We start from the raw sequence: 53,497 nt of genomic DNA on the forward strand, positions 1-53,497 counted from the left end.
TCCTCAAGGAATGCGAGTGGAGGTTCAACGACGGCTCTCCCGCCCAGCTCTTGAAGCAGCTCAAGCGCTGGGTCAGAAAGAATTCAACCTAACATCTGGGACAGCCCCAAAGTTTTTGCGCCGCTTTTTTCAAAAAGCGGCCACTTACTTTCCTACCCCACCGTCACCCGGCGCGACGAAGCCGGCGGGTCTTCGGCGGTGGGGGTGAGTGCCGCGAGCAGCGCCTGGCGGAGCTGGTAGAGTTTGCGCTCATTCTCCACCTTCATGCCGAACACGTCCTTCACGTAGAACACGTCCACCGCGCGCACGCCGTAGGTGGTGACATGGGCCGAGGCGATTTGCAGCCCCTCGCTGGAGATCGCCGCCGTCACGTCGTGCAGCAGGCCGGGCCGGTCGCGGCCGTTCACCTCGATGACCGTGTGGCGGTTGGAGGCGCGGTTATCCACCACCACGCGCGGCGGCACATGGATGGCGCGCATGCGGCCGGGGATCAGGCTGTGGGTGGCCTTGCGGATTTCGCTGTCCAGTTTCAGCCGGCCGGAGAGCGTCTGTTCGATCAAGGCGGAAAGCCGGGCCAGGCGGTGCGGCGCGTCATAGGGGCCGCCGGCGGCGTCCTGGATCCAGAACGTGTCCAGCGCCATGCCGTCGGTGAGCGTATGGATGCGCGCATCGACGATCGAGGCCCCGGCGATGGCCAAGGCGCCAGCGATGCGGCTGAACAGCCCGGCATGGTCGGCGGTGTAGATCACCACTTCGGTCACGGCGCGGGCCGGCAGCGGCTCGGCGTTCACGGTGAGCGGCGCGTCGCGCAGCCTTGCGTCGCGGATCATGCGGGCATGGCGTTCGATGCTCTCGGGGTCGAAGCCCAGCCAATAGCTCGGATAACCGAGCGACAGAAATTCTTCGCGCGCTTCCGCCGGCCAGTCTTCCAGCAGGTCCGCCACCACGTCCTTCACCCGGGCGATGCGCGTGTCACGCTCGGTGGTGGAGAGCCCGCCCTCCAGCACCTCGGCGACGCGCGCGTAGAGTTCGCGCAGCAAGGTCGCCTTCCAGCCGTTCCAGACTTTCGGGCTGACCGCGCGGATGTCGGACACGGTGAGGATCAACAGCAGGCGCAGCCGCTCCGGCGACTGGATGGTGTCGGCGAGGTCGAGGATGGTTTTCGGGTCGTCGATGTCGCGGGAGAAGGCGGTCTGGCTAAGCAGCAAATGGTGCAGGATGAGCCAGGAGACCATTTCCGTCTCCTCGGCGGTGAGACCGAGCGCCGGGCAGAGCGACAGAGCGAGTTCCGCGCCGAGCTCGGAATGGTCGCCGCCGCGCCCCTTGGCGATGTCGTGCAGCAGCACCGCGACATACAGCGCGCGGCGGGACTGCACCTGCTCCATCAGGTCGCTCGCCACCGGCGCCACTTCCGCGAGGTCGCCGGCCTCGATCGCGTTCAGCACCTTCACCGCCTGCACGGAATGCACGTCGACCGTGTAGACATGGTAGGTGTCGAACTGCATCTGCCCGACGATGCGGCGCCAGTCCGGCATATAGCGGCCGAGCACGCCGGTTTCGTTGAGCAGCGTCAACCAGCGCGCAGAATCGCAGGACGGCGTGTCGCCGCGCGCCTCGTCCCCGCCGCACAGCAGGTTGAGGAACAAAGTGGCGGCCTTCTTGTCGCCGCGCAGGTCCGCCGCCAGCGGCGCCGAGCGGATCAGCATGCGCAGAGCGAGCGGGTGCAGTTCCAGCCCACGGTCGCGGGCGCTGATGAGAATGCGGAAAATCGCCGTCGGGTCGGTTTCCGGCTCGCGCCCTGGCGCGAACAGAATCTTGCCGTCGGCGAGCACGAAGCCCGCCTGCATCAGCGCCGTGTCGGTGGCGGCGACGATGGCCGGCGGGCCTAAGGCCGCGCGCGTCAAAGCCGGCTCGAGCACGCCGGTCACGCGCGCCACCTCGCGCACCACCAGGAAATAATGGCGCATGAACCGTTCCACGCCATCCTGGCGGCCATGGCGCGTATAGCCCATGCGCGCGCCGACCACCGGCTGCAGATCGAAGGTCAGGCGCTCCTCGGCGCGGCCGGCGACATAGTGCAGATGCACCCGCACGGTCCAGAGATATTCCCAGGCGCGCTTGCAGGCGCGGGCTTCGGTCTCGGTGAGGATGCCGCCGCCCGGCGCGTCCTTGCCGACCAGCTCGCTCATGGCAAACGTGTTGAAGACGTAGCGCGACAGCCAGTACAAAGTCTGCAGGTCGCGCAGGCCGCCTTTGCCTTCCTTTACGTTCGGCTCGACCATGAACGGCGTCTCGCCGAAGCGGCGGTGGCGCGCGGCGCGCTCCGCCTGTTTCGCGGCGATGTATTCGGCCGGGCCGTCGGCGGCGCAATCGGCCCGGAACGCCTTGTGAAAATCGGCGAACAAAGCGCGGTCGCCGCTCAGGCAGCGCGCATCGAGCAACGAGGTGCGGATGGTGACGTCGTCCTTGGCCTCGCGCAGACAGTCAGGGATCGAGCGCGTGGCATGGCCGACCTTCAGGCCGAGATCCCAGAGGAAATACAGCACGAACTCGACGGCGCCGGCGATCTTCGGGCTATTTTTGCCGCCGGTGAGGAACAACAGATCGATGTCGGAGAACGGTGCCAGCGTGGCGCGGCCATAGCCGCCGGTGGCGGCCACCGCGAGCCGGTCTTCCGGGTCGATCGGGGCCATCGCGAGCGCATAGCCGAACAAGGCGCTGACCAGCTCATCCATCAGCCGCGCATGCAGCCGCGCCGCAGCCAGGCCATTCAGCCCGTCGCGTTCGAAACGCTGCTGCACATGGGTCTGCAGCCGCCCGAGCTGCCGGCGAAAGGCGGCAAGCGCCTCGTCACGCGGCGGCGGGTTGCCCTCCGGCACCAGAGCGGCCAGGGCAGCGGCAATTTCAGGCGGTTTCTCAGCGAGGGGCATTTGCGGCAAAGTAGATCAATCTTGTTGAAGTTGGAAACGCGGGGAACTCTTTCGATATAGGAATAAAATCGTAGTAAGAACGAGCGCGGTTCAATCGCCCGCCTCGCAGGCTGGAAGCGGCGGCACAAACCGGCGGCGCAACGCGTATAGCGCCTCCAGCGCCGCGCGCGGGCTCATCTGGTCGGGGTCCAGTTGCTCGAGTTCGGCCAGCACGGCGTCGCGCTCATCCGGCGGCACGGGGGCGGCGGCAAACAGCGGCAAAGGGGAAGGCGCCGAGGCGGTGCGTTCGGCGGCTTTCAGAAGGATTTCCGCGCGTTTGGCGACAGGCTCCGGCACGCCGGCCAGGCGGGCAACATGAACACCCCAGCTCCGCTGCGCCGCACCCGGGACCACTTCGTGCATAAACACCACCTCGCCGCGAAACTCTTTCACCCGCATCGTGTGCGGCGTGAGCCGCGGCAGCGCCTCGGCCAACTGAAATAGCTCATGAAAATGTGTAGCAAATATGGCGCGGCAACGATTTCCATTGTGCAGTGTTTCCAACACCGCCTGGGCGATGGCCAGACCATCGCGCGTGCCGGTGCCCCGGCCGATCTCATCGACGATAACAAAGCTCTTCGGCCCGGCCTGATGCAGGATGGCGGCGGTCTCGATCATCTCCACCATGAAGGTGGAGCGGCCCGACGCCAGATCGTCGGCCGCGCCGACGCGGGAGAACAGCCGGTCCACCAGCCCCAGCCGCATCTCCGCCGCCGGCACCGGCAACCCGGCCTGGGCGAGGACCACCAGCAGCGCATTCTGCCGCAGAAAGGTGGATTTGCCCGCCATGTTCGGACCGGTCAGCAGCATCAGCCGCTGGCCGGCGGACAAATCGCAATGGTTGGGGATGAACGCGGTCCCGGGCGGCAAGGCCGCCTCGACCACCGGATGCCGCCCGGATTTGAGCAGGAAATCCTCGCCGTCGGTGAGCTCCGGGCAGCTATAAAGCGGGCTGAAGGCGAGCGTGGCCGCCGATTGCAGCACGTCCAGCAGCGCCAGGGCATCGGCGCAGGCCGCCAGCGTTTCGGCATGGGCCAGGATTTGTTTGAGCAGCCAGGCGAAAACCACTTTCTCCCGCGCCGCCGCGCGCGCCGCCGCCTCGGCAATGCGCTGGTCCAGCGTGGCCAGTTCCGGATGGGTGAAGCGGGCGCCGTTGGCCATGCCCTGGCGCAGAATCAGTTCGGGGTTTTCCCGCAGCTTTTCGGCGGCGGCGTTCGGCACCTCCACCACGTAGCCAAGCTGCGCATGATGGCGGATTTTTAAGGCGGCGACGCCATAGCGCACCGCGAGCTCGTTCTGGAAGGCGGCGATCACCTGGCGCGTGTCGTCGCGCAGCCGCCGTTCGGCGTCCAGCTCGGCATCGAACCCCGCGGCAATGGCACCGCCATCATCCAGCCGGAGCGGCGCCGGCTCGGCCAGGGCGGCGGCGAGCGTCGCTTCCAGCCCCGGCGCCGGGTCGAGGGCCTGGGCGGCCGCCGCGAGCAGCGTCACGCCGGCCGGCAAAAGCGGCGCCGCCTGCCGGGCCACGCCGAGCCCGGCGGCGATCGCGGCGAGGTCGCGCGGCCCGGCGCGCCCCAAAGCGATGCGGCTGAGCGCGCGCGCCATGTCCGGCGCGCCGCGCAACACCCCGCGCAAGGGCTCGGCCCGGTCCTGGTCGCGCAAAGCGAGCCAGGCGGCCTGGCGCGCCTGCAAGGGCTCAAGCGCGGTGAGCGGGGCTGCCAGCCAGGCAGCCAGCAGCCGCGCGCCGGCCGGGGACACGGTGCGCTTGACGGCAGCCAGAAGGCTGCCGCCCTCGGCGCCGCCCCGGGCGCCCAAAATCTCCAGGCTGGCGCGGGTGGCCGCGTCCATCGCCAATTGGCCGGTGGCGCCGGCCGAAACCGGGCGAGAGAGGCGCGGCATCGCGCCCATCTGTGTGGCCGTGATGTAGGCCAGCAACTGGGCGGCGGCGAGCGCCTCGGCGTCGCTGAATGTGCCGAACGCATCCAGGCTGGCGGCGCCGAATTTTTCCGCCACCTCGCGCCGCGCCGCCGCTTCGTTGGCGGGCATCTGCATGGCCAGGCGCAGTGTCGGCACGCGCCGCACCGCGTAAGGGCCGAGCTCGATCTCCTCGGGGCTAAGAATTTCCGCCGGGTCGAGGCGGCCGAGCACCGCGGCGAGGCCGGCTGGCGCCACATCCTGCGTTTCAAACGAGCCGGTGGAAATATCCGCCCAGGCGAGGCCGAGCGAGCCGCCCTCCGCGACCATGGCGAGCAGGAAATTGGCCCGTCCCGCTTCCAGCAGCCCCTCTTCCGTCAGCGTCCCAGGTGTGACCAGCCGCACCACGTCGCGCGCCAACGGCCCCTTGGCGCCGCGCGCCTTGGCCGCCGCCGGGTCTTCCATCTGTTCGACGATGGCGACGCGAAAGCCACGGCGAATCAGCCGCGCCAGATACATCTCCGCCTGCCCCACCGGCACGCCGCACATCGGGACCGGCTGGCCCTGATGCTGGCCGCGGGCGGTCAGCGCGATGTCCAGCGCCGCCGCCGCCGCCTGCGCGTCCGCGAAGAACAGCTCGTAGAAATCGCCCATGCGGAAAAACAGCAGGGACTCTTCATGCCGCGCCTTGATGGCGAACCATTGCGCCATGGCCGGGCTGGCTCCGGCGGCGCTGGCGGGGGTGGGCGTCAGTGGCTTCGTCATGGACGGCTATTAAGCGGTTTCCGCCGCAACAGGCCAGGGTGATTCCGGCGTCGGCCTATGCCGATTTTTACCCGTCGCCGGCCTCCAGTGTCAGGAGAGCGTGGCCGGATCGGGGGAAGAGCAGTCCGACCAGTCATCGATCCGCAGGTCGGCCGCCACGACCTCGGCGAATTTTTCCGGCGACAGCGCCCGATGGAACAAATGCCCCTGCGCCTGGGCGCAGCCATAGGAGGTCAGCAGCATCGCCTGTTCGCCGGTCTCCACCCCCTCGGCGGTGACGATCATGTTCATGCGCTCGGCCAGGCCAATGATGGCGAGGACGATCGAGCTGTCATCCTTCTCATCGCCGAGATCGCGAATGAAGGAACGGTCGATCTTGATCTTGTCGAAGGGAAAGCGCTGCAAATAGCTGAGCGAGGAGTAGCCGGTGCCGAAATCGTCGAGGGCGATGCGCACGCCCTGGCCATGCAATTCCCAAAGAGCGGCCATCGTCAGGGCGCTGGTCTCGAGCATGGTCGTCTCGGTGATCTCGAGTTCCAGGCGCTGCGGGCTCACGCCCGCGTGGCGCAAGGCCGCCAGGATGTTTTCGACCAGCCCAGCGTCGCGAAACTGCCGTGGCGAGAGGTTGACGGCGAAACTGATATGCTCAGGCCAGCGCGCTGCCTCCAGACAGGCCTGCTGCAACACCCATTCGCCGATCGGACCGACGAACCCAGACTCCTCAGCGATGGCGATGAACTGGTCCGGCCCCAGCACGCCGCGCTCTGGGTGGTGCCAACGCAGCAGCACCTCGGCGCCGAGAATGTGCCGGTCGGCCAGATTGACGATCGGCTGATATTTCAGCTCGAATTCGTGGCGCGGCAACGCCAGGGCGAGCGCCGATCTCAGCGCCCGCCGCTCCTGCAAGATCTCGTCCATTTCCGGATCGTAAAAGCGCCAAGCCCCCCTGCCATCGGCCTTCGCGCGATAGAGCGCGAGATCGGCGGTTTTCAGCAGCGCACTGGCATTGTCCCCATCCTGCGGTGCCCGGGAAATGCCGATGCTGGCGCCGATGCGCACCGATTGCCCCTCGAACTGATACGGGCTTGAAACGCGCTCGACGATGCGGCCGGCAACCGCGCCGATCTCCGCGACATCATCGGACATGACGATAATCGCGAACTCGTCGCCGCCGAGACGGGCGGCGACATCGCGCTCGCGCAGGCAGCCGTTCAGCCGCTCGGCCACCGCGACCAGCACCGCATCACCAGTGGCATGGCCATGCGTGTCGTTGATGAGCTTGAACTGGTCGAGATCGAGGCACAGCAGCGCGACTCCGGATTCGGCGCTTTTCTCGCAGGCACGATGCAGCACCTCATCGAACATCAAACGGTTCGGGAGCTTGGTCAGGCTGTCATGCCGGGCCAAAAACGCGATCTGCTCCTGCTGCCGCCGCTGCCCGGTAATGTCCGAACCGATCCCGTGATAGCCGGCGAAACGGCCGGATTTATCGAGAATCGGCTTGCCGGTCAGCGACCAATAACGCTCCTCCCCCTGAATCTGCACCGGAACGACCAGGTCGCGAAACGGCGCGCGCTCCTCGATGACCTGCCGCAGCCGTTCGATCGGCGAGCCGGGGTGGCCCACGCAAGCCGCAGCCTCACCAAGCAGCGCCTCCGGAAACCGGCCGGACAGAGTCGCGGCCGGACTCCGCGCCACCTCTGCCAAACGCGGGCTGACCCGTTGCAGCTTCATCTCCGCATTCGTCTCCCACAGCCAGTCGCTGGAGCTCTCTTCGAAATCCCGCAGCAGCAGCTTGATCAATTCGGCATTCTCTTCGAGCCTGATCGTCCCGATCACCCGCTCATTCAGACGCTGATTGAGGAACAAGATGCAAAACCCCGTAAGCGCGATGAACGAAGTAAGGTCGAGCAGCGTCAAAACCTCGAGATCCCGCGCCAGGATCAGCGCCAGCACGATGCCGACCGAAATCGGCAGCCAATAGGCGATCGCGCAGGACAGGGGCGACACCATCACCGGCGTCGCCAGACAACCGACCATGATGCCATACAGCAGGGCCACCTGGTCGCCGTTCTCATGGCGCAGCAGCAAAATCAGCAGGACCGACCACAGCACGCCGAGCAGCGCGATCAGCCGGATCATGTTTTTGATGTAGAGATGGGCATCCGCGCCGGTTGGCGCGCGGTGCAACAACCAACGCCGGGCCCTCCCGATCAACGCGCAATAGCACAATGCCACCGTCAGCATGACGGCATCGTGCAGCAGCGCCTGCGCATTGGCCCGGAACTCGAGAAACAGCAGGCCGATGGTGGACAGGCCGAGCAGGGAAATGGCGATGATGATGCGGCTGAAATCCCGCGCCTGCTCGAAATACAGGCGTTCCGCCAATCCCTCCGGCATCTTCAGGTAAAAAATCAAATTCCTCAGCGCGGCCCAAGACCGCAACACCCGTATCGCCATGCGGCGTGACGGGCCGAAAGTACGGCGGCGCCTCGTAGGCCTGCGATCGCGTGTGCCAACCGCTTGAATCGAAAATCCCCCTGTGTTTCCGGCCGACCGCGCAAAACGCGCTGGCGGCGTCCCATGAACTTTGCGTCCCGGACCTTCCGTCGCCAACTCCCCTAACGAAAACCCCCGCCAGAGATTTCATCAGGCGATGGCCGTTAAAATCCCGGACCGTCTGTCAACCGCAGGCACGTTTTCAAACCACAATTTTCCGACGAATAACGATCGGCCTCACGCAAGAAACGCTTGTATGCCGGCGCTTCGCACAATATCATTTTGTCTGCGCTGCTTCATCTATGTCAGCCCGGCAACAACATTTCGATATAGAATCGTTAGAAAAATGTTAAGGCAGACACACCAGAATAAAACAAACACATCAAAATTATATGGTGCCCATTCGCCGTTCCGGCTCGCCAAACACGAGAGCGTTACATGTCTAAACCATCTGCCTGTGACGTCCTAATGAAATTTTTCACACGCCTGGGTTGAGTTTTGTCCCTCGTCATTCGAGCCACAATCAAAAAAGGAACATGACATGACCGGGTTGCAGGCCGTTACCACCAACCTCATTCGCGGCGCGCCCCTGTCGCGCAAACGTTCCGGGTCCGGCCTCACCGCGCGCCTTGCGCTCGACGACGAGACGAAAGCCGACGCCTATGGAATTCGCCATCGCAGTTATCTCTCCGGCGGCTACATCGATCCGCAGCCCGGCGGGTTGTTTTCCGACGCCGACGATTTGCAGCCGAACAACCGCTCGATTGTGATCTACAAGCACCGGCGGCCGGCCGCCTCGGTGCGGCTTTGTATGCTCGACGGCCAAGCGGGCAAGACGGCGGGAGAGATCCCGGCCCGCCGCATTTTCCCTGAAGCCGTCGCCAGGCTGGCCGCGCCGCGGCGCGATGGAAGGCCGGTCCGGCTGACGGAAATCAACCGCCTGGTGCGGCACCCGGATTTCGTTACCGATTACGAGCTGGTGTTCGTGCTGTTTCGCTTCGTCTCGTTCCTGGTCATCGAAACCGACGCGGACATGATGCTGAATTGCGCCCGGCGCAACCACACACCTTTTTACGAGCGCCTGCATTTTTCCTACGTCGACGGCCCGCGGCGCTATGCCGGCGTGAAATTCGAAACCGATCTGATGGCCTGCCCACGGGAACGCTACGCGCGGCTGATGGCGGACATTCCCTTCCTCGCCACCAACGATAACAGAAGGCGCGCCTATGCCGGGCTGATGAAGGGTGAAACCGTCCCCGTCTTCGCGGAGGCCTGAACATGGATATCACCACGCCGCTCATCGCCTGCCTCGGCCTCGCCTGCGTCGCCGCGTTCAGCTGGGCCGTGAAAGGGCATTTCCGCGCCCCAAGCGCCATGCCCTCAACCATGAGGCTGATCGGCGCCCTGAGCCTGCTCGGCTTCCTCAGCTTCCTCTGGCAATTGCGCAACGGCGCGGCAGCCTGGCCTGCCGTGGCGGCGCTCTTCGTCCTATCGCTCTGGCTGTTCGCCTGGGCCATCCACACGACCCGCTTCTTTCCGCCGACGCTGGCGTTCGACACCGACCGGCCGCATATTCTGTTCTGCCAGGGGCCCTACCGCTACGTGCGGCACCCGTTCTACCTTTCTTATATGCTGTTCTGGGTCGGCACGGCGATCAGCACGCCGTCCCTCGGCGCCTGGGCGGCCCCGCTCATTCTCGGCGCGCTGTATTACAGAGCCGCGCTGCGGGAGGAGCAGAAATTCGCCCGTTCCGACCTCGCGCCCGATTACGATGCCTACCGCCGGCAAGCGGGCATGTTCCTGCCCCGTCTGTCCGCTTTTCTGCCGGGATAGGAAGGAAGAAAGAAAGCAGCCGCTTTTTGAAAAAAGCGGCGCAAAAACTTTTGTTTACGCTGGGCCTGAGGCGTTGAACTGGCACGGGCCCAAAGTAAGTAAAGTTTTTTTGCTACTTTTTGTTCACAAAAAGTAGTGCTTCCTTTCTTGCCTTTCCTTCCCTAGCCTAACGCCTTGGGCTTCTCCCCGCCGGCCATCCAGTTCAGCAGCTCGACCATATGCACGGTGGGGACCCCATCGCCGGCAAGCTGGGTCAGGCAACCGATATTGCCGGCGGTGATCACGTCCGGAGCCTTGGCTTTCAGCGTGTCCAGCTTGCGGCGCCGCAACGTGGCGGCGATTTCCGGCTGCATGATGTTGTAGGTGCCGGCGGAACCGCAGCAAAGATGCGCCTCCTTCGGCTCCACCACGGTAAACCCGGCCTTGCGCAGCAGAGTTTTCGGCGCCGAGGTGATCTTCTGACCGTGCTGCAGCGAACATGCGGCATGGTAAGCGACGGTCAGATCCGGCGCGGCCCGCGTGGGCTCGTAGATTTTCAGCAGATATTCGGAAATATCCATGGCGAGCGCCGAGATCCTCGCCGCATCGCCGGCCATGGGGTCGTCGCGGAGCAAAAACCCATAATCCTTCAAAACCGTGCCGCAACCGGACGTGTTGACGATCACCGCATCCAGCCCGTCTTTTTTCGCTTCATTCGTCCAGGCCGCGACATTGCGCCGCGCCGCTGCCAAAGCTTCCTCATGCCGGCCCATATGATGCACCAGCGCGCCGCAACAGCCGGATGCGGCCGGGATGACGACCTCGATGCCGAGCCGGTTGAGCAGCGCGATCGTGGCGTCGTTGATCGACGGGCCGATCGCCTGCTGCGCGCAGCCGGCGAGCAAGGCCACCCGCCCTTTCCGCGCGCCGACGGCCTTGTGCACGGTGCCTTCCAGCCTTTGCGGCGTCATCGGCTGCGCCGGCGCGAGTTTGAGCATGGCGCGCAGGCGCTGCGCGAACATGCTCTCCCCCGCGACCAGGAAGTCCAGCTTCCGTCCCAGTTGCGCCAGCCGCAGCGCCGCGCCCAGGCGCGCCGGATAAGGGAGAACCCGCGCCAGCACGGCGCGCAGCAGACGGTCGCTGAACGGCCGCTTATAAGTCTTCTCCACATGCACCCGCGCATGGTCGATCAGGTGCATATAGTTCACGCCCGAGGGGCAGGTCGTCATGCAGGAGAGGCAGGAGAGGCAGCGGTCGATATGCAGCACCTCCTCCTCCGCCGCCGGACGGTTATTCTCCAGCATGTCCTTGATCAGATAGATCCGCCCGCGCGGCGAATCCAACTCGTCGCCCAGGGTCACAAAGGTCGGACATGTGGCGGTGCACAGCCCGCAATGCACGCAGGTGCGCAGAATGTCGTTGGCGACCTTGATCTCCGGGTCGGCGAGCTGCAGCTCGGTAAAATTGGTTTGCATGGTTCAGGCAGCCTGCAATTTCAGGGGATTGAAGATACCGCGCGGATCGAAGCTCTGCTGCACGCGGCGGCGCAGCGCGGCCAGGGCGGCGGATTCCGGCGGCAGCACATCGACCGCGGCGCGCAACGCTTCCGGGCCGCGCATCAGCCACCAGACACCGTGCGCGGCGCGCGCCGCGGCGCACACGGCGTCATGGGCTTCCTGCGTCGCCGGGCCGGCCAACCAGACGAGCCCGCCACCCCAATCGAGAAACCCGCTGACGCCCTGGGCCGCCACCGCCTCCAGCACCGCCGGCCCCGCGGAAGGTGCTACGGACACGCGCCACAAAGCGTCGCCCGGCGGCAGCATCTTGCAGTCGCGAATGTCGCGCCATAATTCCAGGCTCGCCTCGGTCCCGAGCACCTCGCCGCCGCCGAGCTGTTTGGCCAGCGCCTGGCAGCGATAGGTCACGGAAGGCGCGAATTCCTCGATGCGCAGATAGGCTGTTTGCGTCGCCGGCACATAGGCCGCGCCACTGACGCAGAAGGGCGAGCCGAGGCCGGCGCTGAGCGCTTTGACCGCCGCCTTCGCGTCGAGCCCCGGCAGCACCAATGTGCCGGTCGCCTCGCTGCGCGGGGCCACCTTGAAGGTGATTTCTGTCATCACCGCTAACGTTCCGAAACTGCCGGTCACGAGCTTGGCGACATCGAGCCCGGTGACGTTCTTCAGCACCCGGCCGCCGAAATTCAGAATCTCCCCGCTGCCGTTGACGAGGCGCACGCCGAGCACATGGTCGCGCATCGCCCCGCCGCTGATCCGCCTCGGGCCGGACATGTTCGCGCCAACCACCCCGCCGATCGTCTGCTCCGCCCCGAACAAATGCGACGGCTCGGCGACCAGCTGCTGGTTGTGCGCGGCCAGCGCCTCCTCGATCTCGGCGAGAGGCGTGCCGGCGCGGGCGCTCATCACCAATTCATTCGGCGCATAGAGCGTGATGCCGCTCATCGCTTTCGTGCTCAGCGTCTGCGCCGCCTGTACCGGGCGCAGCATGGCGCTCTTGGTGCCATTGCCCTGGACGAGCAGCGGCCCTGCGGCATCCATAACCAGGCCGGCCAACTCGGCTTCCGTCTGCGGCATCATCATAGCGGGAACACTTTCGCGGGGTTGAGCAGCCAGTCAGGATCGAACGCGCTCTTGATGCGCCGCATCTGGTCGAGTTCCGGCTTGGTGAATTGCTTGGTCATGAGGTCGCGCTTCTCGATGCCGACGCCATGCTCGCCGGTCAGGCAGCCGCCGACCTCGACGCACAAAGTCAGAATGTCCGCGCCGAACGCCTCGGCCCGCGCGAAACTCGCCGGGTCGTTGGCGTCGAACATGATCAGCGGATGCAAATTGCCGTCGCCGGCGTGGAAAATATTCGCGACCTGGAGCCCGTAGCTGGCGCTCATCTCCTCGATGCGCCGCAGCACCTCCGGCAGGCGGCTGGTGGGGATGGTGCCGTCCATGCAGAGATAATCCGGCGAGATGCGCCCGATCGCCCCGAACGCGCCCTTGCGCCCCTTCCAGATCGCCGCCGATTCCTCCGCCGTTTCCGAAACCCGCATCGAAACCGGGTTGAAACGTTCGCAAATCTCGCGGATGCGGCCCAGCATCGCCGTCTGCTCTTCCTCCGAGCCCTCGACCTCGATGATCAGCAGCGCCTCGGCGTTCAGCGGATAGCCGGCATGGGCAAAGGCCTCGCAGGCATGAATCGCCGGCCGGTCCATGAACTCCAACGCCACGGGAATGATGCCCGACGAGATGATGGCGTCCACGCATTCACCGGCGATCTCGTTGGTGGCGAAACCGGCGAGCATGGCGCGCGCGCCCTCGGGCGAACGCAGGATCCGCACGGTCACCTCGGTGAGAATGCCGAGTTGGCCCTCGGCGCCGGTGATCAGTCCCAGCCAGTCATAGCCGGCGGCATCGCAATGTGTGCCGCCGATCTCCAGGACCTCCCCTTCGATCGTGACGAGTCGCAGGCCGAGCAGGTTGTTCGCGGTAACGCCGTATTTCAGGCAATGCGCGCCGCCCGAATTCATGCCGACATTGCCGCCGATCATGCAGGCGAGCTGGCTGGAGGGGTCCGGCGCGTAGAAGAACCCTTCATCGGCCACCGCGTTGGTGATGCCGATATTGGTCACGCCGGGCTGCACCACGGCGTAACGATCCGCATAGTTGATGTCGAGAATGCGGTTCATGCGCATCATGCCCACCACCACCGCGTCCGCCAGCGGCAGCGCGCCGCCGGACAGGGAGGTGCCGGCGCCGCGCGGAATCACCCGCACGCCATGCGCGGCGCAGAATTTCATCACCGCCACAATTTCCGCCTCGGTCTCCGGCAGCACCACCGCCAGCGGCGTCTGCCGGTAGGCGGACAGGCCGTCGGTTTCATAGGGTTTGAGTGAAATTCTATCCTCGATCACGGCCCGCTCGGGCAGGATATGGCGGAGTCCCGCCACCAATTCGGCACGGCGGGCCAGGATTTCGGCCTTGGGATCTGGTTGTCTCATAGTTCGTCGCTCCTCAGCCGGATTCGTTAGTCAGGCTTCGCGGCCAATCTCGGCATTATTTTGCACTTGGCAAGTGCCGGGCGGTACTTCACCTCATAGATGCTGTCCTGTCCCCTACCAACCGGCCCGGCAAGTGCCGGCCGGGGGCCAAAAACGCCGAAAGCCGGCAAATAGCGGCCAACAAAAAACCCGGCCAAAGCCGGGTTTTCCAAAAGCTGCATCGAGAAGACCGGGATTAGCCTTGACGGGCCTTCATCCGTGGGTTCTTCTTGTTGATGACGTAGACCCGGCCATGGCGACGCACGACGCGGCAATTCTTGTCGCGAGCTTTCGCGGATTTCAGGGAGTTACGGATCTTCATCACAAGCTCTCGGGTAAAAATGTTAAAATAGTTGGCGCGATATGCCGGGCGAACGCGGCAATGTCAACCGGCAGCCGCCAATTTCGTTGTCATGAAAGGGTCATTCGCCTTCGCCTTGATTCCCTTGTTGAAAGCCAGACCGGCGGCGAAGGCCGCCGATTCGCCACGGAGCAGAGAAATATTATGAAGATCAGTTTCGTCGTGCCTGCCTATAACGAACAGGCTCTCTTGAGCCGTTCCCTGACCGCGATTCGCGACGAAATCGAGCGAGCGGGCCAGGTTTTGGGGCAGGACGCCGAAATCATCGTGGTCAACAATGCCAGCACCGACAACACCCGCGAGGTCGCCGAGGCGGTGGAGGGCGTGGTGGTGGTGGACGAGCCGCGCAAAGGGCTGGTGCAGGCGCGCTGGACAGGATTCGCGGCCTCCACGGGCGAGCTGGTCGCCAACATCGACGCCGACACGGTGATCCCGCCGGGCTGGCTCACCGAAGTTCTGCAGCAGTTCGAGCGCGGGCCAAGGCTGGTCGCGTTGTCGGGCCCCTATATCTATTACGGTGTGCCGAACCGGGTGAACCGGGTGGTCGGCGCTTACTACAGGTTGGCCTTCACGGTGTATCTGTTCAACCGCTTCGTGCTGAATGTCGGCTCGATGCTGCAAGGCGGGAATTTCATCGTGAAGCGCGCGGCGATGCTGAAACTCGGCAACCCCGATTTGCGCTTCTCCTTCTATGGCGAAGATACCGACATGGCCCGGCGGCTTTCCAAGGTCGGCGGCGTGAAATTCACCTTCCGCCTGCCCGCCGAATCCTCCGGCCGCCGGCTGGTGGGCGAAGGCGTCTTCACCATCGGCATTCGCTATTCGATGAATTTTTTCTGGGCGACCTTCCGCAAGAAGCCCTTCACCGAGGAATGGCGCGACATCCGCGAGGAGATGTCGTAGAAAGCAGCCGCTTTTTGAAAAAAGCGGCGCAAAAACTTTTGTTTACGCTGGGCCTGAGGCGCTGGACCGGCACGGGCCCAAGTTTAAAAAAGTTTTTTGCTTCTTTTTTTCAAAAAAGAAGCGCTTTTCTTTCCCTTTCGATCCGGTAAACGTTTCGCGTCCATGAGCGTTTCCCCTTCCCGTGTCGGTTTTCTGCTCATTTGCTTCCTCATGCCGGGGCTGATCGGCACATTCGCCAGTTTTTCAATTCCCGCGCCGACCGTGGATGAAATGCACCAGCGCGCGGCCTTGGCTGCGGTGCTGGCGGCCTCGTCTCCGGCTGCGCAACAGGCGGCGATCAGGCGGCTGCCGGAGGCGGTGGATTCCGACACCGCCGCCCTCGTCATCAACGGAACAGGGCCGCTGCCAGCCCGCGTGGCGGCGGCGGAGGCGAATATGGAGGCCGAGGTGCTGGCTCAGGCGCGCGCTTCCGCCTACCGCATCCGGCTGCTGGTGATCACCATCACCTTTGTGTGCGCGCTGCTCGGCGTGGCGCTGCTGGCGGGCGGGCGGGCATGACGGAAAGCGGCCATGTCGCCTCCTATTATGCCGCCACGGCGCACCGGCAGGATTTCCGCTCGGCGCTGCGCGGGGCGGAACGGGCCGATATTTGCGTCATCGGCGCCGGCTTCACCGGCATTTCCGCCGCCCTTGAACTGGCCGAGCGGGGCTTTTCCGTCATCGTTCTGGAAGCCGCGCGCGTCGGCTTCGGCGCCTCGGGGCGCAATGGCGGGCAGATCGTCAACGGCTATTCCCGCCCGCTGGACGTGATCGCCGCGCGCTATGGCGCGCCGGCCGGCCGCGCGATCGGCGCCATGGCGCTGGAAGGCGCGAAAATCATCCGGGACCGGGTGGAGAAATACGCGATCGCCTGCGACCTCGTGCCGGGCGGGCTGCTGGTCGCCCTGACGCCCAAGCAGATGCAATGGCTGGAGCATGAGCAGCGCATCTGGGCCCTGCACGGGCACCCAAGGCTGGAGCTACTGGACCGCGCCGGGCTGGCGCCCCATGTGGCCAGCACCCGCTATGTCGGCGGCCTGCTCGACCCGCTGGGCGGGCATTTGCATCCGCTGAATCTGGTGCAGGGCGAAGCGGCGGCCTTCGAGTCGCTGGGCGGCCGGATTTTCGAAAATAGCCGCGTGGTCGAAGTGGACACCGGCGCACCGCCGGTCGTGCGCACCGACTGCGGCGAGGTACGGGCCGACTATGTGCTGGTCTGCGGCAATGCCTATATCGGCGATCTGCTGCCGGAACTCAGCGGCAAGATCATGCCGGTCTCGACCCAGATATTGGCGACCGAACCGCTCGGCGAACTCGCGGAAACCCTGCTGCCCTCCAATGTCTGCGTCGAGGATTGCAATTACGTTCTGGATTATTTCCGGCGCAGCGCGGATGGGCGGATCCTGTATGGCGGCGGTATCGTCTATGGCGGGCGCGACCCGGCCAGCATCCGCAAAAAAATCCTGCCGCTGATGCACAAAACCTTTCCGTCTTTGCAGGGGCGCCGGATCGATTACGCCTGGAGCGGCAATTTCGCCCTTACCTTGACGCGGTTTCCGCAAATCGGGCGGCTCTCACCCCATGTGTATTTCAGCCATGGCGATAGCGGCCATGGCGTGACCACCACGCATCTTCTCGGCCGACTGCTGGGCGAGGCGGTGGCGGGCACGGCGACGCGCTTCGATGTCTTCGCCAACCTGCCTTATTATCCTTTCCCCGGCGGCAAGGCTTTGCGCGTGCCGCTCACGGTGCTGGGGTCGTGGTATTACCGGTTCCGCGATCGGATGGGGATTTAGGAAGAAGGAAACAGGAAAGGAAAAAGCGCTACTTTTTGTGAACAAAAAGTAGCAAAAAAACTTTATTATGCTGGGTCATGGGCGATGTCGGCGACATCGCCCATGACCCAGCATAATAAAAATTTTTGCGCCGCTTTTTTTAAAAAGCGGCCTCTTTCTTTCTCGTTTTCCCTTTCCTAAGCCGACCGCCGAGCGCTCAATGCCGTGGCGAGCGTGCCTTCGTCCAACACTTCCAGCGCGCCGCCCATCGGCACGCCCTGGGCCAGGCGCGACACCGGAATGCCGAGCGGCTTGAGTTTTTCCACCAGATAATGGCCGGTGGCCGCCCCCTCCACGGTGGCGGGCAAGGCGAGAATCACTTCCGTGGGCGGGGCGGCGCGCAGCCGCGCCAGCAGCGGCTCGATGGTCAGATCTTCCGGTCGGCGCCCTGCCAGAGCCGAGAGCGAACCGCCCAGCACATGATAGGTGCCGCGATAAATCAGCGCGCGTTCCAGCGCCCACAAATCGGCCACGCTTTCGACCACGCAGATTTTCGCTTCGCGATCGGGCGTCGCGCAGATCGTGCAGGGATCGGACGTGTCGAGATTGCCGCAGACCGTACAGGTGCGCACCGTCGCGGCGGCGTCGCGCAGCGCGTCGGCCAAAGGCAGCAGCCGCGTCTCGCGCTCGCGCAGCAATTTGAGCACGATCCGCCGGGCGCTGCGGGGCCCCAGCCCCGGCAGCTTGCCGAACAGAGCGATCAGCCGCTCGAGTTCGGGCCCACCCATTTAGAACGGCAGCTTCAGCCCCGCCGGCAGGTTCATGCCGCCCGTGGCGTTCTTCATTTCGGCTTCCGCCATCTGGTCGATCTTTTCCTTGGCATCGGTATGCGCGGCCAGGATCAGATCCTCCAGCATGTCGATTTCCGCGGGGTCGGCGAGCTTGGGATCGACCTTGATCCGCTTCATCACGCCCTTACCGTTCAGCGTGATCTGCACGAGCCCGGCGCCGGACACGCCCACAATCTCCGCAGCGTCCAGCTTGGCCTGCATCTCCGCCATTTTCTGCTGCATCTGTTGGGCCTGCTTCATCAGCCCGGCGATATTCTTCATTCATCCTCTCCTTCATAGAGTTCGTCCGGCGGCGTCAAAGCCGCCCAATCTGCCGGCAATTCCGGCTCGTCTTCGACCGGCGGGGCCTGTGCCTCAATTTTCGCGCCGGGGAAAGCCTCCAGTATCGCCTGCACCAGCGGATGGGCGATGGCCGATTGCAGCGCGGCGTCCGCGGCCGCACCTTCCGCCTGGTCGAGGGTCGGCTCGCCTTGCGCGTTGGACAACGCGATGGTCCAGCGCCGATTGGTCTCCGCCTCGAGCAGCGCCACGAGTTTCTGCGCGAGGTCGCGCGGCGCGTTCGGCTCCAGCCGCATCTCGATCACCGGCGGCGCGAAGCGCACCAGATGCACCGACTGGCGCAGATGCGCGTAGAGCATCACATCCCGTTTGGCCGAAGCCAGCGCCACGACATCGTTGAAGGTGATGGCGCGCGGTGCGGCGACCGTCATCATGGTGCCATTGCCATTCGCCACCGCGCGCGCGCCACCGCCGCCACCGGGCGGCATCGGGACCGACGCAGAGCCAACGCTGCCCCCTTCGGTAATGCGGCGGAGCAGTTCGCCGGGCGGGGGCATGTCGGCCACATGGCAGAGGCGGATCAGAATCATTTCCGCCGCGGCACGGCGGTCGGGCGCGGCCTCGACCTCCTGCACGCCCTTCAGCAGCATCTGCCAGAGCCGGCCGAGGAAGGGGATGCTCAGCATGCCGGCGAGCGCCGCGCCGCGTGTGCGCTCGGCTTCCGGCAGGCTGGTGCCGGTGCTGAGCGCCGGCACTGATTTCATGCGCGTCAGCAGATGCGCAAGGCCCAGCAGGTCGCCCAGCAGCACGCCGAGATCGGCGCCGCGCTCATAAGCGGCATCGGCGATCGCGAGCGCCTTGGCGGCATCGCCCGCCACCACCGCTTCCATCAGGTCGAACACATAAGAACGGTCGGCGAGGCCCAGCATGTCCGCGACCATGTCGGCAGAGATTTCGCTGTTGTCTTCAGTGCCGCGGGCAATCGCCTGGTCGAGGAGCGAGAGGCCGTCGCGCACCGAGCCGTCGGCGGCACGGGCGACGAGCTCGATCGCGCCGGCGGCGATGGCGACCTGCTCGCGCTGCGCGATGCGGGTGAAATGCGCGGCGAGCTCAGCGACGGCGACGCGGCGCAGATCGAAACGCTGGCAGCGCGACAACACGGTGACGGGCACTTTGCGGATTTCGGTCGTCGCCAGCACGAATTTGATATGCGGCGGCGGCTCCTCCAACGTCTTCAGCAGCGCATTGAAGGCGTTGCGCGAGAGCATGTGGACTTCGTCGATGATGAAAATCTTCGTCCGCGCCGAGAGCGGACGAAAGCGTGTCGCCTCGATGATCTCGCGCACATCCTCGACGCCGGTGTTGGAGGCGGCGTCCATCTCCACCACATCGGGGTGCCGGTCGGCGAGGATGGCGATGCAGTTCTCGCACACGCCGCACGGGTCCGGGGTGGGGCCGCCCTGCCCGTCCGGCCCGGTGCAATTGAGCGCGCGGGCGAGAATGCGGGCGGTGGTGGTCTTGCCGACGCCGCGCACGCCGGTGAGCATGAAGGCATGAGCGATGCGGTTCATCGCGAAGGCGTTGCGCAGGGTGCGCACCAGCGCCTCCTGGCCGATCAGGTCGGCAAAAGTCTGCGGGCGGTATTTGCGGGCAAGCACGCGATAGGCGGCAGCCTTCGGCGCTTCCTGTTCATCGCCGAACAATGAAGCCCCATCAGCCGGCGGCGCCGATTCATCTGCAAACAAACCAGCCATGCGCGGCTCAAAAACCTTTGCTTTGGGGTGGGAGGCCGAACAACGACCCATACGGAAACTCGTTGCGGCTGCTGCCTTCCGGCCCTGACCGGGTTGGCGAGGCGCATGTCCGATGCCGACCTCCCGAAGTGATTATCCCCTGTTCCGCGCAATCCCGCAAGGTTGCATCGAGTCATAGCTCCTGCCAGTTTGGCCGCCGATGCAACGAATCACCCCCCGCCAGCCCAACGCCTATACCGGAGGTACGCTCGACCGCGCCGCGCACCGGCGCAGCGACGAAGGCTGGGTGCAATCCGCGTTGCAGGATCCGCGCAGCCGATTTGTCTTGTTCTGGCGCGGCAATGCGCTGATCGAAACCGGCGAGACGCCGAAAGCGGCGCTGACCTCCCGCCCCGATGCCGACGCCCCCTGGGTGTTTCTCGGCTTGCAGGACCAGATTCCGGTTTTCGCCGCGGATCTGTCGGCGCTGGAAGATCCCCATGCCCTGCACGGGGGAACGAGCGGCGCTTTCACCGACATGCGCAGCCTAACAACCCTGCTGCCCGCCGACGACGCGACCATTCTGGCGACCGCGCGCGCCATGCTGCATTGGCGCGCCCAGACAAAATTCTGCGCCCGGTGCGGCGCGCCGACCGTGCCCGTGCGGGGCGGCTATGTGCTGAAATGCACCGCCGAGGACACCGAACATTTTCCGCGCAGCGACCCGGCGGTGATCATGCTGGTCACCAAGGGCGAACGCGCCTTACTCGGCCAGTCGCATAAATTCCCGATCGAACGGAACATGTATTCGACTCTTGCCGGCTTCGTGGAGCCGGGCGAAAGCCTGGAGGATTCCGTGCGGCGCGAAGTGTTCGAAGAAGTCGGCGTGCGGGTTGGCGCGGTCGCGTATCATTCCAGCCAGCCCTGGCCGTTCCCCGCGTCCCTGATGCTCGGTTACCATGCCGAGGCGCTGAGCGAAGAGATCGTGCTCGAAGAGGCGGAGATGCGGGACGCGCGCTGGTTTACCCGCGCGGAGATCGAGAACCATCGCGAACTTGGTTTCAACCTGCCGCGGCCGGATTCGATCGCGCGGCGGCTGCTCGAGGACTGGATGGCGCAAACCGCGCCCCGACCCGCGACTTAAATCCCCCCTTAAAACAAAGAATGCAGGGGCACGCCCCTGCATTCTTCACTGGCGCGAAAGCCGGAGCGGCTTAGTTGATGGTCGGCTCGCCGGCGGTGATCACCGTCGATTCCGACGACTCCATGTTCGGGGCGATCGGCTCGGGCATCTTCACCACGCGCGGCTTGCGCGCGACAGCCTTCTTCGCGGCGGGCTTGGCGGCCGGCTTGCGGGCGGCAACGGCCTTCTTCGGCGCGGCCGCTTTCTTGGCCACCGCCTTCTTGGCGACCGGCTTCTTCGCCATGGCGGTCTTCTTCACGGAGGTCGTCTTTTTCGCGGCGGCGGCGGTCTTCTTGACTGCCGGCTTCCGCGCCGCGGTGACCTTCTTGGCGGCTGCCGTCTTCTTCACGGCCGCGACCTTCTTCACGGTCGCCGCTTTCTTCGCGGTGGCCGTCTTCTTCGCGGCGGCAGCGGTCTTCTTGACCGCCGCTTTCTTCACGGTCGCCGCCTTCTTCGCGGTGGCCGTCTTCTTCGCGGCGGCAGCGGTCTTCTTCACCGCCGGCTTCTTCGCGGCAGCCACCTTCTTGGCGGTCGCGGTCTTCTTCGCGGCGGTGGCGGTCTTCTTCACGGTCGCGGCTTTCTTCGCGGTCGCGGTCTTCTTCACCGTCGCCGTCTTCTTCACGGCGGCGGTCTTCTTCGGCGCGGCTTTCTTCGCGGCGGGCTTCTTCACGGCAGCTTTCTTAACAGCCGGTTTCTTCACAGCGGCCTTCTTCGCCGCCGGCTTCTTCGCCGCCGGTTTCTTCGCGGCGGTCTTCTTCACCGTCGCCCGAACCGCGAGCGGCTGCGCGGTCATTTTGCTGGTATCGTCTGCGGTCACGAGGGTTTGCTCCTTCGCTAAAAATGTTGAAAATCGGTTCATAGGCATCCGACGCGGGATGTTGTTCGCACGGTCTGCGGACCGTCCTTCTCTTTCGCGTGCGGGGCCTCTTGACCGATGCAGAGTTGACTCGGTTGCGGCGCGAATCGCGCGACGCACGCAAGAATCGCTATTCCGCTCCTCTTTCAGCTCTGTCAACAAAAAGCATCACCAAACTTGTCAATTCTATCATTTTTTTTCTGTCACGTGCGAAAAAAATCACGCCGAAACGATTCGTCGCTGTCTGAGATCGCGTTATGGACGGCAAAACCGTGTTTCTGACGTGCAACGAAATCGATGATCGCGGCGCGCCGGGCGTACGCCAAACACCCCGCTCCGGGCTACGTCTCCCCGGTCGAGAGAAAATCAGTTGAACTGAGCGGGATTGCGGTGACTAATACGGCCATGAACAAACCGCCCGTAGAGGATCCGGAGTTCGAACGCTGGCCGCCGCCCCGGGCCGTCGCCCAAGCGGAACGGATCATGCCAAGCTGGCCGATCACGATCTGGCGTGGCTTGTGCGGGCGCTGCCCGCAATGCGGCGCGGCGCCAATTTTCAATGGCTACCTCAAGGTTCATGAAACCTGCCTTCATTGCGCAGCACCTTTGGGCGACATGCCGGCGGACGACGCGCCGCCTTACGTTGCCATGCTGGTGGTGTTGCATTTCGTTGCTCTGTTTGTCGTGCTTTTCTACAATGGAGTTTACCGGCCGGGCCTCCTCGTGGCCGGGATGCTGCTGTTGGCGCTCGCCATTGCCTGCATGATCGTTTTGCGCCTGGCCAAAGGGGCGATCATCGGCATCCTGCTCAAGCTTGGCCTGAAGCGAGAGGTTCCCAATGAATGAAACGACGGGACGGCTGATGCGCGTTATGCTCGAAGGCGAACCGTTGCACCGCATCTCCCCGATGCAGGAGGCCGACCGCGAGCAGGCTGTCATGGATCTGCAAACTGAGAACGAATTCTTTCCCTCAAGCCGGCCGCATTTGCAGAGCATCCTGCACCTCTCCCTGCAGGAAGGGCGGCTGGTGTTCGACATCCGCGACGCGCAGGACGCCCCGGTGATCGCCGTGGTGCTGGCGCTGCATCCCTTCAAAGCATTGGTCAGGGACTATCAGATGCTGCTGGAATCCTATGCCAGTGCCGTAGCGGAAGGGCGCGAAGCGAAGATCCAGGCCATCGATATGGGGCGGCGCGGCCTGCATAATGAGGGCGCAGAGCTGATGATGGCGCGGCTGGAAGGCAAAGTTGTGATTGATTTTGCTACCGCGCGGCGCCTATTCACCTTGGTCTGTGCGCTGCACCAGAAATTATAGGATTGTTTGCAATGAAAATTGACGGCACCCCCTTCCGTTCGATCTGGGTGGATGAAACCGACCATTGGTCGGTCCGCATCATCGATCAGACCAAGCTGCCTTGGGCGATCGATATCGTCCGGCTGACGACGATGGAGTCCGTGGCACATGCGATCAAGGCGATGCTGGTACGCGGCGCCCCGCTGATCGGCGCCACCGCCGCCTATGGCGTAGCGCTGGCGATGCGCGCCGATGGGTCCGATGCCGCCTTGGCGCAAGCGGTCACCGTGCTCGGCGCGACGCGCCCGACCGCGATCAATTTGCGTTGGGCTCTGGCACGGATGACCGCCCGACTGCAGCCGCTTAGCGCCCAGGCGCGCGCCGCCGCCGCCTATGCGGAAGCCGCGCTGATCTGCGACGAAGATGTCGCCACCAACCAGGCGATCGGCCGGCACGGGCTGCCCTTGATCGAAGCGCGCGCCGCTTCGGGAAAGACGGTGAATGTTCTGACTCATTGCAATGCCGGCTGGATCGCCACCGTCGACTGGGGCACCGCGCTCGCGCCGATCTATATGGCGCATGATGCCGGCATCGACATTCACGTCTGGGTCGAGGAAACCAGACCGCGCAACCAGGGCGCGTCGCTCACCGCCTGGGAGCTCGGCAAACATGGCGTGAAACACACGGTGATCGCCGACAATGCCGGCGGCCACATGATGCAGCGCGGCGACGTCGATCTGGTGATCGTCGGCACCGATCGCGTGGCTCGCAACGGCGATGTCGCCAACAAGATCGGCACCTATCTGAAGGCGCTGGCGGCGCGCGACAACGGCGTGCCGTTCTGGGTCGCCCTGCCCTCCTCCACCATCGACTGGACGATCAATGACGGGCTCTCGGATATTCCCATCGAGGAACGCGCCGCCACCGAGGTGACCACCATGACCGGCCGCGCGCTGGATGGCTCGATCGCCACGATCCGCGTGGTGCCGAAAGACAGCCCGGCGGCAAATCCGGCCTTCGATGTAACGCCGGCGCGGCTTGTCTCCGGCCTGATCACCGAGCGCGGATTGTGCGCCGCCACCGAGCCTGCCTTGCGCGAGATGTTCCGGGACGTTGCGTAAGAGCCTCCTGCTGCTGCTGGGCTTGAGCGGGTGCGTGGCGCCGGACGCGCACGCCCCGCCTTTCGCCCGCGTGCCCTACGAACCTTTCTCGCGCAGCGCCGCGGTCGCCATCGCCACCGATGAATGGCGGCTGTGGGGCATGCGCGTGGATGACAATGGCGATGCCGGCTATGTGCAAACCGACGCAACCATGGGCGAGCGCCAACCCGGCCTGTGGGAGCGCGTCGGCGAATATTGGTGGGAAGGCATGAACGTCGGCGAGCCGGATGCGCGCTGGACCGGCGAGCATGACGGAAAGGGTCAGGTCTTCCCGGTGCCGATCAACGGCGATTACGCCTGGTCGGCGGCGTTCATTTCCTATGTCATGCGCATCGCCGGCGCCGGGCTCAAATTTCCCTACGCGCCGGACCATGCCACTTATATCAATTACGCGGCGCGCGCCGCCAAAGGCGAGATCGAAAACCCGCTGCTGATCGCGGAAAACCCCGCCACCTACGCGCCGCGCCTGGGCGATCTGGTATGCCTGGGCCGCGACCAGGCCAGCAGCCTCACATTTGCGGACCTGCCGACCCGCCATGTTTTTCCCGCCCACTGCGCCATCGTCATCGCCGGCGGGCCGGCCCAGCTCAGCATCGTCGGCGGCAATGTCGAGGATGCGGTGACCCTCGAACATCTGCATACCGATAACGAGGGCGAATTAAGCGGCAACCGGGAGAACTGGTTCGTCGTGCTCCGGGTGATGTACCGCCGTGATTAAAGAGAAGAAGAAAGCTACTTTTTGTAAGTTTGTCCCGGGCGGTTTCACCGCCACGGGCCCAGCATAACAAAAGTTTTTTGCGCCGCTTTTTTTCAAAAAAGCGGCTACTTTCTTACTTACAGCCCGTAAGTCCCCAGCACGGCCGCCATCCAGGCGGTGATCTCCGGCTCATCGTCGAGCAGCGGCGCCTGGGATGTAAGCCGCCCCCATTGCAACGCGCCGAAGACGATATGGTCGGCATAATTGGGCGCCGTGCCGGCAAGGAAGCTCTGCCCCTTCAGCGTCTTGCGCAGCGGCGCCAGGGCCTTCTTGAAGGCGGCGAGATAGGTCTCGCGCTGCGGTGCAAAATCCTCGAGCTTACGCCCCAGGAAACGCTCCCGCGTCTCGCGGAAATAATCCTGGTCCTTGGGGTGAATTAACGCCCAGATATCGCCCACCACCAGCGGCGCGATGGCGGGGTGCAGCACGTCCTCGGTCCAGGCTTTCACAAAATTGATCAAAGCCCGCATGGCGGCGTCGCCGAACAGCGAGGCCTCGTTAGGATAGGCGGTTTCCAGGTATTCGGCGATCTCCTGGCTGTCGGAGATCACGGTCTCGCCGTCCACCAGAACCGGCACCTTGCCCTGGTTGGAGAAGGCGATGACATCCTTGTCCGTGAAATGCCAGGGCACGGCCTCGTAACTGAGATTTTTATGCGCCAGCGCCAGTTTCGTGCGCCAGCAATAGGGGCTGAACCGGACGGTCTGGTTTTTGCACGTAAGGTCGTAGAGAAGACGTTGTTTCATTTTGCCACCTGCCCGAACAAGATCGCCTGCGAGTCCTTGGTCACCGTCGGGGTTTCGTTGACCTTTTTGGCGAGTTCATAAGCGCGTTGCACGGCCGGCCGTGCGGCGACGGCCTCGAACCAACGCTTCAGATGCGGGAACTGGTTGATGTCCTGCTGCTGTCGCTCATGGGGCACGATCCAGGGATAGCAGGCCATGTCGGCGATGGAATAGGCGCCGGCGATGAACTCCCGGTCGGCGAGGCGCTTGTTCAGCACGCCATAGAGACGGCCCGTCTCTTTTATATAGCGTTCCATGGCATAGGGGATGCGCTCCGGCGCGTATTGCACGAAATGGTGGTTCTGCCCGGCCATGGGGCCAAGCCCGCCCATCTGCCAATACAGCCATTGCAGCGTGTCGTAACGGCCGCGCAGGTCGGGGCTAAGGAATTTCTGCTCCTTCTCGGCGAGATATTGCAAAATCGCACCGGACTCGAACACGCTGATCGGCGCGCCGCCATCGGCGGGGGCGGTATCGACGATCGCCGGGATTCGGTTATTCGGCGCGATCGCCAGAAATTCCGGCGCGAATTGCTCACCCTTGGAAATATTGATCGGGACGATCTTGTACGGCAGCCCGGCCTCTTCCAGGAAAATCGTGACCTTATGGCCGTTCGGCGTGGTCCAGTATGAAAGCTCAATCATCTTCATTACTCTTTCATGCGAGAGATTTCGAGGCCATCTCGTAAGTGTTGTGACTTAATGTCTCGCGGGCAAGGATACGCTCAAGCTCGGCCTTCATCAGCTCCCGGCGCGCCCCATCGTAACGGCGCCAGCTGCCCATGGCAGTGACGAGACGCGCCGCAATCTGTGGGTTGATCGTATCCAACGCAATGATCGTATCGGTCAATACGCGGTAGCCTGCTCCGGAGGCGGCGTGGAACTTCGCCTGGTTGCCGGTGAAAGCGCCGACCAGCGCCCGCACGCGGTTCGGATTGCGCAGGTCGAAATCAGCATGCCGGGTCAGCGCCTGCACACGCGCGAGCGTGTCCGGCGCGCCGGCACGGGCCTGGACGGCGAACCATTTATCCAACACCAGCGCGTTGCCTTTCCACGTCGCGTAGAAGGCGGCGAAGGCCTCATCGCGCGGTTCATCGGCCACCTCGGCCAAATTGGCGAGGGCCGCAAGGCGGTCGGTCATGTTGGCGCTGGACTTGAACTGCGCGCTGGCCCGCAAATTGTCGCCGGCGGCGCTGAGATAACCAAGGGCGGTGTTTTTCATCGCCCGCCGCGCCATCGCCGGCCCGGACACATCCCCCGCCTCGTTCTCGCTGAACGCCGCATAGGCAGCGGCGAACTCCGTTTGCAGCGCCAGGCCAAGCCCCTTGCGGGCCGCCTCGCGCACATCGTGGATGGCGTCGGGATCGACCACATCCATCGCGTCGGCGAGCAGGCTCTCGCCCGGCAGCAGCAGCGCCTCGGCGGCGAAAGCCGGGTCACGCGCGGCATCGCGCAAGGTCGCGGCAATGGCTTCAAGCAACCCCTGATCCAGCGCGAATTCCTGCCCCATCTGCTGCCGCTTCACCGCCTCGAGCAGAACGATCGTCGCATATTGCTGCAGTGCGTCCCACCGGTTGAACGGGTCCGTGTCCTTCGCCGCCAGGAAGGCCAGCCGTTCGCGCCCCTGCCCCTTCAGTTTCACCGGCGCAGAGAAATTGCGGAACAGCGAGGGCACCGGCCGCGCGGCGATGTTTTCGAAAACGAAGCTTTGTTCGGGCGCGGTGAGCCGCAACGTTTCAGCGTGCTGTTCGGCACCTTTCTCATCCAGCAGCGCCATCGCCACCGGGATCAGGAACGGCGCTTTCTCGTCCTGCCCCGGCGTCGGCTTGGTCTGCTGCCGCAGCGTGAGGGTAAACCGTCTGGCCGCCGCGTCATAGGCTTCATCGAAGGTGATTTCCGGCGTGCCCGCCTGGTCATACCACCGCATGATCTGCTGCAACGGAACCGGGCTCGCCGCCTGCATGGCGTCGAAAAAATCCTCGACGGTCGCGGCTGAATTGTCGTGCCGGGCGATGTAGATGTCGATCCCCTTGCGGAACGCCTCACGGCCGATCAGCGTGCGGTACATGCGCACCACTTCGGCGCCTTTCTCGTAGATCGTCGTCGTGTAGAAATTGTTGATTTCAAGGTAGCTGGCTGGGCGCACCGGATGCGCGAGCGGCCCGGCATCGTCGCGGAACTGCGTGGCGCGCAGCAAGCGGACATCGGAGATGCGCTTCACCGCGGCGGAAAACTGGTCGGCCATGTATTCCTGGTCGCGGAACACGGTGAGGCCTTCCTTCAGCGAGAGCTGGAACCAGTCACGGCAGGTCACGCGGTCGCCGGTCCAGTTATGGAAATATTCATGGGCGATGACCCGCTCGACATTCTGAAAATCAGCGTCGGTCGCGGTGTCGGCGCTGGCCAGAACATAGGCGGTGTTGAAGATATTGAGCCCCTTATTCTCCATCGCCCCGGCATTGAAGTCGCTGACCGTGGCGATGTTGAAGATGTCGAGGTCATATTCCAGGCCGAATGTCTGTTCGTCCCATTTCATCGCGTTCTTCAGCGCATGCATCGCATGGAAGCAGCGCCCCTCATCGCCCGCCGCGACCCAGATGCCGAGGTCGACATGCCGGCCCGACGCGGTGGTGAAGGAATCCTTCACCGCGACCAGATCGGCCGCGACCAGCGCGAAGAGATAAGAAGGTTTCGGGTGCGGGTCTTCCCACGAGGCCCAGATTTTACCGCCGTCCTCGCCCGCGCCGGTTTTGTTGCCGTTGGACAGCAGCACCGGATATTTCGCCTTGTCCGCGCGCATCGTCACCTTGTAACGCGCCATCACATCCGGCCGGTCGGGAAAATACGTGATCTTGCGAAAGCCTTCCGGCTCGCACTGGGTAAAGAAGCCGGCGCCGGACATATACAGGCCGGAGAGCTCGGTGTTCGTTTCCGGGCTGATTTTCACCTCGGTCTGCAGCACGAAACTGTCCGGCACGTCATGCACGGTCAGCGATTTTTCCGTGACCTCATAGCGGTTGTCGCCGAGCGCCTCGTCATTCAGCCTAACGGCGCGCAGTTCGAGCCGCTTGCCGTCGAGGATCAGCGGCCCCGGCGCCTGGCGGCGCAATTTCAGCGTCGCGCGCACGATGGTCGCGGCCGGATCGAGGTCGAAATCCAGCGCCACTTCGTCGACCGCAAAGGCCGGCTTGGTATAATCCGCAAGGCGGATCGGCTTGCGGGACAGAGCAGAAATTTGTTCTTCAGCCATCTTCGTCCTCATTGATCAATCTTGGCGAAACGCCGGTTCGCCGCATATGGTGTGCCATGGCGGATGGAACACCTCATCTCTCTCTTGAAGTCTATCCCAAGATTGCCGAAATCGGGCAAGCCGCATGGGATGGCTGCGCGGGCTGCGACAACCCCTTCATCTCCTATGGTTTTTTATCGGCGCTGGAAGATAGCGGCTCGGTCGGCCGGCGCACTGGCTGGCACCCGCGTTACACGGTTTTGCGCGATGCCGGCGGCGCCATCGTGGCCATTGCCCCTTCTTATGCAAAGACGAATTCCTATGGCGAATATGTCTTCGATCATGGCTGGGCCCAGGCCTATGAGCGGGCCGGCGGCGCCTATTACCCCAAGCTCCAGGTCGCCGTGCCGTTCTCGCCGGTGCCGGGGCCGCGCCTTCTGTGCCGCCCGGGCTTGCCACCCGGGGCAATGGCGGCGGCGCTCGAACAACTGGCCGAAACACTCGACTGCTCCTCGGTCCACGTAACATTCTGTGCCAAGGCAGAATGGGACGCGCTCGGCGAGGCCGGATGGCTGCAACGGCTCGGCACACAATTCCATTGGGAAAACGACGATTATCAAAGCTTCGACGATTTCCTCGGCGCGCTGTCCTCACGCAAGCGTAAAGCAATCAAACGCGAGCGCCGCGACGCGCAGGAAGGGCTGACTTTCACAGCCCTCTCCGGCGCGGACCTGACACGCGAGGTCTGGGATTTCTTCTACAGTTTTTATACGTCGACCGTGGACCGCAAATGGGGCGGCGCCTACCTCACCCCGGAATTCTTCCCCCTCCTCGGCGAGCGGCTGGGCGACAAGATCGTGCTGATGATCGCGGAACGGAATGGCAGACCGATCGCCGGAGCGCTGAACCTGCGCAGCCGCGATGTGCTGTATGGCCGCAACTGGGGCAGCACCGAGGACGTGCCCTTCCTGCATTTCGAACTCTGCTATTACCAGGCCATTGATTACGCCATCGCCCACGGTTTGAAGCGGGTCGAGGCCGGGGCGCAGGGCGAACACAAGATCCAGCGCGGCTACCTGCCACAACCCACCTATTCCGCGCACTGGATCAAACATTCCGGGCTGCGCCGGGCCGTGGCGGAGTTTTTGAACGCCGAACGCCAGGATATGGCCGAGGCCATGGCCGCGTTGGCCGAAGAAAGCCCGTATAAAAAGAACGGGGAAACTTAAGCTAAGGAAGAAAGTAGCCGCTTTTTAAAAAAAGCGGCGCAAAAACTTTTGTTTATGCTGGGTCATGGGCTGTGTCGGCGACAACGCCCATGACCCAGCATAATAAAGTTTTTTTGCTACTTTTTGTTCACAAAAAGTAGCGCTTTCCCTTTCTTTGGTCTAACCCGCGCGGATGATTAAAGTCCGTTTCGCCCCCAGCCCCACCGGCTATCTCCATGTCGGCAACGCCCGCGCCGCGCTGGTGAATTTCCTGTTCGCCCGCCACCAGGGCGGACGCCTGCTTCTGCGCCTGGACGACACGGACACCGAGCGCGGCCGCCCGGAATACGAGCAGGGGATTTATGACGACCTGCATTGGCTGGGCATCGCGTGGGACGAAACGGCCAGGCAATCCGACCGTCTCGCGCGCTACGACGCCATCGCCGAGCAGTTGAAGGCGACGGCGCGGCTCTATCCCTGTTTCGAGAATGAGGACGAGCTGGCGGCCAAGCGCGCCGCGCTGATCCGGCGCAAATTGCCGCCGGTTTACGACCGGGCGGCGCTGAACATGACGGCGGCGCAGCGCGAAGCGGCGGAGGCCAACGGCAAACGCCCTTACTGGCGTTTCAAGCTCTCGGAGGGCGTCGGGGCCTGGCAGGATCTGGTGCTCGGCGGCCGCAGCATCAAATTCGGCGCGGTCTCCGACCCGGTGCTGATCCGCGCCGACGGCACCCCGCTCTACACCTTCACCTCGGTGGTCGACGATCTCGATATGGGCATCACCCATATCATCCGCGGCGAGGACCATGTGTCCAACACCGCGGTGCAGATCGATTTGTTCGAGGCGATCGCGCCGTTCACGGAACGGGCCGCCACGCCGGTTCCACGCTTTGCCCACCTGCCTTTGATCAGCGGCGGCGAAGGCGAGAAATTATCCAAGCGGATCGGCAGCATCTCGCTCAAATCGCTGCGCAAGGACGGGATCGAGCCCGGCGCCATCACCGCCTATCTGGCGCGGCTGGGCACCAACAAGGACCCCGCCCCCCTGCCGCTGGCTTCGTTGATCGAGGCCTTCAACATCGCCGATTTCGGCCGCTCGCCGCCGCGTTTCGACGCCCAGCAGCTGCTCGCCCTCAACCGCAAATTCCTGCATCACCTGGAATTTTCCGCCGTGCAGGAGCGCCTGCCGGCCGGCGCGACGGAAGCCTTCTGGCAGGCGGTGCGCGGCAATCTCGACCTGCTGAACGAGGCGCGGCGCTGGTGGCAGGTGGTCTCCGGCGACATCCCGCTCCCCGATCTGGCAGGTGAGGCCGCGATCCTGCGCGCCGCCCTCGACACGATGCCGCCCGCGCCCTGGGGCGCCGAAACATGGAAAGCCTGGACCAGCGCCATTGCCGCCGCCACCGGCGCCAAGGGCAAGGCGCTCTACCACCCGCTGCGCCTGGCGCTGACCGGCGAAGAACAGGGTCCGGAAATGGCGGCGCTGCTGCCGCTGATCGGGCCTGACCGGGTCATGGCGCGGCTGCGGCCCTTCGTTGTATAGCGGGCCGGGCCCGGCTAAGACCGTACGGGCTAAACTTAGGGTCAGGGCACGTGGTAGATATTTTTGACGAGGTTTCCGACGACCTGCGCACCGAACGGGCGATCGCGCTCGCGCGCCGTTACGGCGGGCTGCTGATCGTCCTGCTCGTGCTGGTGCTGCTCGGCGTCGGCGCACAGCAGGCCTGGCGCTGGCATCAGACCCAGCAGAACGACAAGGCCGCGACCGCCTTCCTGGCGTTGACCGGGCCGATCGACCAGGCCGGGCCGAATCTCAGCGCCACGCAGCGCCTGCAGGATGCGCAATCCCTCCTCGCCTTCGCGGCGACCGCCCCCAACGGCTACAAGGTTCTCGCGGAATTCCGCGCCGCCGCCCTTTACAACGATGCCGGCCAACCGGCTCAGGCCGAGGCGCTGTGGACCGGCATCGGCCGCGACGGCAGTGCGGACCCGCTGCTGCGCGACCTCGCCAACCTGCTCTGGGCCCAGCACGCGCTCGGCACGGCGCCGGACGCCGACGTGCTGGCGCGGCTCAAGCCGCTGACGGCGCTCAGCAACTCCTATCATGGCATAGCGCAGGAGACCCAGGCGCTGGTCTATTTGCATGAAGGCCACACCGATCTGGCACAAGCCTTATTGTCGCAGATCGCCACGGACCCGGCGACCCCGGAAGGCGTGCGCAACCGCGCCAACGGGCTGCTCGCACAGCTGAACGGATGACAGATTACATGATGCGACGCCGCACGGCTCTGACGACTCTTTCGCTCGGGCTTCTCGCTTCCTGCAGCGACTCCAAACCGAAAATCATCGGACTGCAAGTCCCCGTCCTGCCCGACACCGGCAGCCTGGCGGCGGCGGCGGATGCCCCCGGCGTCACCCTGCCGCCGGCCCAGGCGCTGGCGAGCTGGCCGCAGCCGCTGGCCAATGCCGCGCATGCGCCGGGCAACGTGGCCGCCCCGACCGGGCTTTCCGTGCACTGGACCGCCTCGGTCGGCATGGGCGGCGGCTTCCGCCAGCCGCTGCTGGCCAGCCCGGTCATGGCCCAGGGCATGGTCTTTACGATGGACGCCAATGCCACGGTCTCCGCCTTCTCCGCCGCCGATGGCAGCCGCCTCTGGCATGCCGCCACGCGGCCGCCCCATACCTCCGAGCAGAATATCGGCGGCGGCCTTGCTTATGATGGCGGCCGGCTGTTCGTCAGCACCGGCTATGGCCAGCTGATCGCCATGGATGCCGGCAGCGGCAAGGTGCTGTGGCGCCAGACGATGGATTACCCGGCGCGCACCGCGCCGATGATCGCGGGTTCGCTGGTCGCGCTGATCACCCAGAACGATCTGCTGTTGACCTTCGATGCCCATAGCGGCACGCCGGGCTGGCGCTTTACCGGCGAAATCGGCACGCCAGGCCGCACCGCGGTCGCGGTGACCGGCGCTCCGGCCTTCTCTGACGGCATCGTCATCGCCGGTTTCGCCTCCGGCTCGCTGGCCGCACTCGACGCCAATTCCGGCACCCCCGTTTGGGAGCAGAGTTACGCCTCAGCCTTCGGCCAGGCCAGTTCGCTCGATTTTTCCGACATCGTCGGTGCCCCGGTGATCGCCAATGGCGTGGTTTACGCCATCAGCCTGGGCAATACGGTGATGGCGGTGGATCTGCATTCCGGCGCCAAGGTCTGGTCGCATAACGCCTCGGGCACGCAAGCCTTCTGCCTCGCCGGCGACTTCGCCTTCGTGCTCGACCATACGCAAACCTTGTTCGCGATCCATGCCGATGACGGGCTGGTGAGCTGGGCCCTGCAGATGCGCCCGTTCCACAACATGAAAAAGAAAACCGGGCCGGTGCAATGGGCCGGGCCGGTCATGGTCGACGGGATGCTGGTGCTGACCAGCAACGACGGCGAGATCGCCTTTGTCGACGCCATCCAGGGCGCCCTCAAGACCACCGCGAAACTGGCCGGAAAAGTCGCCGACCTGCCGCCGATCGCGGCCGGCGGGCTGTTGCTGCAATTGACCCGTGACGGCAAACTCACGGCCTATAGCTGAGTCTCATGATCCCTCACGTCGTCATCGCCGGCCGCCCGAATGTAGGCAAGTCCACGCTGTTCAACCGGCTCGTGGGGAGCCGGCTCGCGCTGGTGGCCGACACGCCCGGCGTGACGCGCGACCGCAAGGAGGCGCAAGCCGTGCTGGCCGGCACCAAGGTGCTGCTGGTGGATACGGCGGGGCTTGAAGAAGCGGCCCCCGACACCCTGCCCGGGCGCATGCGCGCCTCGACCGGCGCCGCGGTGGAGCACGCCGACCTGGTGCTGTTCGTGTTCGACGCGCGCAGCGGGCTGCTGCCTGAGGACCGGCATTTCGCGTCATGGCTGCGCCGCTCCGGCAAGCCGGTGCTGGTGGTGGCGAACAAGGCCGAGGGGCGCGGCGGCGCGGCGGCGGCCATGGAGGCCTATGAGCTGGGGTTGGGCGATCCGGTGGCCATTTCCGCCGAGCACAATGAAGGCGTGTACGATCTGATGCGGGAGATCGCCGAGCGCCTGCCGGCGCCGGACAGCGAAGAGGGTGAAGCCGGGCAAAACCTGCCGCTGCATTTCGCCATCGTCGGGCGGCCGAATGCCGGCAAATCGACGCTGATGAACTATTTGCTCGGCGAGCAGCGGATGATCACCGGGCCGGAACCCGGGCTGACGCGCGATGCGGTGTCGGTGGAGCTCAGCGGGCCGGACGGCCAGCTTTACCGGCTCGTGGACACGGCCGGCCTGCGCAAGCGCGCCAAGGTCGATGAGGGCCTGGAGCGGATGTCCACCTCCTCGTCTATCGAGGCGCTGAAGCGTGCGGAGATGGTGGTGCTGGCGATCGACGCGACGGTCGGCGTCGAGGAGCAGGATTTGCACATCGCCCGGCTGATCGAGCGCGAGGGCCGCGCTTGCGTGATCGCCCTGACCAAATGGGATGCGGTGGACGATCGCGGCGGCGCGCGCCAGGCGGCCTTGGAGCGGATTTCCATCTCGCTCAGCCAGATGAAGGGCATCACAATCGTGCCGCTGTCCGGCGAGACCGGCGAAGGGATCGACAAATTATTCCCCGCGCTCCGCGCAACCTATGAGAAATGGAATCTGCGCATCCCCACCAGCGCGCTGAACCGCTGGTTCGACGCGGCGCTGGAGCGGTTTCCGCCGCCGCTGGTGAGCGGCCGCCGGCTGAAGCTGCGCTACATCACCCAGGTGAAAGCCCGCCCGCCGAGCTTTGCCCTGTTCGGCACCCGCGCCGAGCAGGTGCCGGAGAGCTATCAGCGCTACCTCGTGAATTCCCTGCGCGAGGCGTTCGAAATGCCCGGCGTGCCGATCCGCCTCATGCTGCGCGGCACGGATAATCCGTATGTGGATAAGGATTAGAAAGGAAGAGGCCGCTTTTTGAAAAAAGCGGCGCAAAAACTTTTTTGATGCTGGGCCTGAGGCTGTGTCGCTGACAACGCCTATGGCCCAGCATAACAAAGTTTTTTTGCTACTTTTTGTTCACAAAAAGTAGCGCTTCCTTCCTTCACCCTTCACTTTTCTCCGGCAACAACCCCATCGCCTGCCGCTCGAACAGCCGGCGATAGACGCCGCCGTCCAGAACTAACAGAGCGTTATGAGGCCCGTCCTCGATCACCCGCCCACGCTCGAACACCAATATCCGGTCCAGCGCCCGCACCGTGGAGAGGCGGTGGGCGACGACGATCACGGTGCGGCCCGTCATCAACCGTTCCATCGCCTCCTGGATCAGCGCCTCGGATTCCGAATCGAGGCTGGCGGTGGCCTCGTCCAGGATCAGGATCGGCGCATCGGCCAGAAAGGCCCGGGCGATCGCGACGCGCTGACGCTCGCCGCCGGAAAGTTTAACGCCGCGCTCGCCGACCAGCGTGCCATAGGCTTTCGGCAGCCGGGAGATAAATTCATGCGCATTGGCGAGCCAACCCGCCTGCTCGATCTCCGCCATCGTGGCATTCGGCCGTCCGTAGGCGATGTTCTCCGCCAGGGAGCGGTGAAACAAAATCGGCTCCTGCGCGACGATGGCGATCTGCGCGCGCAGGGAATTCTGCTTCACCGCCGCGATATCCTGTCCGTCGATCAGAATCCGCCCGCCGGTCACATCGTGCAGGCGCTGGACCAGCTTGACGAAACTCGTCTTGCCGGAGCCGGAATGCCCGACCAGGCCGACGCGCTCGCCGGCCCGAATCGTCAGCGAGAAATCCTCGAAGAGCGGCGTCACGGAAGGCCCATAGCGAAACTGCACATGGTCGAAGCGGATCTCGCCGGCACCGATCCTGATCGGCGCCGCGTCCGGCCGGTCTTCCACGCCCAGATCCTGGCTGTGCAGCGCGACCAATTCTTCCATCTCGTTCACCCCGCGCTGCAGATTGGCGATGTGGAAACCGACGTCGCGCAGATAGCCGAGCACGATGAAATAAGCGGTGAGCACGGACGCGACGTCGCCCGGCGAGGCACGGCCGAACCACCAGAGCGCGACGGCAAGGCCGGTAACGGCAGTGCGTAGCGCGAGCAAAGCGACGCCCTGGATGGTTCCCGACGCCGTGCCCCGCACCCAGGTGCGGCGGGTGCGATGGCTCCATTTTTCAAGGACGCTCCGCAGGATGTCGTCTTCACGATGTTCTGCGCCGAAGGCCTTCACCACCGCATTGCAGGAGATCGCATCGGCCAGCGCGCCGCCGACCCGCGTGTCCCAGCGATTGGAAAGTTGCGCGGCGGGGGCAACCCAGCGCACCGAGAGCGTCGCCGCCAACGTGATATAAAGCGCCGAGCCGACCGCCAGCACCGCCCCCATAACCGGCCAATGCAGACCAAGCACGATGGAGGAGCCGACAAGCACGGAGAGCGCCGGCAGCAGCGTCAGCAGCAGCGTGTCGTTCAACATGTCGAGCGCCCACATGCCGCGCGTGATCTTGCGCTGCACGGAGCCCGAGAAGCTGTTGGCGTGCCAATCGGAGGAGAGACGCTGCACCCGGTAGAAGGCGGCGCGCGCCACATCGGCCATGACGCGCAAAGTGAGACGCACGATGCCGCGAAACACCGCGTAACGCAGTGCCGTCTGCGCCACGCCGAGTGCCGCCATCACGGCCAGCGCCGCCAGCGCGCCATGCAAGGCAGCCGCCCGGTGCGCGCCGGCATCCGCCACGGCGGTGACGAGATGGCCGGCAAACACCGGCAGAAACACGTCGGTCATCGTCGCGGCGATCATCGCCCCGGCGGTGCCGGCGACCAGCAGCTTGTGCTCCGCCCAGCGCCGGAACAGGAACGCCAGCACCGCCCCCATCGGGCGGGCGCTGCTCTTATTGAGAGCCATAGGAAAAATCCGCCCCCTAGCAGGGCCGGCCTTTCGCGAAGAATTTTGGAAGAATTGAGAAGGAGAAACGGCGGTCGGAAGCGCTAGCGTACGATCCCAACAACACCGAGGCCGCCACGCGTTCCGGCAGGGCGAAGCACGAGCATGACAATGTCCATTCACCCCTCCTTCAACAGCCGGAACGAAATACGGGAAGTTCAGTTAACAAAAAGGAGCATTTGAGTCCAGAATTTTCTGGAAAACGGATAACATAAAAGAGTCATCCTCGCCCCCTCGCGAAAACGTTATGGGCAGGCTACCAAACGCCCATGCTGAAATGCATCACCAACCCATTTTCGGGCGTCGGCGTGCCCGCCGCGGCAAAGAAGCTGGTCGGCATGGGCGCGGCCTACCCGCAGGTTAGTGATGCATGGCCTGGGCCGCACTGGCCGCTCGAACCGTCAGGACATAAACCATGAGAATGAAAGAACTATGCAAGCGCGGCACCGCTCTGGCGGCGGCCGCCGCCATGTTCCAGGCGCCGCTTGCCTTCGCCGACCCGGTGGTCACGCCGCAACCGGATGGCCCGGCCGCGGCGCGCGCCATGATGGTCGCGCATGAGCCGGCGATCAGCACCGCGCAGGAAATCGCCCTGCTGCGCAAGCACGTGAAATACGTGTTCGTCATCTTCCAGGAAAATCGTTCCTTCGATTCCTATTTCGGCACGTTCCCGGGCGCTAATGGCCTGTTCAGCCAGCCGGCCGCGCAGACACCGGGCTTCTCCCAGCCGATCGAGAACATTGACGGCACGATGTCGATGATCTCGCCCTTCCGCATCGGCCCGGCGCAGTACGCCGCCGATACCGATGACGTCGACCATTCGCATGCCGGCATGGGCAAGAAAATGGACGTGGTCGACGGCCAGGCGAAAATGGACCGCTTCGCGCTGGGCGAGGAACAGAGATATATGAAGGGGCAAAGCAAACCTTCACTGATGGCCAAGCAGTATGGCGAACTCGAAATGGCCTATGAGGACTGCGACACCGTCCCCTATCTCTGGAATTTCGCCAGCCGCTTCGTGCTGTTCGACAATTTCTACCAGCACACGATCGGCCCATCGACGCCGGCCGCCATCGATGTGATCGCTGGCCAGACCGGCGAGACGCAATGGGTGGAGCACCCGGATGAGGCGGTCGGCGCCAAGGACCTGCCGAAAGGCGTCGGCGAACCGGTGGTCAGCGACGACGACCCGCTCTGGGGCTCGGGCACCGGCGATGATCATAGCGGCCTGCCCCAGAACCCCAAGGACCACCCGCCTTACGCGCTGAACCAGACCTACGCGTCGCTGCCGCTGACCTTTACCGGCACCAAGGCGAAGAGCGTGACGGCGGCGGATCGCGCCCCCTCCACGGACCTCGCCGATGTGCAGCAGGACATCCCCGCGATCGCCGCTTCAAAGGCGAAACAAGTGGCCTGGGGCTGGTATGAGGAAGGCTATGATCGCGAACCCAACGACAAGGGCGACCAGTTGCATACCGGCTATATCGGCCACCATAACGGGCCGCAATATTTCGGCTACGTGTCGAACAATCCGCAGATGACGGCGCATCTGCACGGTCTCGGCGACTTCTTCTCCGACGTCGCCGCCGACAAGCTCGCCCCGGCCGGCGGCATCTATTATATCCGCGGCGGCTACAAGAATATCGCCAACCTCAAGCCGGCCTCGCCGGATGCTGCCGTGCAGAAGCATTTCCTGGGCGACGACGACCACCCCGGCTATTCCGACGCGGCGATCTCTGAAGCGCTGGTGGCGCGCGAGGTCAATGCCATCGCCCACAGCAAATACTGGAAGAACGCGGCGATCATCATCACCTACGATGAATCCGAAGGCGATTACGACCATGTGCCGCCGGTCTTCACAGCCTTCGATCCGCAGGGCCTGCCGCTTTCCCGCGGGCCGCGCATTCCGCTGATCGTCATCTCGCCCTATGCCCGCGCGCATGTGGTGAGCCATGAGAGCGGCGACCATGCCAGCGTGATCAAGTTCGTGGACCTGCTCTATGGGTTGCCGCCGCTCGCGGATCTGCCCGACGAACTGAAAGCGCGCATGGTCGGCGAAAAGATGTTTCATCAGGACAATCTCGGCCCGGCGGACGATCTGACGCCCGGCATCGGCAATCTGCTCTCGGCCTTCGATCCGGCCCGTCTGGAAGGCAAGGCCAAGCCGCTGCCGGCTTCTTACGCGATGACCCCGGATGTCGATGCGATCCCGCCTGACGACAACCAGGGCTGCCGCGTGATCGGCATCGTGCCGACCGACTATGCGCAGGGCATCGTCAACCACATCCCCGCGGACTTCAACCCGCGGCCGAAGACCGACCCGACTGCGGTCGCGCCGTAAAAGGAAGGAAGCGCTACTTTTTGTGAACAAAAAGTAGCAAAAAAACTTTATTTACTCTGGGCCGTGGGCTTTGTCAGCGACAACGCCCACGGCCCAGAGTCACAAAAATTTTTGCGCCGCTTTTTTTAAAAAGCGGCTACTTTCTTTGTTCTTTTACTTCAGCCTGCCTGCAGCATTTCCAACTCCAGCCAGCGTTCCTCCGCCGCGCCCAGCCGCGCCTGCGCCGCCGCCAAACTCTGTGACGCGCCGTTGAATTTTTTCAGATCCCGGCTGTAGAGGTCTGGCTCCGCCAGCACCGCCTCATGCCGTTTGATCTCGGCCTGCAGGCTCGCAATCTCGGCGTTCAGCGTTTTCAGCTCGTGCTGCTGCTTGAAGGAGAGTTTTCCGGGCGTGGCGGCTTGCGTGGCCGGCGCCGGTGCGGCGCGGGCCGCTTTGGCCTTCGCTTTCGCCACGCCGGCCACCTCGCCGCGCTGCGCCAACATATCGCTGTAACCGCCGGCATATTCCACCCAGCGCCCTGCCCCTTCCGCGGCCAGGGTCGAGGACGCCACGCGGTCGAGAAAATCGCGGTCATGGCTGACCAGCAGCACGGTGCCCGGATAATCGCCGAGCATTTCCTGCAGCAGGTCCAGCGTCTCCAGGTCCAGATCGTTGGTCGGCTCGTCGAGGATCAGCAGGTTGGAGGGTTTCGCCAGCGCCACCGCCAGCAGCAGCCGGCCGCGCTCGCCGCCGGACAAGGTGCCGACCGGAGTGCGCGCCTGTTCGGGCTTGAACAAGAAATCCTTCATATAGCCGATCACGTGGCGCGACTGGCCGCCGACATCCACCATGTCGCTCTTGCCGCCGGTCAGGGTGTCGGCCAGGCTCACACCGGGGTTGAGCGCCGCGCGCTGCTGGTCCAGCGTGATGACATTAAGGCTGGCGCCGAGCTTGACGCTGCCGGACTCCGGCGTCTCTTTCCCGGTGAACAGTTTCAGCAAGGTGGATTTGCCGGCCCCGTTCGGCCCGACAATGCCCAGCCGGTCGCCGCGCAGCACCCGCAAATCGAGCTGTTTCACGATCGGCCGGTCGCCGTATGATTTCGACATGGCTTCCGCCACCACCACGAGCTTGCCGGAGGTCGCGGCATCGGCGGCGACCATTTTCGACGCCTCGGCCTGATGGTTGTGCTCGCGCTTGGCCTGGCGCAGCGCCGCCAGCCCGGCCACGCGACGCACATTGCGCTTGCGCCGCGCGGTCACGCCATAGCGCAGCCAGTCTTCCTCACGGGCAATCTGCCGGCCGAGCTTGTGGAATTCTTTCTCTTCCTGTTCCAGCACCTCGTCCCGCCAGGCCTCGAAATGCGCGAAGCCGCGGTCCAACCGCCGGGTCTGGCCACGGTCCAGCCACACGATGCTGCGCGAGAGCTTCTCCAGAAGCCGGCGGTCATGGCTGATCAGCACGATGCCGGCCGACAGGGATTTCAGCTCCGATTCCAGCCATTCGATGGCCGGCAGGTCGAGATGGTTGGTCGGCTCGTCGAGCAGCAGCAGGTCCGGATCCGGCGCCAGGGTGCGCGCCAGGGCGGCCCGCCGCGCCTCGCCACCGGAGAGGTTTTCCGGCTTTTCGAGGCCGGTGAGGCCCAATTGCTCGAGCAGATACCGGGCGCGGTACTCCTCGTCATTCGGCCCCAGCCCGGCGACCACATAATCCATGGTATTGGCGAAGGCCGACAGATCCGGCTCCTGCGGCAAGTAGCGCATGGTCGTGCCCGGCTGCAGGAAACGCGTGCCATCATCGAAGGCGACCTCGCCGGAGGCGATCTTGAGCAGCGTCGATTTTCCCGAGCCGTTGCGGCCGACCAGGCAGATGCGCTCCCCCGCCCCGACGCCAAGCCCGGCGCCGTCAAGCAAGGGCACGGTCCCGAGGGTGACGCGGATATCGGTGAGCAACAGCAGCGGAGGTGAGGTCATGCCGGGGTTGTGGCCGAGCAGGCCGCCGGACTCAAGCCTGGCCCAACCGATTCTCATGCGCGCCGCGCCAAACGCCCGCTCTCTAAAATGTTATCCATGTTTCATTCCCGGCCACGCGCAACTGGTTAGAGAATCTGTCTAACCATCCCCCTCCACGCGCCGAAAAAAGTTCGCCCAAGCATAGGCTGGCGCGATTCATTATGCTAACCAGAGATAATTGCGTAATCAAAAATATATTAGGCACGAATCTTGTATGACATGCCTGCGAGGTGAGGAAAACGGTGGCCATGGAATTTCGGTGAGGCTCGCCATGAAGCCGCCGGAGTGCATGCCTGCAGAGCGGCCGACCGTTCCAGCCCTCAAATATTCTTGATACGAACAAAACGTCTGCCCGCTCTGAGCTTCTTGCTGGCCTGAGCATTAAAGCTATGTTATGATTTCTAAAGTGCCGGTTGCCTGAGGGCGACTCTCCCCTGGCGTACGAATGGCGCATCGAGGTCCGTTTTGATTGAGACAAAGCCTAGAACTAACGGCTGTGCGTTTTCATCGCCTCGCTTGCCGCGGATGACGCAATCTTTGGTTGCAGGGAGCATGTGTTGACGGCACGACTTCTGGTTGTTGATGACGTTCCCTCAAACGGCCGGCTGTTAGCAGCGCGGCTGAATGCGGAATATTACGACGTCAGAACCGTCAGCAACGGGCGTGACGTGCAGGAGATCGCCTCGGACTGGCAACCCGATGCGATTTTGCTGGACGTGCTGATGCCGGACATGGACGGCTACGAAGTGTGCCGCCGGCTCAAATCGCAGAGCACGACCACGCATATTCCCGTCGTCATGGTCACCGCCCTCAAGGAGCAGCCCGATCGCCAGCAGGGTTTGCGCGTCGGCGCCGACGAGTTTTTGAGCAAGCCGATCGAACACCCGATTTTGCTGGCGCGGTTGCGCGGCATTATTCGCCTGAAACAGCTGCTCGATGAATGGCGCGCGCGCGGCATGGCGGCCGCCTCGCTGGGTCTCATGCCGCAGCACCAGACCAATGCAGAGAGCAGCAGCGTGCTGATCATCGACGATCTCCCCTCGCGCGCGCTGCGGATGCGCGACATCCTCGCGCAGAAGAACATCGGATCGGTGCTGGTTCAGCATGACAACGCCGTCCTGCAAACCATTCAGAACATGTCGTTCGATCTCATCGTCCTCAGCCTGTCGCTGCTGGCGAGCGATCCGCTGCGCCTGGTCGCCCGGCTGCGCGCCGCCGCGGCGACCCGCGACATGCCGCTGCTGCTGGTCGCGGCCGCAGACCAGCGCGACGCCCTGGTCTGCGGCCTCGATCTCGGCGCCAATGACTGCCTGACGCTGCCGCTGGACGAGACCGAATTCTTTCTGCGCGTCAACAATCATATTCAACGCAAGCGCTACCAGGACCGGCTGCGCAATGAGGTCGGGACGGCGTTGGAGATGGCGGTGATCGACCCGCTGACGCAACTTTATAACCGCCGTTTCATGACCACTCATCTGCAGCGCCTGGCCGCCAGCCCGGCCCGGGACCCTTTCGCGGTGCTCATGGTCGACGTCGATTATTTCAAGATGATCAACGATTGCCACGGCCACAGTACCGGCGACAAAGTGCTGTGCGCGGTGGCCGATACGTTGCGGCAGACTCTCCGCGAGACGGATATGACCTGCCGTTACGGCGGCGAGGAATTCCTGGTCGTCGCCCACGGCATTTCCCATGACTGGCAGGCTCTGGAACTTGCGGAGAAGCTCCGCAGCGTCATCGAGCATATGCGCATCGAGGCCGAACTGAGCGTCACGGTGAGCATCGGCGTCACTTTGTCCGGCGCCAGCACGGCCCTGTCCCTGATCGATCTCGCCGACCGCGCGCTGTATCAGGCCAAGCATCAGGGGCGCAACATGGTGTCGCTGTGCATCGCCCCCCAAAGCGGCGAGGCGCTCTACGGCGAGGTGGGGTCATGACCGGACTGGTCCGCACGTCCTATGCCGCCCACACCCAGCCCGAGGAAGCCGTCCGGCTTTGCCAGGAGGGGCTGGGGATCGAGGCGCCGGATTTGATTTTGGCGTTCGTCGGCGGCCGGCATGTGCCGGCTTCCGTGCTGGCCGCGTTGCAGGCGAACTTCGGCGAGGTGCCGCTGACCGGCGGTTCCGCGGCCGGCGTGATCAGCGCCGCCGGCTGCGGCTATAGCGGTTTCGAAATCGGCCTGATGGCCTTCAAGGGCGCGGATGTCACGCCTTCCGTGCTCACCACCGCCGGCCTCGCCGAGAGCGAGACCGAGGCCGGCCAGACGCTGGGAAACAGAGTCCGGCATTGCACCAACGATGGCGCGGCGGTGATGCTGCTGTTCGACAGCGTGGCCAGCAGCGTGCCGCTACGGCTGCATCCGGCGAGCCAGATCATGGAAGGCTTCCAGGCCGGGCTTGGCGACCGGCAGCTGCATGTCATTGGCGGCGGCCTGCTCACCGACATCAACCTGTCGGATGGCTGGCTGTTCTGCGAGGGCGACGTGCGCAAGCACGCCATGGTGGCCCTGGTCTTCCCGCCCGGCCTGCACGCCTCGACCGCCATCCTGCATGGCTGCCGTCCGGTCAGCACATTCATGGACATCACAAGGATCGACGGGGCGGAGGTTCTGGAACTCAACCACGAACCCGCGCTGACCGTGGTCGAGCGCATGCTGGGGCTGGAGCTCGGTACCGCGAGCGGGCAACAACTCTCTTTGGTGGCCACGCTCGGGCAGAAACAAGGCGATCCGTTCGCGCCGTATGACGAGAACCAATATGTCAACCGGCTGATCCTGCAGGCCAATCCGGCGCGCGGCTCGATCACCTTGTTCGAACCGGATTTCGCCGTCGGCACACGGGTGCAGATCATGAGCCGCGACAATACGCTGATGCTGGACTCGGCGGAACGCGGCGTGGCCCGGCTGAAGCAGGAGATCGGCGCCGCACCTTGCGCCCTGGCCCTGTATATCGACTGCGCCGGCCGGGCCAGCATCATGAGCGGCGCCGACACCGAAGAGGCCGAAACGGTGCTGCGCACGCTGGCGCCGGACTTTCCCTTCATGGGCTTCTATTCGGGGGTCGAGATCGCGCCTTTCGCCGGCCATTACAGCCGGCCGCTCGACTGGACCGGCGTGCTGACCATCCTGAAATACGCCGCATGAACGCTGGCACACCGGCCAGCCGTGCGCAGCTCGAACGCGAGCTGGAATATTACAAGGCCGAATATAACGCCATCGGCGCCCGGCTGCTGCGCCTGCAGGAAGAACAAGGCCGCGTCGCCCGCGAGGCCAGGCGCAGCAAGATCGTCGCCCGGCTGGTGCGCGCGGGCTACCAGCTCGTCAACCGCGACATTCCGGCCAGCGCCATCGGCGACCATCTGCTCGCCGCCGTGATCGACGCATCGCTCTGCGACCGCGCCGCGCTGCTCGCGGAATCCGCCACGCGGCCGGGGCAGTTTATCATCGAGCATGCCGTAGGCATGGAAAGCGGCCTGGTCGTCGAGCTGAACGGCCCGCCGGATTTCCTGTATACGACCGGCGGACAGGCGCCCGGCGCCACCGCCGCGGGGCTGACGGACATTATCGGCGTGCCTTACATACTCTGGTCCTACGCCGCCGAGAGCAAGCGCGCCTTGCTGCTGGGCAAGCGCTTCGAGGGCAACGTTCACCGCCCGTTCGAACCCGGCGACCGGGAACTCGTGGAGGTCGCCCTCGCGGTCTATATCGATGTGCTGCTGCGGCGCATCGCGGAAACCACGTTGCAGGAGGCCAAACAGGCTGCCGAGGCCGCGAGCAATGCACGAGCGCGGTTTCTGGCCAATCTCAGCCATGAGCTCGGCACCCCGCTGAACTCGATCATCGGCTTTTCCGAGCTGCTGCTGCAGACCGGGCCGCGCGCGCCGCGAGGCGCCCAGCGCCAGGAATTCACCAGCCAGATTCTCGATGCCGGGCGCCGGCTGCTCGCGCTCACCCGGGACATTCTGGATTTTTCCAGCCTCAGCAACGCCAAGCCGCAATTGCGGCTGGACTGGGTGCCGGTCGAACAGCTGTTGCGCAATGCCGTGCGGGCCTTCGGCGCGCGGACCGCGTCGCAGGGGCCGGCCCTCGTCCTGCAGGCGCCCGCTTCGGGGCTGCTGGCTTTGATCGACTATGACCGGTTTCGTCAGATTCTCGCGAACCTCATCGGCAATGCGCTGAAATTCACCCCGACCGGCGGCCGCGTCACGATCTTCGCCGAACTGACCGAGAGCAGAACCCTGCGGATCCTCGTGGCCGATACCGGCGTCGGCATGCCGACCGAGGACATTCCGCGGGTGCTGGAGCCTTTCGTGCAGCTCGACAACGACGTGCATGAGAGCGCGCACGGCGCCGGCCTGGGCCTGCCGATCGTCAAACAGCTGGTCGAAGCCCATGGCGGCCAGCTGGAAATCGAGAGCGCGTCGGGCCAGGGCACCAGCGTGACCATCATTTTGCCCGCGAGCAACGCCAGGCTGGACGCGGCGGCGCGTTACCCCCGCCCCGCCGCGTCCCTTCTGTCAGCTCAATAGATCGGCCGGGGCACGTTCCATCGCCTGGAAATTCTGGTCGATGGCACGCAGCAACCCCCAACTGTCCACATAATTCAACGGAAAGCCCGGGCTGCCGGCGTCGAGATCCGCCTGGCGGTTATGCGCATAATCCGTCCAGCGCTTGCCGGGGCGGCGATGATGGAAATCATGGCAGGGCGCGTCGCCCACCAGCACGAACAGGCGCACGAACATTTGCCAGGTCAGCATCTCCGCCCACCAGCCGGTCCAGGCCAGCAAAGCCCGCCCTTTCGCCAGACCTTCCTGCGGCGGGGTGGCGCCGGCAAACACGCCGGCGGTCGCCTGGCACACCAGGTTCGGGCCGCGCGCGGCAATCACCTCGGCGGGCGGCAGACGGTGCTCGCAGAGAATGCGGAACACGGTGGCGACCTGCAGCAGCACGGTCAGCGGCAGCAGCCAGGCCACCGCGATCAGCCCCAGCGTGTGCGTCGCCAGGCCGATGGCGGCCACCGACAGCAGAAAACCAACGCCGACCAGGTTATGCAGCCGCTCGGGCGAGCGCAGGCTACCGCGCAGGCGCTTCACCAGGAAACGCGCATGCCAGACCGGCGAGACGAGCAGCGTGGCCAGCCGCAGCCACAGGCCGCGGCGGTCCAGTTTGGTGGTCAGGTCGCAAATGCCGACGACGAAATCGGTGAACTCGTCATCGTCGGTAAACAGCTTGTTGGCGTTGTGATGCAGCATGTGCTCGCGCTGGTAGGCATCGAAATGCTTGAACAGCAGCAGCGCTGAAATCAGCCGGCCGACGGCGCGGTTGCGCTCGCGGGTGCTGAACACCGTGCCGTGCGAACAATGGTGGAAAATCACCACCTGGAACACGCCGAGGCCGGAGGTCGTCGCCAGCAGGCCCAGCCCCAGCAGCGCCCAGAACAACGGGTCATGCGCGCCGAGCCAGAGCTGCGCGGCCATCGACAGAGCGACGCCGCCCAGCACCAGCGACAGAGCCTCGACCACGAACAAAACCGGCTTCCTGGGCGCCGGCGCCTCGCCCGGCGCCGGTTTGGCGGTCAACCAGGTGAGGAAAGGCTGGACGAATTTCGGCAGGCGCCGCGCCATTTCGGCCCGCGGGTCGTTCCTGAAGGGGATATCGAGATGAAGAGGTTCAACCGGCAAGCCATCTTTCGCGACGTACATAAAAGTTCAACCTTCTGTTTTATTAGAACGAATCAAATTCTTTCGAGACGCGCATCCAGGCACCCACCACAGCGTCATTTATAGTTATTTACCCCAACATTTGCATCAATTTCGTGAACAATCCAGAACAATGAAACACGGAAAGCCCACCAAACCCATGCGATTCGCTCGAACGCGGCGTTTTGATTTGCGACCTAAACGTTAATATTTCTGAGCAACGCCGGCCACCGCGAACCTGCCCGGCGCGACAGCCGAAACGGCATGGCGCGCGGAACGCGCTTCTCGACTCCCATCACACCTCACAAAAATGCAGATTAACCCGTAAACAAAATCAATCCGTTATCGAAAACTCTTGTCGCCACGCTTTTAAAACTCACGGACGAAAGTCCCGGCTCACCTTCCGTTAAAAGCCATTTGTTCTGAGGTCTAAACAACATTTCTCGCCGGCAGCGACGATGAAACCAGCTCCTGGTCGCACAGGAGATTTTCAATTTAAGCGTGTAATAAAAATTTCATTTTTTTGCCTTTTTTGCCGCAATTTTTGTCGTATTTTCTTGTTTTGTTCACGGCAAAATGCGGACTGCAGGGCCCCGCGCGCTGGCAGATCATCATCCGCAGATCATCATGACCACGCCCACCGATTCTCGCACCGGGAAACGCAACTCAAAAACTTCGTACGGGAACCAAACGGCGTCGGCTGGTGTGGGATGTTTGCGCCGGACCACCTTGGCCAGCGTCACGCGCCGAGCCCAGGCACACCCCGCAGCGGGGATGATCGCGCATCGCTGTATCGCGACAGGCCTAAAAATGTCCGGGCTGGATGGTGGGTGCACAAGGATTCGAACCTTGGACCTACTGATTAAGAGTCAGCTGCTCTACCAACTGAGCTATGCACCCATCGTGGGATGCCCTGTAGCAAGAGCGCCTGGAGAAGAAAAGCCCCCCGGAGCACAAAAATCCGACATTGACCGGCGGGCGCCGTTCGTATCATCTCGGGAACTGTCCCCGCTTTGCAAGGAACCGCATGGCCTACGCTCTCCAGCAGCTCATTAACGGCATCACGCTCGGCATGATCTATGGGCTGATCGCGATCGGGTACACCATGGTCTACGGCATCATCGGCATGATCAATTTCGCCCATGGCGACGTGTTCATGATCGGCGCGTTCATCGGCATCATCGTGCTCACCGCGCTCTCGGGCATCACTTCCGTGCCGCTGGGGCTGCTGGCCGCCTTGATCCTGTCCGCGGCCCTTTGCGCCCTGTACGGGTTTTCCATCGAGCGCGTCGCCTACCGGCCGCTGCGCGGTTCCTTCCGCCTGGCGCCGCTGATCTCCGCCATCGGCATGTCGATCGTGCTGGAGAATTATGTGCAGACCAGCCAGGGGGCGCTGGAACGCGCGATCCCGAACCTCATTCCCGGCGGCATCATGCTGATGAAGCAGAACGGCTTCGCCGTGCAGCTCACCTGGCTGCAAATCGCCATCGTCATCGTCACGCTCGTCGTCCTGGCGGTGTTCACGTATGTCGTGACGAGAACGCCGCTCGGCCGGGCCATGCGCGCGGTCGAGCAGGATGCGAAAATGGCCGCCCTGCTCGGCATCGATACCAACCGCACGATCAGCTACACCTTCATCATCGGCTCCGCGCTCGCCGCGGTCGCCGGCGTGATGTTCCTGCTCTATTATGGCGTCATCGATTTCTACATCGGCTTCAATGCCGGCATCAAAGCCTTCACCGCCGCCGTGCTGGGCGGCATCGGCTCCCTGCCCGGCGCCGTGCTGGGCGGGCTGCTGATCGGCCTGATCGAGGCGTTCTGGTCCGGCTATGCCACCGTCGCCTACAAGGATGCAGCGGTCTATTCCATTCTCGCGATCGTGCTGATGTTCATGCCGACCGGCCTGCTCGGCCGCAACGAGGTGGAAAAGGTATGAAAAATCTCGGCGCCATCCTCAAGGATTCCGCCGCCGTCGCCGGCGCCGCATTGCTGCTGTTCGGCCCGTTCCTCGGGCTCAGGCTGGGCGACAACGAAGCCGGCAGCCTCACCCTTTCGCCCCGGCCCGGGCTGCTCGCCGCCGCCGTGGCGCTCACCTTCGCCGCACGCCTCTTGATGCTGCTCTGGTATCAGCACCGCCCCCCGCGCATCATCCCTGTGAAACTCTCGGCGGGAACCGCCCAGGCCGGCAAATATATCGCCCCGGCTTTGCTGATCGCGGCGGTGGCGATGCCGCTGCTCCCGGGCATCGAAAACTCCTATATCGACCTCGGCGTGCTGATCATGACGTATGTGATGCTCGGCTGGGGTCTGAACATCGTCGTCGGCCTCGCCGGGCTGCTCGATCTCGGTTACGTCGCCTTCTATGCGGTCGGGGCCTATTCCTTCGCGCTGCTGTCGGAGAATTTCGGCCTCGGCTTCTGGGAATGCCTGCCGATTTCCGGGCTGCTCGCCGCGCTCTGGGGCATGTGCCTCGGCTTTCCGGTGCTGCGCCTGCGCGGCGACTACCTGGCCATCGTCACGTTGGCCTTCGGCGAGATCGTCCGCCTCGTCATCACCAACTGGGTCGCGCTCACCGGCGGCCCGAACGGCATCACCGACATTCCGCACCCCAGCCTGTTCGGCCTCAGCTTCAGCATGGCAGGCGGTCCCGGTACGTTCGCCGGGTTTTTCCACCTCACCCCGGACCCGAAACAGCGCACGACCTATCTTTATTACATCATCCTGGCGCTGGCTCTGCTCACCAACTGGGTCACGCTGCGCCTGCGCAAACAGCCGCTGGGCCGCGCCTGGGAGGCGCTGCGCGAGGATGAGATCGCCTGCCGCTCGCTGGGCATCAATCTGCGCAACACCAAGCTCACCGCTTTTGCCGTCGGCGCGATGTTCGCCGGCTTCGCCGGCTGTTTCTTCGCCACCCGCCAGGCCTTCATCAGCCCGGACAGTTTCACCTTCATCGAATCCGCCACCGTGCTCGCCATCGTCGTGCTCGGCGGCGCCGGCAGCCAGCTCGGCGTGGTGCTGGCCGCCTGCGTGATGATCGGCGTGCCGGAACTGCTGCAATCGCTGCAGATCTACCGCATGCTCATCTTCGGCCTGGCGCTCGTCGTCATCATGGTGGTGCGACCGCGCGGCTTCATCGCCACGCGCCAGCCGACCGTCTCGCTCGGGAAAGCCAAACTCATCGGCGCGGCCATGCTCTCCGAAGGACGCGGCTGACACATGACCGACACGCTTCTCTCCGTCAGCGAGCTGACCATGCGCTTCGGCGGCCTCACGGCGGTCAACGGGCTCAGCTTCGCCGCCCAACGCGGCAACATCACCGCGGTCATCGGCCCCAACGGCGCCGGCAAGACCACAGTGTTCAACTGCATCACCGGGTTCTACAAGCCGACCTCCGGCAGCATCACCATCGCCCACGCGCCGGGCCACGCGCTGCGGCTGGACAAAATGTCCGGCCACGCGATCGCGAAAAAGGGCCGCGTCGCCCGCACCTTCCAGAATATCCGCCTGTTCAACGGCATGTCGGTGCTGGAGAACCTGCTGGTGGCGCAACATAACCGGCTGCAGGCCGCCACCGGCTTCGGCGTGCTCGGCGTGCTCGGGCTCGGCGGCTATCGCGCGGCGGAACGGGCGGCGATCGAACGCGCCAAATATTGGCTGGAGGCGACGCATCTGCTGGAACGCGCCGACGATGCCGCCGGCTCCCTGCCCTACGGCGCGCAGCGCCGGCTGGAAATCGCCCGCGCCATGTGCACCGACCCGGTGCTGCTCTGCCTCGACGAACCCGCCGCCGGCCTGAACCCGCGCGAATCCGCGGCGCTGAACGAGCTGCTGCTGAACATCCGCGCGCAAGGCTGCTCGCTGCTGCTGATCGAGCACGATATGGGCGTGGTCATGAAAATCTCCGACCATGTCGTGGTGCTCGACCACGGCAAGAAAATCGCCGACGGCACCGGGGTGGAAATCCGCAACGACCCGGCCGTCATCAGCGCCTATCTCGGCGAAGGCGACGAGGACGATGCGGACTCACCCGTCGGCGCCGAACTGGAGGCCGGCTCGTGACCGAACCGCTTTTGTCGCTGCGCGGCGTGAACACATTCTACGGCCCGATCCAGGCGCTGCGCGACGTCGATCTCGATGTGCATGAGGGCGAGATCGTCACGTTGATCGGCGCCAACGGCGCCGGCAAATCAACGCTGATGATGACGATCTGCGGCAGCCCAGGCGCGAAATCCGGCAGCATCGTTTATCGCGGTGAGGACATCACCAAGCTGCCGACGCACCAGATCGCGCGCCGCGCCATCGCGCAGTCCCCGGAAGGGCGGCGGATCTTCCCGCGCATGAGCGTCGAGGAAAACCTGCTGATGGGCTCGCAGGTGGTGAAATTCGCCGATTACGACCGCCAGCTCGAACTGGTCTTCGTTTTGTTCCCGCGCCTGAAGGAGCGTTTTTCCCAGCGCGGCGGCACGCTTTCGGGCGGCGAGCAGCAGATGCTGGCGATCGCCCGCGCGCTGATGAGCAAGCCCAAACTGCTGCTCCTCGACGAGCCGTCGCTCGGCCTGGCGCCGCTGGTCATCAAACAGATTTTCACCGCCATCCGGCAATTGAACGAGGAGACCGGGCTCACCGTTCTGCTCGTCGAGCAGAACGCCAACCAGGCGCTGCGCCTCGCCCATCGCGGCTATGTGCTGGTGAACGGCGCGATCACCATGGCCGGGACAGGTGCCGAACTTTTAGCCAGGCCAGAGATTCGCGCCGCTTATCTTGAGGGCGGCCATTGAGTCCGCCTACAAATTAGGCGCATACAGGAAAAGCGTTTTGCGAAATAAAACATTGTTAGTTAGGAGGCTTCCCTTGCGTAACATCCTTCTTGCGACCGCTGCCTTCGTGGCCCTTGGCTGCGCTGCCACGGCGTCGGCCCAGGCCCAGATCAAGATCGGCGTCGCCGGTCCGCTCACCGGTTCTAACGCCGCCTTTGGCGAACAATTGAAAACCGGCGCCGACCTGGCGATTGCCGACATCAACGCCGCCGGCGGCATCAATGGCCAGAAGCTAAAGGAAATCGCCGTCGACGATGCCTGCGACCCCAAAACCGCGGTCAGCGCCGCGAACACGCTGGTCTCGGACGGCGTGGTGATGGTGGACGGGCATTTCTGCTCCGCCTCCTCGATCCCGGCCAGCAAGGTCTATTCCGACAACGGCATCATCGAGATTTCCCCCGGCTCGACCAACCCGAAATACACCGATGAAGGCTCACCCTTCATTTTCCGCACCTGCGGTCGCGACGACGAGCAGGGCAAAGTGGCGGCTGTTTATATCTCCGAGCACTTCAAGAACGCAAAAATCGCCGTACTGGACGACAATTCCACCTACGGCAAGGGCATCGCCGACCAGGTGCGCGCCAATCTCGGCAAGCTCGGCGTACCGGTTGCCTACAACACCTCCTACACCGCCGGCGACAAGGATTATTCCGCGCTGATCAGCCGCCTCAAGCAGCAGGGCATCACGCTGGTCTATCTCGGCGGCTACTATTCCGATACGGGCCTGATCATGCGCGAAGGCGCGGCCCAGGGCTTCACGCCGCAATATTTCTCGGAAGACGCGGCGGTGACCTCGGCGCTCTGGCAAATCGCCGGCCCCGCGGCCGAAGGCACGCTGATGACCTTCTCCCCGCCGGCGGAAAAAGATCCCGCTGCGGCGAAAGCCGTCGCCGAGCTGACCAAGCTGCATGAAGACCCGACCGGCTATGTGCTGTATTCCTACGCGGCCATCCAGGTCTGGGCCGAAGCGGCCAAACGCGCCGGGACCACCTCCCCCAGCGTGGTCGCCAAAACCCTGAAGCAAGACGGCCCGTGGCAGACCGTGCTCGGCCCGTTGAGCTTCGATTCCAAGGGCGATGTGGTGAATGCCGCCTATGCGATCTGGAAGTGGCATGACGGCCAGTACAGCGTCTTCGCGATGCACTAAGAAAGCGGGCGCTTTTTGAAAAAAGCGCCGCAAAAACTTTTGTTTACGCTGGGCCGTGGGCGTTGTCGCCGACACAGCCCATGGCCCAGCATAACAAAGTTTTTTTGCTACTTTTTGTTCACAAAAAGTAGCGCTTCCTTTCTTCCTCCTGCGCGTCTTTTGCGCCCCTCCGGC

Annotated in this window: 41 protein-coding genes, 1 tRNA gene and 1 other RNA gene; 24 read left to right on the forward strand and 19 right to left on the reverse strand. The window is 64.3% G+C overall.

Going from position 1 to position 53,497, the window contains the following annotated elements; translation table 11 throughout:
- Positions 1–152 precede the first annotated feature (152 nt).
- The 3 genes from VNC39_RS00370 to VNC39_RS00380 form a co-directional block, all read right to left on the reverse strand.
- Positions 153–2,930 (reverse strand): [protein-PII] uridylyltransferase, encoded by a 2,778-nt coding sequence (locus VNC39_RS00370; RefSeq protein ID WP_325395126.1) that lies wholly within the window; start codon positions 2,928–2,930, stop codon positions 153–155.
- A 90-nt stretch (positions 2,931–3,020) separates the two neighbouring features.
- Positions 3,021–5,648, reverse strand: a complete 2,628-nt coding sequence (gene mutS, locus VNC39_RS00375; protein ID WP_325395047.1) for a DNA mismatch repair protein MutS — start codon at positions 5,646–5,648, stop codon at positions 3,021–3,023.
- A 90-nt stretch (positions 5,649–5,738) separates the two neighbouring features.
- Entirely contained in the window at positions 5,739–8,096 is a 2,358-nt protein-coding gene (locus VNC39_RS00380; RefSeq protein WP_325395048.1) for a putative bifunctional diguanylate cyclase/phosphodiesterase, read from the reverse strand.
- 592 nt (positions 8,097–8,688) lie between these two features.
- Here VNC39_RS00380 and VNC39_RS00385 point away from each other — a divergent pair.
- Positions 8,689–9,423, forward strand: a complete 735-nt coding sequence (locus VNC39_RS00385; protein ID WP_325395050.1) for an N-acyl amino acid synthase FeeM domain-containing protein — start codon at positions 8,689–8,691, stop codon at positions 9,421–9,423.
- Positions 9,424–9,425: 2 nt separating this feature from the next.
- Positions 9,426–9,980, forward strand: coding sequence for a methyltransferase family protein (locus tag VNC39_RS00390; protein ID WP_325395052.1), 555 nt, complete (start codon positions 9,426–9,428; stop codon positions 9,978–9,980).
- A 161-nt stretch (positions 9,981–10,141) separates the two neighbouring features.
- On the opposite strand, the gene glcF is transcribed toward VNC39_RS00390, so the two are convergent.
- From glcF to ykgO, 4 genes are all read right to left on the reverse strand, one after another.
- Complete coding sequence (glcF, locus tag VNC39_RS00395) at positions 10,142–11,434, reverse strand: glycolate oxidase subunit GlcF (RefSeq protein WP_325395054.1); 1,293 nt, start codon at positions 11,432–11,434, stop codon at positions 10,142–10,144.
- A gap of 3 nt (positions 11,435–11,437) precedes the next feature.
- Complete coding sequence (locus VNC39_RS00400; RefSeq protein ID WP_325395056.1) at positions 11,438–12,556, reverse strand: FAD-binding protein; 1,119 nt, start codon at positions 12,554–12,556, stop codon at positions 11,438–11,440.
- Entirely contained in the window at positions 12,553–13,965 is a 1,413-nt protein-coding gene (locus VNC39_RS00405) for an FAD-linked oxidase C-terminal domain-containing protein (protein ID WP_325395058.1), read from the reverse strand. Before VNC39_RS00405 ends, VNC39_RS00400 begins: the two co-directional genes overlap by 4 nt.
- Before the next feature lie 235 nt (positions 13,966–14,200).
- Positions 14,201–14,326, reverse strand: a complete 126-nt coding sequence (ykgO, locus tag VNC39_RS00410) for a type B 50S ribosomal protein L36 (RefSeq protein WP_325395060.1) — start codon at positions 14,324–14,326, stop codon at positions 14,201–14,203.
- Between the two features lie 183 nt (positions 14,327–14,509).
- Between ykgO and VNC39_RS00415 the strand changes: the two genes are divergently transcribed.
- The 3 genes from VNC39_RS00415 to VNC39_RS00425 all read left to right on the forward strand — a co-directional run bounded on the left by VNC39_RS00415 (position 14,510) and on the right by VNC39_RS00425 (position 17,103).
- A complete protein-coding gene (locus VNC39_RS00415; RefSeq protein WP_325395062.1) occupies positions 14,510–15,268 on the forward strand; it encodes a glycosyltransferase family 2 protein in 759 nt (252 codons plus the stop codon).
- Positions 15,269–15,430: 162 nt separating this feature from the next.
- Entirely contained in the window at positions 15,431–15,826 is a 396-nt protein-coding gene (locus VNC39_RS00420; protein ID WP_325395064.1) for a hypothetical protein, read from the forward strand.
- Positions 15,823–17,103, forward strand: a complete 1,281-nt coding sequence (locus VNC39_RS00425; protein ID WP_325395066.1) for an NAD(P)/FAD-dependent oxidoreductase — start codon at positions 15,823–15,825, stop codon at positions 17,101–17,103. Before VNC39_RS00420 ends, VNC39_RS00425 begins: the two co-directional genes overlap by 4 nt.
- A 176-nt stretch (positions 17,104–17,279) precedes the next feature.
- Here the strand turns inward: VNC39_RS00425 and recR are convergent, their stop codons facing one another.
- The 4 genes from recR to ffs all read right to left on the reverse strand — a co-directional run bounded on the left by recR (position 17,280) and on the right by ffs (position 20,091).
- Positions 17,280–17,870, reverse strand: a complete 591-nt coding sequence (recR, locus tag VNC39_RS00430) for a recombination mediator RecR (protein WP_325395068.1) — start codon at positions 17,868–17,870, stop codon at positions 17,280–17,282.
- Positions 17,871–18,194 (reverse strand): YbaB/EbfC family nucleoid-associated protein, encoded by a 324-nt coding sequence (locus VNC39_RS00435; RefSeq protein WP_325395070.1) that lies wholly within the window; start codon positions 18,192–18,194, stop codon positions 17,871–17,873.
- On the reverse strand, positions 18,191–19,966 hold the full coding sequence (locus VNC39_RS00440; RefSeq protein WP_325395072.1) for a DNA polymerase III subunit gamma/tau: 1,776 nt from the start codon (positions 19,964–19,966) through the stop codon (positions 18,191–18,193). Before VNC39_RS00440 ends, VNC39_RS00435 begins: the two co-directional genes overlap by 4 nt.
- A 26-nt stretch (positions 19,967–19,992) precedes the next feature.
- Positions 19,993–20,091: signal recognition particle sRNA small type (gene ffs, locus VNC39_RS00445), an RNA gene on the reverse strand.
- A 74-nt stretch (positions 20,092–20,165) separates the two neighbouring features.
- On the opposite strand from ffs, the gene nudC reads away from it, so the two are divergent.
- On the forward strand, positions 20,166–21,089 hold the full coding sequence (nudC, locus tag VNC39_RS00450) for an NAD(+) diphosphatase (RefSeq protein ID WP_325395074.1): 924 nt from the start codon (positions 20,166–20,168) through the stop codon (positions 21,087–21,089).
- Between the two features lie 70 nt (positions 21,090–21,159).
- Here nudC and VNC39_RS00455 read toward each other — a convergent pair whose 3' ends face one another.
- Complete coding sequence (locus tag VNC39_RS00455) at positions 21,160–21,945, reverse strand: hypothetical protein (protein ID WP_325395076.1); 786 nt, start codon at positions 21,943–21,945, stop codon at positions 21,160–21,162.
- A gap of 336 nt (positions 21,946–22,281) precedes the next feature.
- Here VNC39_RS00455 and VNC39_RS00460 point away from each other — a divergent pair, with 336 nt between their 5' ends.
- From VNC39_RS00460 to VNC39_RS00475, 4 genes are read left to right on the forward strand one after another with little or no spacing between them, the layout of a single operon-like run.
- Positions 22,282–22,830, forward strand: coding sequence for a DUF983 domain-containing protein (locus VNC39_RS00460; RefSeq protein ID WP_325395078.1), 549 nt, complete (start codon positions 22,282–22,284; stop codon positions 22,828–22,830).
- Positions 22,823–23,299 carry a UPF0262 family protein gene (locus VNC39_RS00465; protein WP_325395081.1) on the forward strand — a complete coding sequence of 159 codons (477 nt, stop codon included), beginning with the start codon at positions 22,823–22,825 and terminating at the stop codon, positions 23,297–23,299. Before VNC39_RS00460 ends, VNC39_RS00465 begins: the two co-directional genes overlap by 8 nt.
- A gap of 11 nt (positions 23,300–23,310) precedes the next feature.
- On the forward strand, positions 23,311–24,399 hold the full coding sequence (gene mtnA, locus VNC39_RS00470; RefSeq protein ID WP_325395083.1) for an S-methyl-5-thioribose-1-phosphate isomerase: 1,089 nt from the start codon (positions 23,311–23,313) through the stop codon (positions 24,397–24,399).
- Positions 24,392–25,156: a DUF2272 domain-containing protein gene (locus VNC39_RS00475; RefSeq protein WP_325395085.1), complete on the forward strand. Its 765-nt coding sequence runs from the start codon at positions 24,392–24,394 to the stop codon at positions 25,154–25,156. Before mtnA ends, VNC39_RS00475 begins: the two co-directional genes overlap by 8 nt.
- 116 nt (positions 25,157–25,272) lie before the next feature.
- On the opposite strand, the gene VNC39_RS00480 is transcribed toward VNC39_RS00475, so the two are convergent.
- From VNC39_RS00480 to pepN, 3 genes are read right to left on the reverse strand one after another with little or no spacing between them, the layout of a single operon-like run.
- Positions 25,273–25,941: a glutathione S-transferase N-terminal domain-containing protein gene (locus VNC39_RS00480; protein ID WP_325395087.1), complete on the reverse strand. Its 669-nt coding sequence runs from the start codon at positions 25,939–25,941 to the stop codon at positions 25,273–25,275.
- A complete protein-coding gene (locus tag VNC39_RS00485) occupies positions 25,938–26,624 on the reverse strand; it encodes a glutathione S-transferase N-terminal domain-containing protein (protein ID WP_325395089.1) in 687 nt (228 codons plus the stop codon). The genes VNC39_RS00480 and VNC39_RS00485 overlap by 4 nt, the downstream gene beginning before the upstream one ends.
- A 13-nt stretch (positions 26,625–26,637) precedes the next feature.
- Entirely contained in the window at positions 26,638–29,229 is a 2,592-nt protein-coding gene (pepN, locus tag VNC39_RS00490; RefSeq protein ID WP_325395091.1) for an aminopeptidase N, read from the reverse strand.
- A gap of 56 nt (positions 29,230–29,285) precedes the next feature.
- Between pepN and VNC39_RS00495 the strand changes: the two genes are divergently transcribed.
- From VNC39_RS00495 to der, 5 genes are all read left to right on the forward strand, one after another.
- Positions 29,286–30,437, forward strand: coding sequence for a GNAT family N-acetyltransferase (locus tag VNC39_RS00495; protein WP_325395093.1), 1,152 nt, complete (start codon positions 29,286–29,288; stop codon positions 30,435–30,437).
- 172 nt (positions 30,438–30,609) lie between these two features.
- The gene (gene gltX, locus VNC39_RS00500) at positions 30,610–31,959 is read left to right on the forward strand and encodes a glutamate--tRNA ligase (RefSeq protein WP_325395095.1); all 1,350 of its coding nucleotides are present in this window, start codon (positions 30,610–30,612) and stop codon (positions 31,957–31,959) included.
- Between the two features lie 50 nt (positions 31,960–32,009).
- Complete coding sequence (locus VNC39_RS00505) at positions 32,010–32,675, forward strand: tetratricopeptide repeat protein (protein ID WP_325395097.1); 666 nt, start codon at positions 32,010–32,012, stop codon at positions 32,673–32,675.
- 8 nt (positions 32,676–32,683) lie between these two features.
- Positions 32,684–33,994, forward strand: coding sequence for a PQQ-binding-like beta-propeller repeat protein (locus tag VNC39_RS00510; RefSeq protein ID WP_325395099.1), 1,311 nt, complete (start codon positions 32,684–32,686; stop codon positions 33,992–33,994).
- Positions 33,995–33,999: 5 nt separating this feature from the next.
- Positions 34,000–35,343: a ribosome biogenesis GTPase Der gene (gene der, locus VNC39_RS00515; RefSeq protein ID WP_325395101.1), complete on the forward strand. Its 1,344-nt coding sequence runs from the start codon at positions 34,000–34,002 to the stop codon at positions 35,341–35,343.
- 145 nt (positions 35,344–35,488) lie between these two features.
- Here the strand turns inward: der and VNC39_RS00520 are convergent, their stop codons facing one another.
- Positions 35,489–37,291, reverse strand: coding sequence for an ABC transporter ATP-binding protein (locus VNC39_RS00520; RefSeq protein ID WP_325395103.1), 1,803 nt, complete (start codon positions 37,289–37,291; stop codon positions 35,489–35,491).
- 454 nt (positions 37,292–37,745) lie between these two features.
- Here VNC39_RS00520 and VNC39_RS00525 point away from each other — a divergent pair, with 454 nt between their 5' ends.
- Positions 37,746–39,671, forward strand: coding sequence for a phospholipase C (locus tag VNC39_RS00525; protein ID WP_325395106.1), 1,926 nt, complete (start codon positions 37,746–37,748; stop codon positions 39,669–39,671).
- A 158-nt stretch (positions 39,672–39,829) separates the two neighbouring features.
- On the opposite strand, the gene VNC39_RS00530 is transcribed toward VNC39_RS00525, so the two are convergent.
- Positions 39,830–41,623, reverse strand: coding sequence for an ABC-F family ATP-binding cassette domain-containing protein (locus VNC39_RS00530; RefSeq protein WP_325395128.1), 1,794 nt, complete (start codon positions 41,621–41,623; stop codon positions 39,830–39,832).
- 596 nt (positions 41,624–42,219) lie between these two features.
- Here VNC39_RS00530 and VNC39_RS00535 point away from each other — a divergent pair.
- Genes VNC39_RS00535 through VNC39_RS00545 form a run of 3 tightly spaced genes read left to right on the forward strand, consistent with a single transcriptional unit; the run spans position 42,220 to position 46,189 of the window.
- On the forward strand, positions 42,220–43,599 hold the full coding sequence (locus VNC39_RS00535) for a PleD family two-component system response regulator (RefSeq protein WP_325395108.1): 1,380 nt from the start codon (positions 42,220–42,222) through the stop codon (positions 43,597–43,599).
- Positions 43,596–44,804, forward strand: coding sequence for an FIST signal transduction protein (locus VNC39_RS00540; protein WP_325395110.1), 1,209 nt, complete (start codon positions 43,596–43,598; stop codon positions 44,802–44,804). Before VNC39_RS00535 ends, VNC39_RS00540 begins: the two co-directional genes overlap by 4 nt.
- Entirely contained in the window at positions 44,801–46,189 is a 1,389-nt protein-coding gene (locus VNC39_RS00545; protein ID WP_325395112.1) for a sensor histidine kinase, read from the forward strand. The genes VNC39_RS00540 and VNC39_RS00545 overlap by 4 nt, the downstream gene beginning before the upstream one ends.
- Here VNC39_RS00545 and VNC39_RS00550 read toward each other — a convergent pair.
- Both VNC39_RS00550 and VNC39_RS00555 read right to left on the reverse strand, forming a co-directional pair.
- Positions 46,178–47,341 (reverse strand): fatty acid desaturase, encoded by a 1,164-nt coding sequence (locus tag VNC39_RS00550; RefSeq protein ID WP_325395114.1) that lies wholly within the window; start codon positions 47,339–47,341, stop codon positions 46,178–46,180. The genes VNC39_RS00545 and VNC39_RS00550 overlap by 12 nt on opposite strands.
- Before the next feature lie 842 nt (positions 47,342–48,183).
- A tRNA-Lys gene (locus VNC39_RS00555) sits at positions 48,184–48,259 on the reverse strand.
- Between the two features lie 127 nt (positions 48,260–48,386).
- On the opposite strand from VNC39_RS00555, the gene VNC39_RS00560 reads away from it, so the two are divergent.
- From VNC39_RS00560 to VNC39_RS00580, 5 genes are all read left to right on the forward strand, one after another.
- On the forward strand, positions 48,387–49,295 hold the full coding sequence (locus VNC39_RS00560; RefSeq protein ID WP_325395116.1) for an ABC transporter permease subunit: 909 nt from the start codon (positions 48,387–48,389) through the stop codon (positions 49,293–49,295).
- Complete coding sequence (gene livM, locus VNC39_RS00565; protein ID WP_325395118.1) at positions 49,292–50,572, forward strand: high-affinity branched-chain amino acid ABC transporter permease LivM; 1,281 nt, start codon at positions 49,292–49,294, stop codon at positions 50,570–50,572. Before VNC39_RS00560 ends, livM begins: the two co-directional genes overlap by 4 nt.
- Before the next feature lie 3 nt (positions 50,573–50,575).
- Positions 50,576–51,418 carry an ABC transporter ATP-binding protein gene (locus VNC39_RS00570; RefSeq protein WP_325395120.1) on the forward strand — a complete coding sequence of 281 codons (843 nt, stop codon included), beginning with the start codon at positions 50,576–50,578 and terminating at the stop codon, positions 51,416–51,418.
- Entirely contained in the window at positions 51,415–52,137 is a 723-nt protein-coding gene (locus tag VNC39_RS00575) for an ABC transporter ATP-binding protein (RefSeq protein ID WP_325395122.1), read from the forward strand. The genes VNC39_RS00570 and VNC39_RS00575 overlap by 4 nt, the downstream gene beginning before the upstream one ends.
- A 73-nt stretch (positions 52,138–52,210) precedes the next feature.
- Positions 52,211–53,323, forward strand: coding sequence for an ABC transporter substrate-binding protein (locus VNC39_RS00580; protein WP_325395124.1), 1,113 nt, complete (start codon positions 52,211–52,213; stop codon positions 53,321–53,323).
- Positions 53,324–53,497: the final 174 nt, after the last annotated feature.

The sequence above is a fragment of the Acidocella sp. genome (assembly GCF_035535915.1).
Lineage (GTDB): Bacteria > Pseudomonadota > Alphaproteobacteria > Acetobacterales > Acetobacteraceae > Acidocella.

Coding starts and splice junctions, on each gene's coding strand:
- VNC39_RS00370 (WP_325395126.1), bottom strand. CDS start 2,930: ATGCCCCTCGCTGAGAAACCGCCTGAAATTGCCGCTGCCCTGGCCGCT.
- mutS (WP_325395047.1), bottom strand. CDS start 5,648: ATGACGAAGCCACTGACGCCCACCCCCGCCAGCGCCGCCGGAGCCAGC.
- VNC39_RS00385 (WP_325395050.1), top strand. CDS start 8,689: ATGACCGGGTTGCAGGCCGTTACCACCAACCTCATTCGCGGCGCGCCC.
- VNC39_RS00390 (WP_325395052.1), top strand. CDS start 9,426: ATGGATATCACCACGCCGCTCATCGCCTGCCTCGGCCTCGCCTGCGTC.
- glcF (WP_325395054.1), bottom strand. CDS start 11,434: ATGCAAACCAATTTTACCGAGCTGCAGCTCGCCGACCCGGAGATCAAG.
- VNC39_RS00400 (WP_325395056.1), bottom strand. CDS start 12,556: ATGATGATGCCGCAGACGGAAGCCGAGTTGGCCGGCCTGGTTATGGAT.
- VNC39_RS00405 (WP_325395058.1), bottom strand. CDS start 13,965: ATGAGACAACCAGATCCCAAGGCCGAAATCCTGGCCCGCCGTGCCGAA.
- ykgO (WP_325395060.1), bottom strand. CDS start 14,326: ATGAAGATCCGTAACTCCCTGAAATCCGCGAAAGCTCGCGACAAGAAT.
- VNC39_RS00415 (WP_325395062.1), top strand. CDS start 14,510: ATGAAGATCAGTTTCGTCGTGCCTGCCTATAACGAACAGGCTCTCTTG.
- VNC39_RS00420 (WP_325395064.1), top strand. CDS start 15,431: ATGAGCGTTTCCCCTTCCCGTGTCGGTTTTCTGCTCATTTGCTTCCTC.
- VNC39_RS00425 (WP_325395066.1), top strand. CDS start 15,823: ATGACGGAAAGCGGCCATGTCGCCTCCTATTATGCCGCCACGGCGCAC.
- recR (WP_325395068.1), bottom strand. CDS start 17,870: ATGGGTGGGCCCGAACTCGAGCGGCTGATCGCTCTGTTCGGCAAGCTG.
- VNC39_RS00435 (WP_325395070.1), bottom strand. CDS start 18,194: ATGAAGAATATCGCCGGGCTGATGAAGCAGGCCCAACAGATGCAGCAG.
- VNC39_RS00440 (WP_325395072.1), bottom strand. CDS start 19,966: ATGGCTGGTTTGTTTGCAGATGAATCGGCGCCGCCGGCTGATGGGGCT.
- nudC (WP_325395074.1), top strand. CDS start 20,166: ATGCAACGAATCACCCCCCGCCAGCCCAACGCCTATACCGGAGGTACG.
- VNC39_RS00460 (WP_325395078.1), top strand. CDS start 22,282: ATGATCGCGGCGCGCCGGGCGTACGCCAAACACCCCGCTCCGGGCTAC.
- VNC39_RS00465 (WP_325395081.1), top strand. CDS start 22,823: ATGAATGAAACGACGGGACGGCTGATGCGCGTTATGCTCGAAGGCGAA.
- mtnA (WP_325395083.1), top strand. CDS start 23,311: ATGAAAATTGACGGCACCCCCTTCCGTTCGATCTGGGTGGATGAAACC.
- VNC39_RS00480 (WP_325395087.1), bottom strand. CDS start 25,941: ATGAAACAACGTCTTCTCTACGACCTTACGTGCAAAAACCAGACCGTC.
- VNC39_RS00485 (WP_325395089.1), bottom strand. CDS start 26,624: ATGATTGAGCTTTCATACTGGACCACGCCGAACGGCCATAAGGTCACG.
- pepN (WP_325395091.1), bottom strand. CDS start 29,229: ATGGCTGAAGAACAAATTTCTGCTCTGTCCCGCAAGCCGATCCGCCTT.
- VNC39_RS00495 (WP_325395093.1), top strand. CDS start 29,286: ATGGCGGATGGAACACCTCATCTCTCTCTTGAAGTCTATCCCAAGATT.
- gltX (WP_325395095.1), top strand. CDS start 30,610: ATGATTAAAGTCCGTTTCGCCCCCAGCCCCACCGGCTATCTCCATGTC.
- VNC39_RS00510 (WP_325395099.1), top strand. CDS start 32,684: ATGATGCGACGCCGCACGGCTCTGACGACTCTTTCGCTCGGGCTTCTC.
- der (WP_325395101.1), top strand. CDS start 34,000: ATGATCCCTCACGTCGTCATCGCCGGCCGCCCGAATGTAGGCAAGTCC.
- VNC39_RS00520 (WP_325395103.1), bottom strand. CDS start 37,291: ATGGCTCTCAATAAGAGCAGCGCCCGCCCGATGGGGGCGGTGCTGGCG.
- VNC39_RS00525 (WP_325395106.1), top strand. CDS start 37,746: ATGAGAATGAAAGAACTATGCAAGCGCGGCACCGCTCTGGCGGCGGCC.
- VNC39_RS00530 (WP_325395128.1), bottom strand. CDS start 41,623: ATGACCTCACCTCCGCTGCTGTTGCTCACCGATATCCGCGTCACCCTC.
- VNC39_RS00540 (WP_325395110.1), top strand. CDS start 43,596: ATGACCGGACTGGTCCGCACGTCCTATGCCGCCCACACCCAGCCCGAG.
- VNC39_RS00545 (WP_325395112.1), top strand. CDS start 44,801: ATGAACGCTGGCACACCGGCCAGCCGTGCGCAGCTCGAACGCGAGCTG.
- VNC39_RS00560 (WP_325395116.1), top strand. CDS start 48,387: ATGGCCTACGCTCTCCAGCAGCTCATTAACGGCATCACGCTCGGCATG.
- livM (WP_325395118.1), top strand. CDS start 49,292: ATGAAAAATCTCGGCGCCATCCTCAAGGATTCCGCCGCCGTCGCCGGC.
- VNC39_RS00570 (WP_325395120.1), top strand. CDS start 50,576: ATGACCGACACGCTTCTCTCCGTCAGCGAGCTGACCATGCGCTTCGGC.